Below are 55,904 nucleotides of genomic sequence, written 5' to 3' on the forward strand. Positions count from 1 at the left end.
TCCGGCTCGACGGAAGCGACTCCTCCAGTGGCCCAGGCGTGTCGGCGCGGGTCCTGTCGGTGGCCAAGGACGGTCAGGACCACGGCGATTCGTTCGACCTGACTGTCTGGCGGACCGACGGCGGCCTCCTGGACGATGCGGCGCTGCTGCGTGTCGCGGAAATCGTCCTGCCGGCCGTTCCGGGGTGGTCCCCAGCCGGCTGACGACCAGCGGTGCCCTCGGCTTCGCGGTCGCCGACGACTACGTCACGAAGAACCCCTGCCGCCCTCTTCAGGGTGGATGAAGCGGGGACGATCCGGTGCCGCCACGCCATGGGAACGCCCAGGTCAGAGGCACATGTACCCTGTCGCCGCGCTTGCGCCCCGGAGGGTGTGGGACTCACTCGCACCGCCGTCCGGCCGGGTCCGCCGGAGCCGCTTGCGCCTCCGAAGCCGACGCCGCGGCGTGCTCGTGTGCGTTGGGTTCCTTCACCGAGCCCCGGGGCTTGCCGAGCGCGCTCGACGTCGAACAGCCCGGTGCCCAGGACCCGCTCGAGCACCTCGGCACGACGCGGTGTGTCGGGTCGAGCCGCCGGATCACCGGCTGCTCTTGGCCACCCCGGGGAGTTCGCCGGCGTGGGTCGTCCCGCGCCCGCGGGACAGGCCGAGGGTGTGCAGGTGGCCGTGGGGGCGGCCGTCGATGGCGTCGCGGTTGCGGACGCGGGTGGCGGCGGCGTCGCAGGGCCGGGGACGCGGTTCCCCCTGGGCCGCCGCACGTTACTCGTCGGAGGTCCGGGCGTCGGGGGTGATCGCCTTGAGGGCGGCGCGGCGCACGGCGTAGCGGGCGACGGTCAGGCGCCGTCGATGGTTCTTGGCGACTTTGTCCCCCTTGGCCATCAGGCCGTTCCTCCCCGGGCCCGGATCCGGGCCACGGCGGCCTCGACGCCGATCGTGTCGACGGTCTTGATGCCCTTGGTGCTGAGGGTGAGCCGTACGTGGCGGCCCTCGCTGGGCAGCCAGTAGCGCTTGCTCTGGACGTTCGGGTCGAAGCGTCGCTTCGTGCGGCGGTGCGAGTGGGAGACGTCGTTGCCGAAGCCGGTTCGGCGGCCGGTGGGTTGGCAGTGGGCGGACATGGTTCCTCGTCTGCTCGGGGGCGGGACCGTGGTCTCACCGTAGCAGCTAAATGAAAATGAAAACCAATAGCGTCGCTGCCGTGCCCGCCGGGCCGTGGCTCCTGTCAGGGCTGTGACACGTTCAGCCTCGGGGAGGGGCCGGCCCACGGTCCGCCGGAGCGGTACGCGGCCCGCAGCTCCTCGTGGGTCACAGGCTCGGGGTCCGGCACGGGCCGGCCGACTTCGGATGGCCAACTCGGCCGCAGGCGTTCAACGAAGTCTGTGAAGTCGTGCCGCAGGTACCGGGAATCGCAAGGCTTCAGTCGGATCTGCTGGCGCCTGTCAGCCCACCAGACCTCGAATTCGCCCACGGTGCCCTCCGTCGGCCAGTCCTCGCCCACCTCCGGCAGTAGCAGGACGTCGACGAACCCTCCGACGCTCAGGCCGATGTCCACGAAGATCCCGATGGCACCCGGCCGGGGAACGCTCACGACCGTGCCCTCGAAGACCTGTCCGAAGTCCAAGTTCTTCCGAATCCGGGCCCACTCGGCATCTGTCACCACGAACGCATCATCGCACCATCGGTCACGTGAGGATGCGTGCGGTGGAACATCGTGAGGACCGCCGGGCCGGCGAGGCGGATGCAGACGAAGTTGGTGGCGGCGCGGCCGGTGTCCCGGACGAGGGAGGTGGCGAGGTCGAAGGCGGGGTAGCGGTGGAACTGCTCGGTGAAGGGGAGGCCGGGGAGGTGGGCAGGCGATGGAGCCGTGGGGGTCGAGGGAGAAGGGCCCGGCGTCCCGAACACCGGCAGCGGCAAGACGCCGATCTCCCGTGCCGGTCACCGCCGGGACCGCGACCAGGCCGGCGGTGACCGTCGACGACGGCGCGGGCAACCCGGCCGCCGCGACGTGGGCGACACCGTCGCGCTGCGGTGGGGCGCCTGGTCATCCGGCTCCGGTGAGGGGTGCGGGTCCCGGAAGCGGGGAGACGGTGCGCGGGCTGCGAAGGTGGGCGCGCTCGAGTGGCGGGTCTGGACTTACTAGGACGTCCAACTATATGTTCGTGGCACAAGGTCCGCGGTGCAGGGAAGCCGGTGTGAGTCCGGCACGGTCCCGCCACTGTGACCGGGGAGTGTGCTGCCATCCACACGCCACTGACGAGGGCTGTCGGGAAGGCGGGCGGCGCGCGGTGATCCGGGAGTCAGGATACCGGCCGCGGATGTTCCGTGTTGTCCACGAGGATGGAGCAGACACGCATGGCACCGGTTTGTACCCACGACCCTGGTGATCCGGCGGAGCGTACGCACACCACTTCCGCGCGCTCGTAGTTCTCACGGCTTCCGTAGCGGAGCACCCCATCCGGGTGTCGTCCGCCGGCCTGTCGTGCCATCCCCGGATCCAACCTGACGAGAGCAGGCATCCATGGTCCGTGAACTCACCCACTTCATCGGCGGAAAGCACACCACCGGCACCTCCGGGCTCCTCGCCGACGTGTACGACCCCAACACCGGCTCCGTCCAGGCCCGCGTCCCGCTGGCCGGACGCGCCGACACCGAGGCCGCGATCGCCAACGCCCGGGAGGCGCAAGGGGAATGGGGGCAGTGGAACCCGCAGCGCCGGGCCCGTGTCCTGCTGCGCTTCCTCCAGCTCGTCGAGGGCGAGCGCGAGGACCTGGCCAGGCTCCTGTCGGCCGAACACGGCAAGACCGTGGCCGACGCCCACGGCGATCTGCAGCGAGGCCTGGAGGTGGTGGAGTTCGCCGCCGGTGTTCCGCACCTCCTCAAGGGCGAGTTCACCGACAACGCCGGCACCGGCATCGACGTGCACTCCCTGCGCTCCCCGCTGGGCGTGGTCGCCGGGATCACCCCCTTCAACTTCCCCGCCATGATCCCGCTCTGGCAGGCCGCCCCGGCGCTGGCCTGCGGGAACGCCTTCGTCCTCAAGCCGTCCGAACGCGACCCGTCGGTTCCGCTGCGCCTTGCCGAGCTGTTCCTCGAGGCGGGCCTGCCGCCGGGCGTCCTCAACGTGGTCAACGGCGGCAAGGAGGCGGTCGACACCCTCCTGGAGGACCCGCGCGTCCAGGCCCTCGGCTTCGTCGGCTCCACCCCGATCGCCGCGCACATCTACGCCACCGCCGCCGCCCACGGCAAGCGCGCCCAGTGCTTCGGCGGCGCCAAGAACCACATGATCGTGATGCCGGACGCCGACCTCGACCAGGCCGTCGACGCCCTCGTCGGCGCCGGCTACGGCTCGGCCGGCGAGCGCTGCATGGCCATTTCCGTCGCCGTACCCGTGGGCGAGGAAACGGCGGACCGCCTGGTCGCCGCCCTCAAGGAGCGGATCTCGACCCTGAAGATCGGCCGCTCCGACGATCCGGAGGCCGACTTCGGCCCCCTGGTCAGCCGCGACGCCCTGGACCGGGTGCGCCGCTACGTCGACATCGGCGTGAACGAGGGCGCCGAACTGGTCCTCGACGGCCGGGGGTTCACCCTGGACGGGCACGAGAACGGCTACTTCGCCGGTGCCTCCCTCTTCGACCGGGTCTCCCCGCAGATGCGGATCTACCGGGAGGAGATCTTCGGCCCGGTGCTGTCCGTGGTCCGGGCGGCGGACTTCGAGGAGGCACTGCGGCTGCCGAGCGAGCATCCGTACGGCAACGGCGTGTCGATCTTCACCCGGGACGGGGACACCGCCCGCGAGTTCACCCGCCGGGTCAACACCGGCATGGTCGGCGTCAACGTGCCCATCCCGGTGCCCGTCGCCTACCACACCTTCGGCGGCTGGAAGCGCTCCGGATTCGGCGACCTGAACCAGCACGGACCGGACTCGATCCGCTTCTGCACCCGTACCAAGACCGTCACCTCGCGCTGGCCCTCCGGGGTCAAGGAAGGCGCGAGCTTCACCATCCCGACGATGGGGTGAGCGCCGTGACCACCACTCTCACCGAGGACCAGCTCGCCCTCGCCGAGGTCACCCTCGACTTCGCCCGGGAGCAGCTCGCCCCCCACGCCGTGGCCTGGGACCAGGACAAGCACTTCCCCGTCGACGTCATCCGGCGGGCCGCCTCCCTCGGCCTCGCCGGCGTGTACGTCCGGGAGCGGCACGGCGGTTCGGGCCTGTCCCGCAGCGACGGCGTCCTCGTTTTCGAGACCCTCGCCACGGGCTGCCCCTCCATCGCCGGCTACCTCTCCATCCACAACATGGTCGCCTGGATGATCGACCGCTTCGGCGACCGCGCGCAGCGCGACCGTTGGCTGCCCGGCCTGTGTACCGCCGCGACCTTGGGCAGCTACTGCCTGACCGAACCGGGCGCCGGTTCGGACGCTGCCGCGCTGCGGACCCGGGCCGAGAGGCAGGGTGGCCACTACGTGCTGACGGGGGTGAAGCAGTTCATCTCCGGAGCCGGCGCGTCGGACGTCTACGTGGTCATGGCGCGGACGGGCGAGCCCGGCCCGGGCGGGATCTCGGCCTTCGTCGTCGAACGCGCGGACCCGGGGCTCTCCTTCGGGCCCGACGAACGCAAGATGGGCTGGAACGCGCAACCCACCCGCCAGGTCGTCCTCGACGGGGTCCGTATTCCGGCCGGCCGGCGGCTCGGCGCCGAGGGCGACGGCTTCCGCATCGCCATGAACGGCCTCAACGGCGGTCGCCTCGGCATCGCCGCCTGCTCGCTCGGCGGCGCCCAGAGCGCCCTGGACCGCTCGCTGTCCTACCTCGCCGACCGCGAGGCCTTCGGCAGCCGCCTGCTGGACGCGCAGGCGCTGCAGTTCCGTCTGGCCGACATGGCCACCGAGCTGGCTGCGGCCCGCGCGCTGGTGCGGCAGGCCGCCGAGGCCCTGGACACCGGGGACCCGCTCGCCCCGCGCCTGTGCGCGATGGCCAAACGCTTCGCCACCGACACCGGGTACGCGGTCGCCGACGCCGCCCTCCAACTGCACGGCGGCTACGGCTACCTCAGCGAGTACGGCATCGAGAAGATCGTCCGCGACCTGCGGGTCCACCAGATCCTGGAAGGCACCAACGAGGTCATGCGCGTCATCGTCGCGCGCGGACTGACGGAGACCCTGCGATGACCAACGAACCCCCTGTCCTCCTGCGCACCGAGGGCCACGCCGCGTACATCACCCTCAACCGTCCCAAGGCGCTCAACGCCCTCAGCCACTCCATGGTGCTCCGCATCGAAGAGGCACTCACGGCCTGGTCCGACGACTCCTCGGTCGAACTCGTCGTCCTCGGGGGCGCCGGCGAGCGCGGTCTGTGCGCGGGCGGCGACATCCGCGCGATCCACGAGGACGCCCGCACCGGCGGCACCGCCTCGGCGGACTTCTGGCGCGACGAGTACCGGCTCAACGCGCTGATCGCCCGCTACCCCAAGCCGTACGTCGCCCTCATGGACGGCATCGTCATGGGTGGCGGAGTGGGCGTCTCGGCCCACGGCAGCGTCCGCATCGTCACCGAGCGGTCGAAGGTGGCCATGCCCGAGACCGGCATCGGCTTCGTCCCCGACGTCGGAGGCACCTACCTGCTCGCCCTGGCCCCCGGAGAACTCGGCACCCACCTGGCACTGACCGGTGCGTCCATCGGTGCCGCGGACGCGCTGCTGTGCGGCCTCGCCGACCACTTCGTCCCGGCGGCGGCGCTGCCCGTGCTGGTGCGGGAGCTCGCGGAGGACTCCGTACCCGTGGTGCTGGAGCGCCATGTGGCGGGGCCGCCGGGGCCGCCGGCCGGGGGGCTGGCCTCCGCGCGCGAGTGGATCGACCACTGCTACGCCGCCGAGACCGCCGAGGAGATCGTCGCCCGGCTGCTCGCCTCGGGCGTCCCCGCCGCGAAGGACGCGGCGGACACCCTGCTGTCCAAGTCCCCGACGGCGGTCAAGGTCACCCTGGCCGCGCTCCGCCGGGCCCGCCGGCTCGGGCCCCTGGAACGGGTGCTGGAGCAGGAGTACCGCGTCTCCTGCGCCGCCCTGGCCTCGCCCGACCTCGTCGAGGGCATCCGCGCCCAGGTCATCGACAAGGACCGCGATCCGCACTGGTCCCCGGCCGCGCTGGAAGACGTCACCCCGGCCGACGTGGAACGGTACTTCGCCCCGCTCGACGCGAACGAGCTCCGCCTCGTCGCGACCGCTTCGTCGCAGGAGGTCGTCTGGTGAGCGCCACCGTCGCATTCATCGGCCTCGGCCACATGGGCGGACCGATGGCCGCCAACCTCGTCAAGGCGGGCCACCGGGTCCTCGGCTTCGACCTCGTCCCCGCGCTGCTGGCCACCGCCGCCGCCACCGGTGTCGAGCCGGCCGGCTCCGCAGCCGAGGCGGCCGCGGGAGCCGACGCGGTCGTCACCATGCTGCCGGCCGGCCACCACGTCCTTTCCCTCTACCGCGAGCAGGGGCTCTTGGCCGCGGCCCGTCCCGGCACCCTGTTCATCGACTGCTCCACCATCGATGTCGCCGACGCACACGCCGCCCACGAGGCGGTCGTCGCCGCCGGGCACCGCGCCCTGGACGCTCCGGTGTCGGGCGGGGTGGTCGGCGCGGAGGCGGCCACGCTCACCTTCATGGCGGGCGGCGGGGCCGAGCAGTTCGCCGCCGCCGAGCCACTGCTCGGCGTCATGGGCGAGAAGGCCGTGCACTGCGGCGGCCCGGGCGCCGGACAGGCCGCGAAGATCTGCAACAACATGATCCTCGCGATCTCCATGATCGGCGTCAGCGAGGCCTTCGTCCTCGCCGAGAGCCTCGGTCTCGACCACCAGGCCCTCTTCGACGTCGCCTCCACCGCCTCGGGCCAGTGCTGGGCCCTCACCGTCAACTGCCCCGTCCCGGGACCGGTCCCGGCCAGCCCCGCCAACCGTGACTACCTGCCCGGCTTCGCCGCCCCCCTCATGGCCAAGGACCTCGGCCTCGCGGCCAACGCCCTGCGCGCCGCAGGGGTGGAGGCACCCCTGGGCCTCAAGGCCGCCGAAATGTACGCGGCGTTCGCCGCCGCCGAAGGCGCCGGCCTCGACTTCTCCGCGATCGTCCGCACCCTCCGACCGCAGAACGGAAGCACCGCATGACCGCATACGAGACCATCCTGCTCGAACGCAAGGGCCGCGTCGCCGTCCTCACCCTCAACCGGCCCGAGGCGCTCAACGCCCTCGATCTCCAGGTGATGAAGGAGGTCGTGGCCGCCGCAGACGAGCTGGACCGGGACCCGGACGTCGGCTGCATCGTCCTCACCGGCTCCGCGAAGGCCTTCGCCGCGGGCGCCGACATCAAGGAGATGCGCCCGCAGGGCTACATGGACATGTACCTCACCGACTGGTTCACGGCCTGGGACCGGCTCGGCGGGGTCCGCACGCCCACCCTCGCCGCCGTCTCCGGCTACGCCCTCGGCGGCGGCTGCGAACTGGCCATGCTCTGCGACATCCTCCTCGCCGCCGACACCGCGAAGTTCGGCCAGCCCGAGATCAAGCTCGGCGTCATCCCCGGCATCGGCGGCTCCCAGCGCCTCACCCGCGCCGTCGGCAAGGCCAAGGCCATGGAGCTCTGCCTGACGGGGCGCACCATGGACGCCGCCGAGGCCGAACGCGCCGGGCTGGTCTCCCGGATCGTCCCCGCGGACGAGCTGCTCGCCGAGGCCCTCGCGGTGGCGACGACGGTCGCCGAGATGTCCAAGCCGGTCGCGATGATGGCCAAGGAGTCCGTGAACCGCGCCTTCGAGACCACCCTCGCCGAAGGCGTCCGCTTCGAACGCCGCCTGTTCCACGCGGTGTTCGCCACTGCCGACCAGAAGGAGGGCATGTCCGCGTTCGTGGACAAGCGGCCGCCGCACTTCACGCACGGCTGAGGTCCTGCCCCTCGGCAGGACCCGCGATGCACGGGGCCGGGGCGGACGGCGGTGGCCGCCATCCTCACCCGTCTCCACGAGAAGGGGACGCTGTGCCGCGAACCGGCGGACACGGTGCCTCGATTCACGTGAGCGTTCGAGGCGGGCGCGGGGTCGCGGGGTCAGTCGGAGGGGTGTTCGCCCTGTGCCACTTCCACCCCGCGATGGAGCCAGACCGCGCCGCCGAGGGATGACGCGCCGGCTGCGCCGCAGAGGAGGGCGATCGCCAGCAGGGCGGGGGCGGTGCGTCGCGCCGGAGCCTGCGCGAAGAGGGCTTTGACCCGCGCCGGTACCGGGCCGGTGGTTCCCCGTGCCGCGACGGCCGGCACCTGCAGGGCGCTGCGCCGGGCGGTCGTGGCCAGGGCGGCCCGTCCGATGGCGCGGGCCGCCAGCCGCCTGTCCCCGCAGGCGAGGGCGGCGGCTTCGTCCGCCGCGCGCTCGGCGGCGAAGGTGGCGGCGGGGGTGACGGAGGCCAGCGCGGGGTGGCACCATCCGGCGAGCTGCGCCGCGGCCAGGAACAGGTGGTGGCGGCCGGCCAGATGGGCGCGTTCGTGCCCGAGGAGGGCTTCCCGCTCGCCCGGGTCCAGGGCCCGGAGCATGCCCGCGGTGACCACGATCCGGCCCGTTCGGAGCTTCCTCCCGGGCAGGGCGAACGCGTCGGGCCGCTCGTCGTCCAGGACGCACAGGCCTCCGGCCTCGGGGAGTCCGGCCACGAGGTCCCTGGCCGCGCGCAGCCGCACCAGCTCCGCCTTGGCGCCGCGGGCTGCGGCGGTCGTGCTCACGGCGAGCGCTCCGCCGGCGAGCGTGGAGACGCAGAGCACCAGTGCCGCCGGGCCCGCCTGGAGGGGGTGGAGCAGGTGGGCGAGGTCGGCGAGTGCGGGCAGACGGAGGGCGAGCGGGAGCAGCAGGGCGCCCAGGCAGGCGATGACGCCGAGTGCCAGGACCGCCGCGCCGGCGGTGACCGCCCACAGGGCGATGTCCGGACGAACCCTCTCCGAGACCCGCCGCGCGAGCGGAGGCAGGAGCCAGGGCAGCAGCAGGGGCGCCACCAGGAGCACGATCACGGTCGGTCTTCCTGCAGGAGCCGACGGAGCTCGGCCTCGTCGTGCGCGTCGAGCCCCTCGACGAACCGCGCCAGCACCATGCTCCGGTCGCTGCCCCCGTCGAGTTCGCGGTGCATGCGCCGGGCGGCCAGGCCGTGCGTGTCCTGCACGGCGAAGTAGACGAACCCGCGGCCGCCGGGCCTGCGTCCCACGAGCCCCTTCTCGTACAGGCGCCCGAGCAGGGTCGCCACCGTGGTGCGCGCCAGGTCCTGGGGCAGGGCGGCTCTGACCTGGGCTGCCGATTGTGCCGTCCCGGCTGCCCACAGCGCGGCGAGCACACTGGACTCCAGCTCGCCGGCGGGTCTGCGCTCGCCCTCGTCCGCCATGGATCCTCCTTGACCGGTGAAGCCTGCGCCGATGCAGGTCGACTACTGCGTTGTAGACAGCGTAGTGGCTCGCCGGTTCGAGGATCGTTTCCGCACGCCCGGGAGACCGGTGACTCCGGTGACGCCGCGGTCCTGAGATCAAGATCGGCGGGCTACGTGGCCTGGGCGGGCGTCGTGCTGCTCCTGGCCGGCTACTTCCCGCTCGCGGGCCGCGTCGCCCGGACCCCCCCGCGCCGACGACACCACCTCCCTGCGCCACCTCACGCTGCGCCACTTCCCCCTCGTCGTCCGGGGGGAGGTCGCCCTCGGCGTCGCGGTCCTGGCGGTCGTCCCGTTCATCACCGGCTCCGCGCGCGCCGAGGCCGGCAGCGCCAAGGCCGTCTCCTCCGGCAGCCTCTTCGCCGCCGGAGCGGCCATGGGCCTCGCCCTCGCCCTCGCCGTCTCCCGCTACGCCACGGCCAAGGCCTCCGAGGCGCTCGCCCGCCGCTCGCCGACGGTCCAGGCGGCGGCCTGACCCGGCGGCACCGGAACCAGCCGGCCGGGGGACCGGGTCACCCGGAGCGTGAGCGCGGCAAGGATCACGAAGGCGGCTACGGCCACCCGGCCGGCCTTGCGGGCATCGGCCGGGCCCGTGGGCCCGGAGGGGCGGGGGTGGTTCACGCGGTGGTCAGCAGTGGGCGCAGGCGGCCGCGGCGGAGCCGGTCGCCCAGTATGTCCTGCCTGCGCCGGACGGCCCGGGCGCAGGTCGCCGCGACCAGGGTGCCGACCGCGCATCCGGCGAGGACGTCGTGGGGGTAGTGCACGCCCACCCAGACCCGGGAGGCGGCCATCAGCACCGCCGCCACCAAGGCGATGGCGCCCAGCCGGCGCGAGACGAACAGCAGGGCCACGGCGGCGGTGGACGCGATGGCGGCGTGGTTGCTGGGGAACGACCAGTCGCCGGGCGCGGGGCACGCCTCCAGGACGGCCACGTGCAGGCTCTGGCAGGGCCGGTCCTCACGGACCACGAGCTTGAGCAGCAGATCGACGCCGAAGCCCACGAGCGTGATCAGCGGTACGGCCAGCGCGGTGACGGCGGAGGGGGAGCCGGTGCGACGGGCCCGCCACCACGCCGCGAGCATCAGCACGGCGAACACCGTCAGCCCGTAGAGGGACCAGGCGGCGATGGCGTCGTTGAGCCAGCCCGGGGTCTGGTGGGCGATGTCGTTGACGTCGACGTACGTGTTGCCGTCGATGCCTGAGCCGTTGTAGGCGGGGGTCATTGCGCTGTTCCGTTCTGGTGCTTGCCGCTCCTTCGGGAGCGGAGGATTTCGATCGCCACGGGCAGCAGGGAGACCGCGACGATCAGGCCCACGATCGGCAGGAGGTACGTGTCGACGCTGGGGATCGACGAGCCGAGGGCGTAGCCGGCCAGGACCAGTCCCACCGTCCACAGCAGGCCGCCGGCGACCTGCCAGAAGGTGAAGACGCGCGCCGGGATGTTCAGGACCCCCGCGAGGGGATTGAGGACCGTGCGGACCACCGGTACGAACCGGGCCAGCACGATCGCCTTGGCGTGTCCGTACTTCGCCAGGAGCTCCTCGGCCCGTGCGGCACCCTCGTGGAGCTTCCTGGAGCGGCTGCGGGCCAGCAGGGCGGGGCCCGCCTTGCGGCCGATGAGGTAGCCGCACTGGGCGCCGGCCAGCGCGCCGACCACGGCGGCGGCGAGGACCGCCGGCAGGGACAGGGTCGTGCTCCTGTCGGCGGCGCCGGCGCAGAGCAGGCCGGCGGTGAACAGGAGCGAGTCGCCGGGCAGGAAGAAGCCGACCAGCAGACCGGTCTCGGCGAACATCACCACCGCGATGCCGACCACACCGAAGGCGGCGAGCAGCGAGTGGGCATCGAGGAGGTTCACCGCGAGCGCGGCGGTAGCGGACGTGACCATGGGCGGGGTCGGCCTCTCACTGGTTCGGACGCACGGGATGGCCCGAAGGGCCGCTCGGCGACTACAGTCAAGTAGACGGTCTACTGCACTGTAGACGATCAGGCGGGTGAGGACGACCGACTCCGCCCCGAGGTCCGGCGCAGGTCGCAGGGCGAGCTCGCTGCGGTCGCACGGCGCGGCCTGGCCTGCACGGCGCCGGCCGGGCCCGGGAGGCGTTCGCTGAGCCCCGTGCCGGAGGGCCCCGCTCCACCGCCACGGGGCCGGTGCCCCAGCCTCGGCCGGGCGAGAACCGCGGATGTCGCGGACCGCCCGCAGGGGTGCGCGCGTAGAGGTCGCCGAAGTACGACGGTGCGATGGTGATTCGTTCGTCCGCCCCGTCGAATCCGCCGGTGTGCACGTCGGAGCCGGCGGCGGCGAGGCCGAAGGCGCGTACGCCGGTCAAGGACGGCATGCTCGCCGAGTACGGGGGCAACGCCGCCAGCCTGCCCGTGCCGGGATGCTCCCCGGCGCTCTTTGGCGGAAGTCGCTCAACAATCACCCCGGGTGAGTCGGCGCCGCTATCGTCCACATCTCCGTGTGCGCACCTGCCGTCTGCAGTCGTCCTGTGGCCGTAGCGGGACTGCGCCGTCCTGCGGCAGCCGCCGCCATGCCGAGTGCCGTGCGGCGGTGCCGCCGAAGCCGTATCGGAGGCCGCCCGCTCATGCGCCCAGTACCGCCGTCCACCCGGAAGGCGACGACCGTTCTGGCCCTGCTCGCCGCCGTCTTCGCCCTGATCGTCGCAGGGGCGGTCCCGGCGCTCGCGCACGCCGGCCTCAGCGGATCGGATCCCGCCGACGGCGCCGTGCTGAACGGGGCGCCGCGCCAGGTCACGCTGACCTTCACCGAGTCGGTGACCTTCCCCGAGGACTCGGTGAGAGTCCTGTCGCCGGAGAACCGGCGGATGAACCCCGAGCCGGCGCAGCACGCGGACGGCAAGGACAACACCGCTCGGGTGCGGTTGTCCGACGGGCCGGCCCGGGGCACCTACACGGTGGCCTGGCGGGTGGTCTCCGCGGACGGCCACCCCATCTCCGGCGCGTTCGTCTTCTCCGTCGGCAAGCCGTCCGAGACCGCCGCCGTGGTGCCTGACGACTCGCTGGACGACACCGCTGTCGGCCGCGCGTACGGGTTCTTCCGCTTCGTCGCCTACGGCGGGCTCGCGCTCCTCGTCGGCGCGGCCGCGTTCGTCGCGGTGTGCCGGCCCGTCGCCGGTGTGCTCCGTCCGGTGCGCAGGCTGCTGGCGACGGGGTGGGTCGTGTCGGTGGTGGCCACCGTGGCGCTCCTGCTGTTGCGCGGACCGTACGAGGCGGCCGGCCGGTTGGGCGAGGTGTCGGACCCCTCGCAGCTGGCCCGGACCGCGGTCGGGCGGCCCGGGGGTGCGCTCATCGTCCGGCTCGTCGTGCTGGCTGCGGCGGGGGTGTTGTTCAAGCGGCGCAGCGCAGGGCCGGGGGAGGGCCGTGTTCGCCGGGCCGGAGTGGGGCTCGCTCTGGCGCTGGCGTTCACCTGGGCCGCTGCCGAGCACGCTTCCGCCGGGGTCCAGGTGCCGCTGGCGGTTCCCGTCGCCGTGCTGCACCTGCTCGCCATGGGGGTCTGGCTGGGCGGCCTGATCACCTTGGCGACCGTCCTTCGCAAGCCCGGGCCCGGAGGCGGCACGGTGCCCGCCTCCGTCGTCGGGCGCTTCTCCGTGATGGCCTTCGCCGCCGTCGCCGTGCTGGTCGGCACGGGGGTCTACCAGTCGTGGCGGCAGGTCGGCTCCTGGGAGGCGCTGACCACCACCGCCTACGGAAGGACCCTCGTCGTGAAGGCCGCCGTCGTGGTGCTCCTCCTGTGGGCGGCGTCGTTCTCGCGCCGCTTCACCGCCCGCATGCTCCACCGGCCTGTTCCGGCCGCGCAGAGGTTCACGGCGCCCGAGCTGGTGGAGGCGGTGCTCGGTGCACCGGCTGTCCCGGCGGGCACGGCCCCGGGCAGGGCGTCCGGCGTACGCGGGGGAGGCCGGGAGGGCGACGCCCGGCCGCCGGAGGCCGCGGCCGAGGCCGGGCCCGAGGGTGAGGGCGAGGGTGAGGGCGAGGGCGGGGCGGAGGCGCAACGGCGCGGACTGCGCCGGACGGTCGCTGTCGAGGCCGTGCTCGGCGTCCTGGTCCTGGCGGTGTCCACCGTGCTCACCGGTACCCAGCCCAGCCGCGCCGCGGCCGAGAGCGCGGCGGCCGCTGCAGCGGCCGCGCAGGAGCCACAGGCACAGGTGGCCACGGTCCCCTTCGACATGGGAACGGCCGGCCACCAGGGAAGCGTGCAGGTCACCCTGGCACCGGGACGCGTCGGGGAGAACACGGTCGAGGCCGTCGTGTACAGCGCCGACGGCGGCCTCGCCACCGTTCCCGAACTGCGCCTGAGCCTCACCCAGGAGGCGCTGGGAATCGGCCCCGTCGACGCCGGACTCACCGACCGGAAGGGCTTCTGGGCCGCCTACGACCTACAGGTGCCCATGCCCGGCGAATGGAACCTGAACATCACGGTGCGCACGAGCGAGATCGACCAGGTCACCGTCCGGACAAGGGTCCGCATCACGCCGGTACGGGTGGGACCGGCGGCGTAGTCCACCGGCCGGCCCGGCTGCCGCGGCACGGGAGTGCAACGGCCGCTCCCAGATGCCAGGCTCCCGCTCGAACCGGCTCGGGACGACGCGTCCCGCGGCGGTCTGATCGGCCAACGCCTCCTCCAGCCGACTGCGTTCGGAGTCGGTGTCCAGCAGGGGCGGCCCGCGCGGCGAGGCGATGACGGCCAGAATGCGCAGCGGTGGCTTCACCTGCAGCGGCTCGGGCGTCCAGCGGGCGGGGACACGCCGGACGAGCGGCTCTTGACGGCACGGGTAGACGTCGGCTGGCCGGGTCGCCGGCCGTCGCGTCGGCTACTCGGTGCGTTCGCCGTCCGTATCCGTCACGTCCGCATCATCGGGGAGCCTGGCGTGGTGGCCGCCGGCGGTGGCCGTGGCCACCATGTCGGCCAGCAGACCGCAGGCCCGCGCGATCTCGTCCTGGGTCTGGTTGCGCTGGCTGACGGCGGCCGCGACCAGCAGCGCGGTCAGCGAGGAAGAACCGTTGAAGGCCTGCAGGGTGATCATGTTGGTGAGCAGGTCATGGCCGGCGAACGGGCCTGAGCCGCGGGCGGCGGCTGCGATGGCGAAGGTCGAAACGGACAGGGCGCAGAGCGCGGCCCCCGCCAGCTGGAAGCGGAAGGCCGCCCAGATCAGCAGCGGGAAGCCGAGGAACATGAGCGGCATGCCGCTGGTCTCGAGGAATCCGACGAAGACAGTGGCTGCCAGAAGCAACAGCCCCTCCGCCCAACGGGACGGCCGCGCGTCCTTCGGCCGGCGTGCGAAGCGGAGGACGAGCAGGACGGGCGTCACCACCAGGACGCCCATGGCGTCGCCCGTCCACCAGACCGACCACGTCGGCCAGAACTCCCCGGCGTTCAGTGCACCGGCGAGGGCCAGGGTCCCGGTGCCCACCGTCGCACTGATGAGCATCCCGGTGAGCGCACCGAGAAAGATCAGCCCCAGTGCATCCTGCAGACGGTCCAGTTCCGTACGGAACCCCGTACGGCGGAGCAGGGCGTACGAGCAGACGGGCGCGAGGGTGTTTCCCGCCACGATGGCGAGCACGGCCGGTATCGACGGGCCGAGCGCGACGTTGACCAGGAACGCGCCCAGCGCGATCCCGGGCCAGACCCGCGGACCGAGCACGAGCAGGCTCGCCAGGGCGATACCGGTCGGCGGCCACAGCGGGGTGACCTGGCCTCCCACCAGTTGCTGGATCAGCCCCAGGGTGGCGGAGCCGTAGTACAGCGCGGCAACGGCGCAGACCTCCAGGGCGGCCAGGCCGGCCTGCCGGAGCCGTTCAGGCCGCGCACCAGTCATCAGGCGACACCTCCGCATCGATATCGCCCCGATGTCCATCATCCGTCGGATCCTTCGGACCCTCCACGGGGCCGTCGGCCGGAAGCGGGACACGGGGATCAGGGGCGCGGGGTGCGCAGGGCGAGGATGGCCAGGTCGTCGTGGCCGTCGCTGGGGTGGTGATCGGCCAGAGCCCGGACGAACTCCTGGAGGGGCAGGGCGGCATACCCGGTGGCGAGCTCGGCGAGCCGGTCGAGCCGGTCGTCGATGGGGTGCTCGGGATGTTCGACCAGCCCGTCGGTGAAGAAGACCACGGTGGCGTCCGGCGGCAGGAAGCGGGAATGGTCGGGGCGGGGCCGCTCGGGGTCGACCCCGAGCGGTACCCCGGGCTCGGCGAAGAGGTACTCCGCCGGGCGCCCGGGCGTGATCAGCAGGGGTGGGACGTGGCCCGCGCTGCTCCAGTGGAGTCGCCAGCCCGGTTCCTCGGGTTCGAAGCGCGCCAGCGTCGTGGTGGTGACCGGGTTGCTCGTGATGGCGTGCAGGGTGCGGTCGAGCTGGGCGAGGACGGCGCTGGGCGGATTGCTCCGGTCGAAGAGCAGAGCCCGCAGCATGTTGCGGGTGCAGGCCATGGCGGCCGCGGCCTCCAGATCGTGACCGGCCACGTCGCCGATGACGACTGCCACGGTGTCGTCGGCCAGGGGGACGGCGTCGTACCAGTCACCGCCGAGTCGGCTGGGTTCGGCGGCGGGCCGGTAGACGGCGGCGGCGGTGAAGGGCCGCAGGTCGGGCAGGGTGGGAAGCAGGAGCCGTTGGAACTGCTCGGCTCCGTGGCGCACGCGTTCGAACAGGCGGACCTTCTCGATCGCGATGCCGGCGGCACTGGCCAGGGCGACGACGACGTTCTCGTCGTGGACGTCGAAGGGAAGGCCGTCGCGCCGCTCGGAGAGGTAGAGGTCGCCGTAGATCTCGCCGCGGACGCTGATGGCGACGCCGAGCAGGGTGTGCAGGAGCGGGTGGCCGGACGGGAACCCGGCGGACGACGGATGGGCCGAGATGCTGTCGACCCGCAGGGGTTCGGGGTGGTGGATCAGGTGCCCGAGGACACCCTGACCGCGGGGCAGACCGGTCTCGGCCAGAGCGGCGCGCTCCTGCTCGGACAGGCCGGCGGTGATGAACTGTTCCAAGTGCTCGCCGGACTCGCCGAGTACGCCCAGTGCTCCGTAGCGGGCGCCGACCAGGTCCATGGCGGTGGTCACGATGCGGTGCAGCACGTCGGGCAGCTCCACCTCCTGGCTGATGGAGACCACCGCATCCAGCAGGCCCTGCAGTCGGTCCATCGCGGCCAGCAGGGAGCGGAGTTGCTCGTCGATCCTGGCCAGCTCGGTGCGCAGACGCACGTGCAGGTCGGGAAGGTGCGGCTGCCCCGGGTGCTTCCCCTCGTCGTTTCCTGCCATCACGCGCGCTCGGTGTCGGGACTGCTCCACTTCCGCACCGACGTCCTCGGGTCCGCCCGCGGGACGGGACGGGTCCGCTCGTACGACCCCTCACCTGAGCGGTGCATTCCGGTCTCCTGACACGACCCTGATCATTCGAGACCACAGCGTGGCACGGCGGTACGGGCGGAACGGTCATTACTCCGAAGGCGGCATGCCACTTCGGGCCGCCCCGTCGGCGCGCCCGCCGCGGCGAGGGGGCGGGCGCCCCCTGCCGACGTACGGCGGCGCGGCGATACTGAAGGTGGGCCGAGCAGGTCGAAGGGTGGCAGCGATGGACGCACCGGCGCCGGGACCGGGTGAGGTGCCCGAGGACCCGTTCGCGCTGCACAACTCCGCCTCGGCGGTTCTGGACGACCGCGGCAGGGTCGTCGGCTGGAGCGAGCGCGCACAGGAGTACCTCGGCTACCCGCCCGACGAGGTGCTGGGCCGCTCGGCCTTGGAACTCCTGTTCGACCCTCGTGACCGTGAGACCGTCCGGGAGGCGGCGGCCGCGTGCGCGCGCGACCGCGGCTGGTCCGGCGTCCTGGCCGTCCTGCACCGCAGCGGGCGGCGGGTGGAGCTGGGCTTCCGCGCCCGCGCCGTCATCCGGGCCGGCCCGGCCCGCGAGTGGTTCGTCGTCGTCGCGCCGATGCGGGAGGTGCTCCAATGGGAGACGGACCGGTCGGTCCTGGACGGCCTGTTCCGGCGCTCCCCGATCGGCCTGTCCGTCCACGCCCCCGATCTGAGCATCCTGCGGATCAATAGGGCGCTGGCCCGGTTCACGCAGCTTTCCGCGGCGGAGATCCGGAGCCGGAGCATCGGTGACTTCCTCATCGGTCCGGACGTGGAGACCATCGAAACCCGGCTGCGACGGGTGCTGGAGACGGGTGCCCCCCTGATCTTCACCGAGCAGCCCTGCCGCCTGCGGAGTGACCCCGACCACGAGCGGGTGGTGTCGGTGTCGGCGTTCCGGATGGAGGACCCCTCCGGCGGGATCCTCGGAGTCACCCAACTGGTGGAGGACGTCACCGACCGCCACCGCGCCCGGCGGCGGCTCGCCCTGCTCAACCGGGCGAGCTCCCGCATCGGGACCACACTGGATCTCGGCCGGACCACCCGGGAGCTGGCCGACGCCGCCGTCCCCGACCTCGCGGACGCCGTCTCGGTGGATCTGCTGGAGTCCGTGGCCCGGGGCGAGGAGGCCGCCGAGGAGGTGAGCGGACGAGTCCGCCGCATGGCCGTCCACTCGGTCATGGCGGAGGCGCTGACGGTCATGCGCTCCGCCGGAGAGGTCTTCCGCTTCGACCCCCGTACTCCGCAAGCCAGGTGCCTCGCCGAACAGCAGCCCATCCTCGAACCCGTGCTCCGGAGCAGCCCCGGATGGTACTTCCAGGATCAGGAACGCACACGGCGCGCCCTCGGCCTGCACGCCCACTCGCTGATGGTCGTACCGCTGACGGCCCGCGGTCTGCTGCTCGGCCTGCTCAGCCTGTGGCGGGCCGAGCGGCCCGAGCCGTTCGAGGAGGACGACCTCACGCTCGCGGAGGAGTTCGCCGCGCGGGCCGCCCTGTGCATCGACAACGCCCGCCGCTACACCCAGCAGCATCAGGCCGCGTTGACCCTGCAGCGCAGCCTGCTGCCGCAGGCGTTGCCCGAATACAGTGCGGTGGAGGTCGCGCACCTCTACCTGCCGGCCGAACCCGCCACTGGCGTCGGCGGCGACTGGTTCGACGTCATCCCGCTCTCCGGAGCACGCGTCGCCCTCGTCGTCGGCGACGTCGTCGGCCACGGCCTGCACGCCGCGGCCACCATGGGCCGTCTGCGCACGGCCGTGCACACCCTGGCCGGCCTCGACTACGCTCCGGACGAGGTCCTCTCCCACCTGGACGACCTGGTCGACCGCCTGGCAGCCGAGCAGGAGCCCGCCGGCGGAGGCGCGCGGGGCCGGCAGATCGTCGGCGCGACATGCCTCTACGCGGTCTACGACCCCACCTCCCGGCGCTGCACCCTGGCACGGGCGGGGCACTTGCCCCCCGCCGTGGTGACCGCCGACGGCGCGGTGAGCCTGCCCGACCTTCCCGAGGGTCCGCCGCTGGGTCTCGGCGGACTCCCCTTCGAGTCCGCCGAATGGGAACTCGCCGAGGGGAGCGTGCTGGCGCTGTACACGAACGGCCTGGTCGAGGCGCGGGGCCTCGACCTCGACGAGGGACTCGAACGGCTGCGCGCAGCCCTGTCCCGGCCCGGCCGCTCGCTGGGGGAGACCTGCACGGCGGTGCAGGACGCCATGCTGCCGGATCACCCACCGGATGACGTGGCGCTGCTCCTCGCCCGCACCCGCGTGCTGGCTCCGGAGCAGATCGCCTCCTGGGAACTGCCCGCAGAGCCGACCGCCGCCGCCCGGGCACGGCACCTGACGGAGGCCACCCTGACCGGGTGGGGCCTGGGGGAGCTGGCCTTCACGGCCGAACTGGTCGTCAGCGAACTCGTCACCAACGCCTACCGGTACGGCGGCGGCACGCCGGTGACGCTGCGGTTCATCCGCGACCGCAGCCTGATCTGCGAGGTTTCCGACAGCAGCAGCACCGCTCCGCACCTACGACGCGCGCGCACCACCGACGAGGGCGGGCGCGGCCTCTTCCTGGTGGCCCAGCTCACCGAACGATGGGGCACCCGCTACACCCGGGACGGCAAGACCGTCTGGACGGAGTTCCCCCTCGCCGCACCGCCGGAGGGGCACCCGGCCGCTGCGGCGCACCCTGCGTTCGGCGGGTGACCGTGCCCCGACCGGATGCCGGGGTGTTCACGCCGGATTCATCTCCCCCCGGGAATCTGGGCCCCATGGCCCTCAGTAGACGAGCACTACTGGCACAGGCAGCCGCTTCGGCCACCGCCGTCGCCGCCCCCTCCCCCTCGCCCGCCGTCGCCGCCGCCGGTGAACCCGAGCCGACCGCGACCACGACCGTGCGCGGCACGATCCCGCCCGGTGCCCCGGACTTCGCGTACGTGCCGGTGGACGTCCCGCCGGGCGTGCGCGAGTTGCGCGTCTCCTACCGCTACGACAAGCCGGCCACCCCGCCGGGCACCGCGGGCAACGCCCTGGACATCGGCCTGTTCGACCAGCGCGGTACCGCGCTCGGCGGCCACGGCTTCCGCGGCTGGTCCGGCGGGGCCCGCAGCGAGTTCTTCCTCCGCGCGGACGAAGCCACCCCCGGCTACCTGCCGGGACCGCTGGAGCACGGCCGCTGGTACCTGGCCCTCGGCCCCTACACCGTGGCCCCGCAGGGCCTGTCCTACGAGATCACCGTCACCTTCGTGCACGGCGCACCGGCACCCGCCGCGCCCGTGGCCTACCCGCCCCGGCGCATACCCGGGCGCGGCCGGGCGTGGTACCGCGGGGACTGCCACATCCACTCCGTGCACTCCGACGGCCGCCGCACCCCCACCGAGATCACCGCCCTCGCGCGCGCCGCCGGCCTGGACTTCATCAACACCTCCGAGCACAACACCCACAGCTCCCACACCGCCTGGGCGGGCGCCGCCACCGCCGGCCTGCTCGTCCTCACCGGCGAGGAGGTCACCACGCGCACCGGACACGTCCTCGCCGTGGGCACCGACCCGGGCACCTTCATCGACTGGCGCTACCGGTCCCGGGACGGCCGCTTCGCGCGCTTCGCCCGCGCCGTCCGGCGGGCGGGCGGCCTCGTCGTCCCCGCGCATCCGCACGCCACCTGCGTCGGCTGCGCCTGGAAGTCCGGCTTCGGCGAGGCCGACGCCGTCGAAGTGTGGAACGGCCCCTGGACCGCCGACGACGAGGTGTCCCTGGCCTCCTGGGACGCCACGCTGTCCGGCGCGACCGGTGACCGGTGGCTGCCCGCCCTGGCGCACAGCGACTACCACCGCGACCCCGACCGGATCGGCGGACCCCAGACCGTCGTGCTCGCCGACGACCTGTCCCGCGAGGCGATCCTCGCGGGGCTGCGCGCCGGACGCGCCTACGGCGCCGAATCCTGCGCCGTCTCCGTGGACTTCACCGCCGTCACCGGCCGGGGAGCCCACGCGGGCATCGGGGAGACGCTGGCGGCGTCCGCCCCGGACGCGGAGGTCCTCGTACGGCTGTCGGTGACCGGAGCGGACGGATGCGAGCTGCGCCTGGTCACGGACCAGGGCCTGGTGCACACCGCTCCCGCGGCGACGCCTCTGGAATGGCGCACGACACCCGCCCGGACCGCCTACGTCCGCGCGGAGGTCCGCCACCCGGCCCAGGCGCCGCCCCTCCCCGGCCCGCCGGCCGCCCTCACCAATCCGATCTGGCTGCGGCCCTGACGCCATGCCGGTGAGGGGCAGTCAATTCCGTGTCAGATGAAGCGAGTTGGGGCCGCGTCCGGCAGCTTCTCGCCACCCCCGGACGCTGCTACGCTCCAGGCGGCCAGCGCTCAGGGCCTGTTCTTCGCGTCCTCGATTGGAGGTGAGGGAAACAATGTTGAGCTTCTCCGGCCAGGTCGGCAGCACCGCCACCGGCGGTGCGTTCGTCCAGGTGGCACCGGGAGCCAGCACCACCTGTGGTGGCGGGAACTGCTGCTGCAGCTCGTGCTGCAGCTGGTAGCCGTCCCCGTCGAGCGGGGTCACCGGCCCCGCTCGACGTCCGCGCCTCCCCGCGCGCGGGCCGTCCGCCGCCACGTCCTCGGCGGCCGCATCCCGCGGAGCCGTCGTCCCGCAGGGTCCCGTAGCAAGGCCCCGTCGCAAGGCCCGTCGCACCCCCCCGTCGATCGAAAGGCCGAGATGTCACTGAAGGACTCGCAGGAAGCCGTCTCCGACCACCTGGAACGCAACGCCCACATGGCGACGGTGGCGGCCTTCGGCCAGCAGCACACCTCCGTGTCGATGTACAGCGCGACGACGGTGGTGCGGGCGCCGGAGTCGGTGGTACGGGGCCGATGGAGTCCGGCCGTGCACGGCTTCGTGGGGGAGGAGTTACTGCTCAACCACCGTCGCGGCGGGCGCGACCTCGGAATGCAGCTGGGGGTGTCGAGGTTCTACGGCCACGACGCCGTCCTGTCCACCGCGCACAACGACCTCCAGGAGCGGGCGGACGGGGCGATCGCCCTGCCCCCGCACCGCCGGCTGCGCAGCGGCCTGACGGACACGGTCGCCACCCGGCGCAGCGGCCGCGGGTTCTCCGGGAAGCCCGTGTCGCTGGAGGAGCTGGCCACGGTGCTGTGGCACGCGCAGGGGGTGTCGGGCAGCCTGCCGGTGCCGACGGCCCAGGACGGCGACGCCGCCGTGGCGCTGCGCAACGCGCCCTCGGGCGGCGGGCTGTACCCGGTCCGGCTGGCGGTGCTCGCCCAGCACGTGAAGGGCCTCGCCCCCGGGGCGTACGCCTACCAGCCGCACGGCCACACCCTCGTCCCGTACGGGACGCCACCGCAGCCGGTGGAGCTGGGCCGGCAGCTGCAGACGACGGACGTCGACGCCGGCCGGGTCGCGCTGGCCCTGGTGTACGTCTACGACCTGTACGCCAACTCGCAGAAGTACGGCGACAGCGGGCTGGTCTTCGCGCTGATCGAGGTCGGCGGGATCTCGCAGAACGTGCACCTGGCCCGGACCTCGCTGGGCCTGATCGGCTGCGACCAGGGCGGGTACGACAAGCAGGGGCTGGAACGGACCCTCGGGTGCGACGGCACGTCGCGCCACGTGGTCCACCTGACGCTCCTCGGCCACGGGGAGGCCTGAGCCATGGCCCTTGCGCCCTCCGATGCGAGAGTCCTCCTGGCGACCTCGGTCCGGCTGCTGGCGGTGGAGCCGGGGGTCATCCGGCTGCGCTGGGGGATCTGGAACTTCTCCGAGGTCAACGTGGACCTGCGGGCCGAGTCGCCCGCGGTCCGGTCCGCGATGACCGGGCTGTTCGAGACCCTGGCGGCGGGCAAGGCCGCCGACGGGACGTTCGCGGACGCCGCGGGCCTGACGCCCGTCGAGCGGGCCAACCTGCAACTGGCGGTCAACGAGCTGCGGCAGGCCGGCTTCCTCGCGTACGACCGACCCTCCGAGCGCGGCGGGGACATGGCCCGGGCGCTGCTCGGCAACCTGGACCTGTACGGGGCCACAGAGTCGGCCGGGGCGACGGTCGCTTTCGCGGCGGACTCGCCCAGCGCCGCCGCGTACGTGGCCGGCCAGGCCGAGGCCCTGGGCCTGCCGCTGGAGCCGCTGCCGGCGGACTTCCTGGACGGGCTGCACGCCGCCGACCTGACCTCCGGAACCGGGGGCCTGGCCGCGGCGGACGCGCTGAAGCGGCTGAGCGCCACCGTGGAGCACTGCGACGCACTGGTGGTCCACCTCGGGCAGGCCTCGATCCTGGCCCTGCGCGGCCTCAACCGCCTCGCCTGCCACCTGGAGAAGCCGGTGGTGGTCGGTCTGGTCGACGGCCCGTTCGCGACCGTCGTGGGCGCGGACAGTCCGCGCACCGGCTGCCTGGAGTGTTTCGAACAGCGCTCGCTGGCCCGGCTGGAGGACCACATCGGCTACCACACCATGGTGGCGGCCACGGCGCCCGGCGGCGCGGGGCGGGCGAACGGCGTGGAGTCCCTGATCTGCGCCCACCTGGTCAACGAGGCGGTGCTGCTGCGCTCGCTCGGCACCTCGCGCTTCCTGGGCCGGGCGCTGAGCATCTACCTGCCCACGTACGAGATCCAGGCGCAGGACGTGCTGCGCATCGGGACCTGCCCGGCGTGCGGACACGTCGCCCGGGACGTCGTCCGTGAGATCAACTTCAGCAGCCGGGTGATCGTCGACCGGCACGTGCGCGAGGCGCTCGGAGGGGGCCGATGAGCGGCATACCCGTCCTGGCCCACCCCGGAATGGGCGCGGCACTCGCCCGCTACGGGCGGATCGGCGGCAACCAGGGCGGGATCCTGCCCGGCATGCTGGTCTCGGTCGCCGCCGTGGAGGGCGAACCGTACCTGCGCTCGGCCACGGCGGCGATGCCGCAGTACCACCGGCTGGCGCTGGACGACCCGCACATGCAGATGCAGTACCACCTGGCCGGCTACGGCTCGACCCACGAGGAGGCGGTGACCCGGCTCACCGGCGAGGCGGTGGAGCGCTACGCGGCGATCATGGCGATGCCGCTGTTCGCGGACCGGATCGAGTACGCCTCCTACCGTTCGCTGTCCTCCCGGCACCGGTGCCTGCCGCCGGAACTGCTGGGCGTCTTCGATGCCGAACAGCAACGACAGCTCGCCCGGATGATGCACCGGTACGCGCCGGAGCTGCCGACCGGGGACGACGTGATCGCGTGGATCGCCTGCCCGTCGCTCACCCGGCCCGGGGAGGAGGTGTACCTGCCGGCGCAGCTGGTCTTCCTCGGCTTCCGGAGCGATCCGGGCGCGGCCGACAAGCTGTTCACCCCGTCCTTCTCGACCGGGACCGCGGCCCACGTGTCGCTCGACAAGGCGCTGCTCGGCGCGCTCGTCGAGGCCGTGCAGATCGACGCCTTCGTCCTCAACTGGTACACCGGGGCCACGGCGCCGCGGATCGACCTGGACGAGGACGGCCGCGAGCTGCTCGCGGCGGCCGGGCTCGCCCCGGACGGGCCGTACGAGGTGCGGGCGAGCCTGCTGACCCGGCCGGAGCTGCCGCTGCCGAACATCGGGGTGACCCTGGTGCGCCGGGACGGGAAGCTGCCCTACATCGCCTTCGGGCTCCAGGCCGACCCGGACCCGCGGCGGGCGCTGCTGCGCGGCGCGGCGGAGGCGACCGCGATCCTCGGGATCGGCATGTTCAGTACCGTCTTCGACCTGCCCAACGTGCACTTCGCGCAGACGGGTTCGGCCTACACCGACCTGGACACGAACGTGCTGTGGTTCGCCGCCCCCGGGGACGCGGAGCGCAAGCTCGGCGCGGTGGAGAGCCGCGTCGACGGGCGGATCGGCTTCGCCGGACTGCCGGGCTACGCCGCCGACGACACGACGGCGATCCGCCGGCTGCTGGCGGACCTCGCCGGGGTCAGCGAGTACGCGGGCTATCTGGACTTCACCCCGCCGGAGCTGGCCGACACCCCGTGGCGGGTGGTCCGGGCGGTCGTCCCGGAGCTGCTGAGCATGTGCCTGCCCGGGTTCCCGCCGAAGGGCCATCCCCGGATGCGAGAGCACGGGGGCGTGACCCATGTGGTCCCACACCCGCTCCCTTGAGCTGCTGGTCCTGGCGGCCACCGTCGCCCCCGCCGAACTCATCCGCGTCGCCACGGCGTTCGGCCCCGCGGCGAAGGCGGGCGCGGACCGGGACCGGGCCGCCCGCCGCGGGCTGCTGGGCGCCCCCGCCGCCTACCTGGTGGTGACCGCGGCGGCCCTCGCCGTCGCCGCCGACGGCGGGTTCGTCCCGGACACCCTGACCGGCAGGCTGCCCGGCGCGCTCTGGCTGCCGGCCGCCGTGGCGGTCGGCGCGGCCCTGGTCGGCGCGGAGTTCGCCCTCGGCGCGGTGCCGCGGCTGCTGGACGGTACGGGCCGGCCGCGGCTCGCCGTCCACCGCGGCGGCGGCGCGGTGGACGGCGGGTACGCGGCGGCCGTCATGGCCACCGCGGCCGCCGAGGAACTGCTGTACCGGGGCCTGTGGATCGGCGTCCTGCACGAGGGCCTGCGCCTGCCGGCCGGGGCCGCCGTCGCGGCGGCCGCCGTGGCCTACGCGGTGGGACACCTGTTCTTCGGCGGGCTCGCGGTGGCGCAGAAGACACTGTCCGGGGCGGTCTTCGGACTGCTCATGGCGGGGTCGGGCAGCCTGGCCGTGCCGCTGGTGGCGCACCTCGCGCAGAACGGGGTGGTCTTCGCCCTGGCCGTCCGCCAGGAGCGCGGAGCCCGCCCGGCCGCCGGACCGGAGGCGGTCGGATGAGCGTGCCCGCCTTCACCGCGCTCACCACCGCCGTGGTCGCCGTCTGGCTGGCCCTGTACCGGCTGCCGTTCGACGATCCGGCACGCCGGCGGCGGACGGCACTGTGGCTCGCCGGCCGGACGGGACTGCGCCCGGAGGCGGCCTTCGCCGTGTTCGGCACCCTCGTGTACCTGGCGCTGGGCGCCCTGGCCCTGGCGGTGCTGCTGGCGTCCACGCCGCTCGACTTCCACCGGCTGTTCGCCGTCCCCGCGCCCGGGACGGCGCTCGTCCTGCTGCTGGCCGTCCTCGGCACCTCCAGCGCCACCGTCCTGTGCGTGTCGCTGCTCTACCGGGCCGACCCGCGGGCGGACGTCCCCGGCGAGATCGCCCGCATCCAGTGGATCGCCTCGATCCTCGCCCTGCCCCGGCACTACCGGTGGATCGTCCCGGCGACCGCCGCGCTGTTCGAGGAGGTGCTCTTCCGCGGGGCGGTCCTGCTCGGGCTCGGGGCACTGGGCTGCGGCCCCGCCTTCGCCCTGGCGTTCAGCACCTGCCTGTTCGCGGCCGGGCAGGTCGCCCTGGTCTCCACCCGCACCCAGGCGTACGTGCTGGGCGCCTCCAGCCTCGTCCTCGGCGCGGTCGGCGGCCTGCTGACCACCGCCACCGGCGGCGTGCTGCCCGCCCTGGTGCTGCACATGTCCTTCGCCGGCTTCTACACCCACCTCAGCGCCTCCGCGACCCCCGGAGCGCGCACGGCCCCCGGGAGGCTCAGCCTGTGACCACCGACCAGCCGTCCGCCGACCCGGCCACGCCCGCGCCTGCGCCGCCTCCCGACCCGGACGGCGACGCCGTCGTGCACGCCGACCGGCTGACCGTCGCCTACGGCTCCTTCACCGCCGTCCACGACGTCTCGTTCCGGATCCGCCCCGGGGAGGTGTTCGGGCTCATCGGGCCGAACGGGGCGGGCAAGACCTCGGTCGTCGAAGCGGTCGGCGGCCTGCGGCCCGTCCGCAGCGGCACGGTCACGGTGTGCGGCCACGACCCCCGCCGCGACCGCGACGCGGTCACCCGGCTGCTCGGCATGCAGCTCCAGGAGTCCCAGTTCCCCAGCCGGGCCCGGGTGGGCGAGCTGTGCGACCTCTACGAGGCCGTCTACCGGGCACCCGGCTCCGCGGCCGCGCTGCTGGAGACCTTCGGCCTCGCCGACCGCCGCCGCAGCATGATCTCCGACCTCTCCGGCGGCATGCGCCAGCGGCTGGCCCTGGCCCTCGCCCAGATCGGCGACGTCCGCCTGGTCGTCCTCGACGAACTCACCACCGGCCTCGACCCGCACCAGCGCCGCGAGACCTGGCGCTCGGTCCTCGACCTCGCCGCGCGCGGCGTCGCGGTGCTGCTCACCTCGCACGCCATGGACGAGGTCGAGGCGCTCTGCGGCCGGGTGGGCGTCCTGCGCGCCGGGCGGCTCGTCGCGCTCGACACCCCGGCGCGGCTGACCGAGGCGCACGCGGGCCCGTCCACCTTCGCCGTCGACCTCGGGGCCCCGGGCCCCGGCCGGCCCGCCGACATCGAGGAGCGGCTCGACGGCCTCGGGCTGACCCGGCTGCCCGGCGCACCGCACCGGCCGGAGTTCGCCGGAAGCCACCCCGCCGACTACGACCGCCTCGTGGGCCTGCTGGCGCACGCCGGACTCCCGCCGTCGGCGGTGAGCCGTCGCACCCCCGGCTTCGAGGACGCCTATCTGCGGCTGGTCGGCGACACCGCCGCGAAGGAAGGGGCCTGAGATGTCGACGCTGTGGCCGATCGTACGGTTCGAGTGGCGGCGGATGCGGCGGAACTTCGCCCCGGTCTTCTTCGCCCTCGCCTTCCCGGTGCTGATGCTCTGCATGTTCGGCGGGATCTACGGCAACGAGCCGTCCGCGCAGTTCGGCGGCCGCGGGACGGTGGACATGTCGGTGCCCGCCTACCTGGTCCTGGTCGTCGCCGTCACCGGGCTGATGAGCTTCCCGCTCGGCCTCGCCGAGTACCGCGACCGCAAGGTCCTCAAGCGCTTCCGCGCGACGCCGGTCGACGCGTCCGCCTTCCTCGTCGCCCAGGGCCTGGTGAACCTCGCGCTGACCCTGCTCGGAGCCCTGCTGCTGGTCGCCGCCGGGTACCTGTTCTTCGACCTCCACCTGCCGGCCACCCCCGCGGCGGCGGCCGCGACGGTCGGGGCCCTGCTGCTGTGCGCCCTCGCCATGTACGCGCTCGGGGGAGTGGTGGCGGCGGTCGCCCGGTCCGAGCGGTCGGCGGTGGCCATCGCCAACCTGGTCTACTTCCCCATGATCTTCCTGTCGGGGGCGACCATCCCCCTGCAGATCTTCCCGGACGCGATGAAGACCATCAGCGCCGCACTGCCGGCGACCTACGCGGTCGAGCTGCTCCAGCACGCCTGGCTGGACGGCGCCGCCGACGTCGCCCTCGACCTGGGCGTCCTCGCCGGCGTGGTCGTCCTGGGGACGGCGGCCGCCGCCCGCCTGTTCCGGTGGGAGTAGCGGTGCCGGCCGCCCACCCGCCGCCCGCCGGGGAGGTGCCCGACACCGCCTACCTCACCGCGCTGGCCCGGGCCCGCGCGACGGCCGAGCCGCACGGCGTGCTGCGCGACCCCTTCGCCGACCGCTTCGCCCGCCACTGCCCCGACTCCGTCGCCCGCGTCACCCGGCACACCGCGGGGACCTCCGTCGTCATCGCCCGCACCCTCCTGATCGACCGCCTGCTGTCCGGGCTGTTGCGGGAGGGCCCCTGGGACGTCTGCGTCAACCTCGGCGCCGGGTTCGACGCCCGGACCCACCGCCTGGACTGGCCCGGCTCCTGCCGGGTGGTCGAGGTCGACTGCGCCCCCGTCCTCGACCTCAAGGACCGCCTGCTGCCCGCCGCGACGGCACCCGTCCCGGTGGAACGACTGCGCTGCGACCTGCGCGACCCCACCGCCCTCGCCGGGCTCCTGCGGCCCCGCACGGCGGGCCGCAGGACCCTCCTGCTGGCCGAGGGGCTGCTCACCTACCTCACCGAGGGCCAGGTCCGCGCCCTCGCGGGCGCGGCGGCCGACACGACCGGTGCCGGCGGCGCGTGGATCTGCGACGTCCTCTCCCCGGCCTCCGCACGCACCCTCACCGCCGCCGCCCGCGCCGCCGGAACGGCCCTGACCCTGCACGGCCTCCCCGACCTCGGCGCCTTCGAGCACGCGGGCTGGCGCTGCGAGCGCCTCGAACCCCTGCCCACGGCCCGTCCGCCCAGCCGGGCCGCCGGCACGGCCCGGCTGCCCGACGGCGTCCTGCACCTGAGGCGGGCCGACGCCGTCTGACGGTCCGTCGCCGCGCGCCGGCGGGAGGGCGCCACTACGCCGGTCGGCCGAAGTCCGGCTGCCGACGCGCTCCAGTCTCCCTACCGTGACCGGATGACCCTCAGTCCGTCAGTGCGCAGGCTCCTGTCCCGGGCGGCCGTCCTGGCCGCCGGTGCGAGCGTCGTCCTCGGGCCGCCGCCCGCCGGTGCGGCGGCCCGGGCCGAGCCCGCCCCGCCGCGGGCGCAGGCCCCGCCGGATCCGGCCCTGCTGCACCGCCCCGGGGTCCACCTGCGGCCCCGCCAGGGCGCCCCCGACCTGCCCGACGACCTCTCCGCCCTGTCCTGGCTGGTGGCCGATGCCGGCAGCGGTGAGGTGCTCGCCGCCCACAACGCCCACCTGGGCCTGCCCCCCGCCAGCACCATGAAGACCCTCTTCGCCCTCACGGCCCTGCCCCGGCTGCCGCGCAACGGCATCCACACCGTCACCGACGCCGAACTCGACGACGTCGGCGAGGGCAGCAGCCTGGTCGGCCTCGACGCCGGCCGCACGTACCGGATCGCGGACCTGTGGCGGGGCGTCTTCCTCAGCTCCGGCAACGACGCCGTCCACGTCCTCGCCGCCATGAACGGGGGCTGGTCGCAGACGGCGGCCCAGATGCAGGCCCGGGCCCGCGCCCTGGGGGCCGCCGACACCCATGTCGTCTCCCCGGACGGCTACGACGCGGAAGGCCAGGTGTCCTCCGCCTACGACCTCGCCGTCTTCGGCCGCGCCGGGCTCACCGACCCCGACTTCGCCCGCTATGCGGCCCTCGCCGACGCCCCGTTCCCCGGGGACACGGACGCCGAGGGCCGGCCCACCTGGACGTACGGCATCGAGAACACCAACCGGCTGCTGACCGGCGAGGACGGCGTGGGCCGCTACCCGGGCATCATCGGCGTCAAGAACGGCTACACCTCCGACGCCGGGTACACCCTGGTCACGGCGGCACGGCGCGACGGCCGCACCCTCCTGGCCACCGTCATGAACCCCCAGCGGGGCGGCGCCTTCGCGGTGTACGAGGAGACCCGGGCCCTGCTGGACTGGGGATTCGCCGCCGCCGGACGGGTGGACCCGGTCGGATCGCTCCGGCCACCGCCGGTCAGGCCCGTGCGGACCGCCGGGCCGCCGGTCGCCGCCCCCAGGCCCCCCGCGCCGTCCCGCACCGGCTACGGGTGGCCGGCGGCCGCCCTCCTCGCGGTCCTGGCCGCGGCCGCGGCGGGCCTGTACCGGTTCCGGCGCCGCTGAGTCCGCCCGCCGGGGGCGCGCCGGCTCACGCGCCCCGGTGCCGTGCGCCCGTCCGGAGCCTGGTCCTCACCAGGGGGCGCAGGGACCGGGCCACGTCCACGTCGAAGGACTCCGTGCTGGGGGTCAGCATCGCCGCGGCGGCGGTGGCCACCCCCAGCGCGCAGGCGCCGACCGGATCCTCCCCGGCGATCAGCCCGGTGACCAGGGCGGCGACCATGCTGTCCCCCGCCCCGGCGTCGCTCAGGGGCTCGCCCGGCAGCGGCGGCGCGTAGAGCTCGGTGTGGCCCCGGCCGGTCGAGCAGAGCGCGCCCAGCGCTCCGAGGGTGGTGACGGCGACCTCCGCGGCCCCGGTGGAGAGCAGCCGCTCGTTCAGCGCCTCGGCGTCGTCGAAGCCGATGACGGGCCGGTCGGCCAGGCTCTCGGCCTCCGTCCGGTTGCACCTGAGCAGGAACACCCCGTGCGCCAGCGCTCCGCGCAGCGCCGGTCCGGAGGTGTCCAGGACCAGCCGGGACCCGGCCCCCTCGACGCGGCGGGCGACGGCCCCGTAGAAGTCGTCGGGCAGGCCGCCGGGCAGACTCCCGCTGGCCACGACGTACGGGCACCCGGCGGCGGCCCGCTCCAGCACGTCCAGGCACCGCCGCGCCTCGCGTTCGTCCAGGCGCGGGCCGGGCGGCACGACGTGGTAGCTGCGGCGCGGTCCGGCCTCGAAGAGCACGAGTGCCTCGCGGGTGTCGCCGCCGATGCCGACGGCGACGTGGTCGACGCCCTCTTCGTCCAGCAGCCGGTTCAGGCGAAGGCCGACCTCGCCTCCGGCGGTGTGGACGGCGGTGGCCCGTCCGCCGAACCGCACGACGTGGCGGGCGACGTTGATCCCTCCGCCCCCGGCGGCCACCGACCTGACCCGGGCGCGGTTCTTGCCGACCTCCTCCAGGTGCCCGACCTCCCAGCAGAGGTCGACGGTGGGACTCATCGTCAGGGTGAGGACCGTAGCCCCGGCCGCCTTCATCGCACGGCCCCCGTGGAGGGGAGCACGTCCGGCCGGGGGCCGACGGGCTCCTCGAGGACGCTGCACGAGACCGGGCCGAGCAGGTCCGCCACCCGGCGGAAGACGTCCATCAGCAGGTCGTCCACCGTCAGCATGCCCACCAGGCGCTGCCCGTCGAGGACGGGGAGGCGCCGCAGGCCGCTGGTGCGGAACGTCCGGTAGGCGGCGTGGATGTCGTCGGCCCCGTCGATCGTCACGGCCGGGGTGCTCATGACCTCCCGTACCGGCTCGTCGCGGTCGAGTCCCGGGGCCATGGCACGGACCGCGATGTCGCGGTCGGTGACGACGCCGAGCAGGGCCTCGCCCTCCGTCACGACCAGGCAGCCGACGCCCCGGGCGTCCATCACCCGGGCCGCCTCGCCGATGGTCGTCGTGGCGGTCACGGACACCGCGGGCGCGGACATGGACGCGGACACGTTCATCGTCCGGCTCCTTCCTCACAGGCGGTCGGCAGTGGCGGGCCGGGACACGGTCAGCCTGCTGTCGACGTCCACCACTCCGTCGACGCTCTGGCAGAGCCGCACCACCGCGGGCAGCAGCTCGGGCCGTGACACCGTCCCGCTGAGCGTCACCCGCCCGTCGTCCACGGCGACGGTGATCGAGGAGGGGGCGAGGCGCAGGGTCTGCGTGAGGACGTCCTCCACGACCTCCTCCCGGATGGCGTGGTCGCGGCGGAGGAACAGCCGGACGAGGTCGCTGCGGCTGAGCACGCCGACGACCCGGCCGTCCGCGTCGACGACCGGCAGGCGTTTGACGCCGCTCCGCTCCATCACACGGGCCGCCCGGACCACGCTCCACTCGGGGCGGGCGGTGACGGCCGGGCTCGTCATGAGGCCCTGGGCGGTGGGCGTGCCGCCCGCACCGCGCCTGCGGAGCAGGTCCGCCTCCGAGACGACGCCCACGGGGCGCCCGGTGTCGTCGACGACGGGCACGGCGGTGATGTCGAACTCCTGGAGGAGCCGTGCGATCTCCTTGAACGCCGTGGAGCCGCGGACCGTGACGGCACCGGGTGTCATCAGGTCGGCGACGCTGCGGTGCCTCATGACGGCCCGTCCCCGGGCGGGCACCGATCCGGGGGAGGGGCGGGCCTGCGCCCGGCCGCCGTTCCCCGGAACCCGGTGCTGATGTCCGCGGCCGGGCGCGGGCGGGCGCCCGGGCGGGAGCCGCGGCCGACGCCGCCGGCGGTGCGCAGGTGGTGCATGGCGTTCCTCCGCGAAGTGACCGTCCGCGACGCGACGGCCGGGAGAGCCGGGCGGCGCCGCGTCCCCTCCACCATCCACCGGTGCCGGCCGGCCGATCGAGGGCCGAACGGCCCCGTTGCCGGACTGACCGGCCCAAGCGGACCCCGCTTCCCCGGGATGCGCGGCATCCGCTCAGCGGTTCGGCCCGCTGTCGTCGGCCCCGGCCCCGGCCCCGTCCGGGCCGTCCGGGCCGTCCGCCCCGTCGGCCGCAGGGAGCGGCCCGGCGGGCAGGAGCAGCCGGAACCGGGTGAGCCCGGGGCGGCTCTCGGCCGTGACGGTGCCGCCGTGCGCGTGGGTGATGGCCTCGACGATGGACAGCCCGAGGCCGGTGGATCCGGTGTGGCGGGAGCGGCCGGTGGCGCCCCGGGAGAAGCGCCGGAAGACGTCGGGCAGCAGCTCCGGGGGGATGCCGGGTCCGTCGTCGGTCACCGTGAGTCCGGCCCGACGCGAGTCGGCGGACAGGGCGACGGTGATGTGGGTGCCCGCGGGGGTGTGGAGGCGGGCGTTGGCCAGGAGGTTGGCGACGACCTGGTGCAGCCGGTGGGGATCTCCCGGCACGACCACGGGGTCCTCCGGCAGGTCCAGTTCCCAGCGGTGGCCGGGGGAGAGCGCGTGGGCGTCGTCGAGCACGTCGAGCACGACGCGGGTCAGGTCGACCGGCTGCCGCTCCAGCGGGCGGCCGGCGTCGAGGCGGGCGAGTAGGAGCAGGTCGTCGACCAGGGTGCTCATCCGCTGCGATTCCGCGGCCACCCGGCGCAGGGCGTGGCGCACCTCGTCGGGCACCGGCCCCCCGTGGCGCAGCGCCAGCTCGGTGTGGGCCCGCACCGTCGCCACGGGGGTGCGCAGCTCGTGGCCGGCGTCGGCGGCGAAGCCCCGCAGCCGCTCCTCGCTGACGTGGCGGCGCGTCAGGGCGTCGCCGACGTGGCCGAGCATGCGGTTCAGGGCGGTGGCCACCCGGCCGACCTCGGTGTCCGGATCGGCGTGCGGAACGGGACCGGGCATCTCCACCTCACCGGTCGCGAGCGGCAGCCGGGTGACCTCGGTGGCGGTCCGGGCGACCTGTTCGAGGGGGCGCAGGGAGAAGCGGACCCACAGCGCGGCGGCGCACCCGGCCGTGACGAGGGCGGCGCTGAAGACCACGGCCTCCACCGCCTCCAGGCGGTGGACGGTCTCCTCGACGGGACGCAGGGGCAGCCCGGTGATCAGGACGTCGCCGTCGTCGCCCGGAGCGGCGAGGACCCGGTAGCGGCCGAGGGCCGACAGGCGCAGGCTGTACCCCCTGCCATCGGGCCGCACCGCGTTCAGGGTACGGACGTCGGCCGTGCCGAGGGGGACGGACCGCTGGCTGGTGTCGTCCACGACGGCGGCCTGCGTCACCCGGCCGCCCAGCAGGCGCGCGCCGAAGGTCCCCGCCGCCTGGCCCCGGGTGTCGGGGCGGTTGTCGGCGTCGGGTTCGGCCTCGTGTTCCAGGCTGGCCGCGAACCGGCCCCCGCTCGCGGTGAGCTGCTGGTCGACCCGGCCGATGAGGAATCCGTGCAGCGCGAGGGCGGTGACCGTCCCGACGGCCGCGCACGCCAGACCCAGGAGCACCACCAGTCCCACCGTCAGCCGGGCGCGCAGGGAGCGTGGCGGGCGGAGCCGGAGGCGGGTCACCGCTGCTCCGGCTTCAGCACGTAGCCCACCCCGCGGACCGTGTGGATCATCGGGGGGCGACCCGCGTCGATCTTCTTGCGGAGGTAGCTGATGTACAGCTCGACCACGTGCGCGCGGCCGCCGAAGTCGTAGGACCACACCCGGTCCAGGATCCGCTCCTTGGACAGCACTCGGCGGGGGTTGCGCATCAGGAACCGCAGCAGCTCGAACTCGGTGCGGGACAGCTCGACGGCCTTCCCTCCCCGCGTGACCTCCCGGGCTTCCTCGTCCATGACCAGGTCGCCCACCACCAGACGGGGGCTCTGCTCACCGCGCGCCATGCCGGCCCGCCGCATCAGCCCCCGCAGCCGCGCCAGGACCTCCTCCAGGCTGAACGGCTTGGTGACGTAGTCGTCGCCGCCCGCCGTGATGCCCGCGATGCGGTCCTCGACCGCGTCCCGCGCCGTCAGGAACAGCACGCACACCCCGGGGCGGCGCGTGCGCAGCGCGCGCATCACGGACAGGCCGTCCAGGTCGGGGAGCATCCAGTCCAGTACGACGAGATCCGGCTCGAACCGCTCCGCGCAGGCCAGGGCGCCCGCAGCGTCTCCCTCGGTACGGACGTCCCAGCCCTCCGCGCGCAGGGCGGCGCCGAGCACGTCGGTGAGGTCCGGTTCGTCGTCGACGACGAGGACGCGGACCGGGGCGCCGTCGGGCCGCAGGAGCGGGGAGGGCAGGGAGGAAGAGGCGGGAGGGGCAGGTGGGGAGGAAGGGGAGGGAGGGTGCATGGTCCGTCCAGCATCGCCGATGGCGGCGGCCCGCCGCAGGGGCCCCACCTTTGAGTTTCCTCTGAATCACCTCGGAACGGGCCCCTTCAAAGGCTTCTCAGAGGAACCTCCGCCACGGTGGGAGCCGCCCCACCGACCGCTCCCGTCCACGACGGCGGCGGGCCCCGACAGAAGAGGAGACGCCGTGGCCGCCCACTCCGGCTTCGACGCGACCCGGACGCCGACGCGCGGTGCCGTCGGCCCGCCGCTCGCCCCCCGGCTCCTGCCGGCGGGCCTGCACGTGCTCGGCTGGGCCGGCGCCGCCGCCGTGCTCGGCCTGTGGTGGGCCGACACCACCGCCGTGGTCGGCGCCGCCGGCTGGCTGACCGGCGCGGGCCGGATCACGGGCCTGCTCGCCGGCTACGCCTGCGCCGTCATCGTCGTCCTGATGGCCCGTGTCCCCTGGCTGGACCGCACGGCCGGCAGCGACCGCCTGGCCCGCTGGCACGCGGCCGGCGGCCGGTACGCGATCTCGCTGGTCCTCGCCCACACCCTGCTGACCGTCTGGGGCTACGCGCTCACCGGCCACACCGGCGTGCTCGACCAGACCGGCCGCCTGGTCCTGCACTACCCGGAGATGCTCAAGGCCACGGCGGCCTGGTTCCTCTTCGTCCTCACCGCCGTGGTCTCGGCCCGCGCGGCCAGGCGCCGGCTCTCGTACGAGACCTGGCAGCTCCTGCACCTGGCCACCTACGCGGCGGTCTTCCTCGCCTTCGGCCACCAGCTCGCCGACGGGGCCGACTTCGTCGGCAACCGCGCTGCCCAGGCCCTCTGGTACGCCATGTACCTGTCGGCCGCAGCCCTCGTGCTCTGGTTCCGCTTCCTCGTCCCGCTGCGGTCCGCGCTCCGGCACCGGCTCACCGTCGCGGAGGTCCGGCCCGAGGGCCCGGGGGTGGTCTCCGTGCTCGTCACCGGGGACCGCCTCGACGAGCTCGCAGCCCTCCCGGGGCAGTTCCTGCGCTGGCGCTTCCTCGCCCCGGGCCTGTGGTGGACGGCGAATCCGTACTCGCTGTCCGCACCGGCACACCCGCGGTTCCTGCGCATCACGGTGAAGGCGCTCGGGGGCCACAGCGCCGCCCTGGCACGGCTCCGTCCCGGGACACGGGTGTGGGCCGAGGGCCCGTACGGGGCCCTCGTCGCCCGCAACGCCCGGCCCGGCAGCGCCCTGCTGCTGGCGGGAGGCATCGGGATCACCCCGCTGCGCGCCCTGTTCGAGACCATGCCCGGAGACCTGATCCTCGTCCACTGGGCGCGCACCCCGGCCGATCTGGTCCTGCGCGGCGAGCTGGACGCCATCGCCGCCCGGCGCGGCGCCCGCGTGTACTACTCGGTGGACGAACCCGCCGGACACGCCCTGCCCCTCACCGCCTGCGGCCTCACGGCCCTCGTCCCGGACCTCGGCCGGCGCGAGGTCTACCTGTGCGGGCCGCCGGGCATGACCGCCGCGGCCGGAACCGCCCTGCGCGAGGCGGGCGTCGACCCGCGACGCGTCCACCAGGAGTCCTTCGCCCTGTGAGATCCGCCCCCGCCCGCCCCGCCCTCCCAGGAGCCCCCGTGCGCCGCATGGCCCTCACCACCACGGCAACCGTGACCGGCATCGTCTCGCTGCTCGCGCTCAAGCCGCACCACGGCGAGCGTCCCGCCGTCTCCGCGCGCCCGTCGCCGGGCACGGACCCGGCCTCCGGCGCGGCGTCCGGCCCGACGCCCGGGTCCGCCGGGGCGAACCGCACGGGCACCTTCACCGGATCCGTGATCGACACGCGCTACGGTCCCGTGCAGGTCGCCGTCACCCTGAGCGGGGGCCGGCTGACGGCCGTCGAGGTGCTCCAGGTGCCCTCGGAGAACCGGCGCGACCGCACGATCGCCACCTACGCCGTCCCCCGTCTCACCGACGAGGCCATCGGCGCCCAGAGCGCGGACATCGACGCGGTCTCCGGCGCCACCTACACCAGCGAGGGGTACGTCCGCTCCCTCCAGAGCGCCCTGGACCGGGCCCGTGGCTGAGGACCCGCCCGGCCCGCCCCAGCGCCTGCGCCACACCGAACACGTCATGGGCACGGTCTTCTCCTTCGACCTGCGCCACCCTCCCACCCGGGCGAACCGGGCCGCGCTGCGGGAGGCGGTCGCCTGGCTGCACCACGTGGACCGGGTCTTCTCCACCTACCGCCCCGACAGCGCCGTCAGCCGCATCGGCGACGGATCGATGAACGTCCGCGACGCCCCGCCGGAGGTCGACCGGGTCCTGAGCATGTGCGAGCGGGCGGAAACCGCCAGCCGGGGGCGCTTCTCCGCCCGCGCCGGCGGCCGCCTGGACCCCTCGGGGCTCGTCAAGGGCTGGGCGGCCGAGCAGGCGTACGGCATCCTGCGCGCCGCCGGAGCACCGAACAGCCTCGTCAACGGGGGAGGCGACATCCGCCTCGGCGGCGAGCCGGCCCCGGGCCGCCCCTGGCGCGTGGCCCTCGCCGACCCCTGCCGGCCGGGCGGCGTGCTCACCACCGTCGAGGGGCGGGACTTCGCGGTGGCCACCTCCGGCGGCGCCGAGCGCGGCCCCCACGTCCTCGACCCCCGCACCGGCCGCCCCGCCCACCGCCTGCTCGCCGCCACCGTCACCGGCCCGGACCTGACCTGGGCGGACTGCTGGGCCACGGCGGCGGTGGTGCTGGGCGCCGACGCCCACGCCTGGATCGGGTCGCAGCCGGGATACGAGCTCCTCACGGTCGGCCTCGACGGCCGGGCCCGCCGCAGCGCCGGATTCCCCCTCCGCGTGACCGACGGGCCCTGAGGCGAGGGGCTGCGACGTCACGGGTTCACAGGCCGGGGGCTCCCCACAGCGGGAACCAGCGGCTCACGTCGGCCTCGACGCGCAGGTCGTCCTTGACCACGGCCTTGATCTGGAGTTCCAGCGGGTTGTCCCGCTTCTGGCCGGGCAGCGGGGCGAAGGGGTAGAAGGTGCCGCGCTTGTAGAGGTAGACCAGGGCGAGGGGGCGCAGCTCGGCGTCGCGGAAGGACACCAGGGAGCACAGGAGCTGCGGGCCGAAGCCGCCGTCCTGCAACGCGGTGTTGACCGCGTGCAGGTCCCCCACGAGCGCGGGCAGGTCCTCGGGGGTCCGCTCGGAGAGCAGCCACGTGTATCCGTACCCGTCCCGGCTGAACTCCACCGGCGCGCCGCCGCGTCCGGAGTCCGCGTCCAGGAGGGCCCGTACCTCCTGGCGGATCCCGGTGAAGGCGCCGCCCTCGATGGAGGCGAAGCAGACCGAGCCCGCTCCGGTCGGTGCGAAGCCGGCGGCCGCCTGGAGGGTGACGGCGGCCGAGGGCAGGCCGAACAGCTGGTCCAGGTCGGGTCCGACCGGCTTGGACCGCCCGAGCAGCACGTCCCAGAAGCCCATGGGCTCCCCCCTCCTCCTCAGGTTTCCCCGCCGCCCGGTCCGCCCAGCTCGGCGGCGACCTCGGCGAGGGCCTCGAGCCGCCGTTCCAGGGTGGGGTGGGTGGCGAACAGGTTGGCCAGCGCCGTGCCGGGTCCGAGCGCGGGGGTGAAGAAGAAGGCGTTGAACGCCTGGGCGGTGCGCAGGTCCTCCGTCGGGATGCGGGCGATGTCCCCCGTGACCTTGGTGAGGGCCGAGGCCAGCGCGGACGGCTTGCCCGTGAGCATGGCCCCGGCGCGGTCGGCGGCCAGCTCGCGGTAGCGGGACAAGGCCCGGATCAGCAGGAAGCTGAGCGCGTAGACGAGGGCCGAGACGGCCATCACGGTCAGGAAGACGACGGCGGTGTTCTGGTCGCGTCCGCGCCCGCCGAACGCCTGGGAGTAGAACGTGAAGCGGACGGTGAGTCCGGCGATCACGCCCAGGAACGAGGCGATGGTGATGACGGTGACGTCCCGGTGCGCGACGTGGGAGAGCTCGTGCGCCAGCACGCCTTCGAGCTCCTCCGTGGTCAGACGGCGCTGGAGCCCGGTGGTGACGCACACCACGGCGTGGTCCGCGTTGCGTCCGGTCGCGAACGCGTTGGGCAGGTCCATCCGCGAGACGGCGACCCGGGGCTTGGGCATGTCGGCCGTGGCGCACAGGCGGTCGACGATGCCGTGCAGCTCGGGCTGCTCCTCGGGCGTGACGATCTGCCCGTGCATGGCGTACAGGGCGATCCGGTCCGCGTACCAGTACTGCACGCCGAGCAGTCCGGCGGCGATGACGACGACCAGGACGGTGGACTTCAGCAGCACGATCAGCGCGGCGACGAACGCCACGTAGACCAGCCCCAGCAGGAACATGGTGACCGCCATGCGGGCGGTCAGCTGACGGTCGGGCTCGAAACGGCTGCGCACCGCCATCACCTCGGGTCCGGGTCGTCCGGGCCGGTGTCCGGCTCGTCGAGCCGGACCGGCCGCGCCGCGGCGGTCGCGTACCGGCCGCCGCCGGAAATCCACACGGTCATGATGTCGCCTCCGGGTCGGACGGCCCCTCCGGCCGTTCGCCGCGGCCGGGGGCCGGTCCAGGGGAGTCCCTCCTTCCATCATCGCGCAGTGGCGGCCGCGTTCGCCCGGACCGGGCGGCCGTCCGCCGGGGGCGGCCGGCCGCGGTTGGCGGAAGGTCGGCTTCCGTGCGCGGACGGGCTGCGTCAGAGTGGAGGGGGCGATCCAGGTACCGCCAAGGACCCGCGAAGGACCCGCCGAGGACCCGCGAAGGAGGCCGTCCCGCATGCCGGAGGACCCCGAGGACGCCGCCACCCTCGCCCGCGTGGCCGACCGGCTCGTCAAGGCCTTCGCCGGGCTCGACCGCGAGACCGTCGAGAGCGCGGTCGGCACCGCCTACGCCGAGCTGCGGTACGCGCGGGTGCGCACCTACCTCCCGATCCTGGTGGAGCGCCGCGCCCGCGACCTCCTCGCCGCGGCGGGCGACGACCCGTTCCCCGGAGGGGAGGGGGACAGGGACCCCGCGGGGCGCTGACGGCGCCGCGCGGCCCGGCGCCGCGGGGGCGCGCCGGAGCGGTACGGCCCTGCCCGACCTACCATGACCATGGAGGACCAGGTCCCTCTGCACCCCGCACCTGCCACGGCATCGGTAGGGAGGCCGGCATGGAGTTCGGGAACGGATCCGGGGGAGTGGACGGCTCGCGCTACCTGCCGATCTCCGAGCACGGCCTGATCGGCGACCTCCGTACGGCCGCGCTCGTCGGGACCGACGGCACGATCGACTGGTACTGCTGCCCGCGCTTCGACGCGCCGAGCGTGTTCGCCTCCATCCTCGACGCCGACCGGGGCGGATCGTGGGAGCTGGCCGCCGACGTGCCGGCGCGGACCCGGCAGTTCTACTTCCCCGACACCAACGTGCTGATCACGCGGTTCTACGCCGCCGACGGGGTGGCGGAGATCCAGGACTTCATGCCCGTCGTGGACGAGTCGCGCGAGGGGGCCCGGCACCGGCTGATCCGGCGGGTGGTCTGCGTGCGGGGCAGCCTGCCCTTCAGGACGCGGATCGCCCCCCGCTTCGGCTACGGCGCCGAGACGCACACCGTGCGCGTGCAGGCCCACGAGGCCGTCTTCGCAACCCCGTCGATCTCGATGGCGCTGTCCTCCACCGCGCCGCTCGAAACGGACGGCACGGACGTGTCCGCGCACTTCAAACTCCTCGAAGGCGAGTCCGTGGTGTTCGCCCTCGACCGGATCACCGGTGAGGTCCGTCCGCGGGCCTGCCCGCACGCCGAGGCCGAGGAGCAGTTCGAGGCGACGGCCCGCTTCTGGCGCGACTGGCTGGGCCGCTCCCGCTACCGTGGCCGGTGGCGGGAGATGGTGAACCGCTCGGCGCTGACGCTCAAGCTGCTCACCTACGTGCCGACCGGCGCGATCGTCGCCGCCCCGACGACCAGCCTGCCCGAACGGGTCGGCGGCGAGCGCAACTGGGACTACCGGTACGTGTGGGTCCGCGACGCCGCCTTCTGCGTGTACGCCATGCTGCGGCTCGGCTTCACCTCGGAGGCGGAGGCGTTCATGGGCTTCCTGTCCGAACGGTGCATCGAGCCGGCGGCCGGCCCCAGCGGTCCGCTCCAGATCATGTACGGCATCGACGGGCGCACCGACCTGCCCGAGTCCGAGCTGAGCCATCTCGAAGGACACCTGGGATCCGCTCCGGTGCGGGTGGGCAACGCCGCCACCGGCCAGCTCCAGCTGGACATCTACGGAGCCCTGATCGACTCCGTCTACCTGTACGACAAATGGGGGAAGCCGATCAGCAGCGACCACTGGGACGAGGTCGGGACCATCGTGGACTGGCTCTGCGACCACTGGGACCAGCCCGACGAGGGCGTCTGGGAGACCCGGGGCGGCCGCAGGAAGTTCGTCTACTCGCGGCTGATGTGCTGGGTGGCGATCGAACGGGCCGTCCGCATGGCGAACCGGCGCGGCCTGCCGGCCGATCTCGCCCGCTGGCAGCGGAGCCGGGACGCGATCTACCGGCAGATCATGCGGGAGGGGTGGTCGGCCGCCCGCGGAGCCTTCGTCCAGGGGCTGGGCGACGACGTCCTCGACGCGTCCGTGCTGATGATGCCGATGGCCAAGTTCATCTCGCCCACCGACCCGAAGTGGCTCTCGACCCTGGACGCGCTGACCGCGGAGCTGGTCTCCGACTCGCTGGTCTACCGCTACGACCCCCAGGCCAGCCCGGACGGCCTGCGCGGAGCCGAGGGCACCTTCTCGATCTGCTCCTTCTGGTACGTCGAGGCGCTCACCCGCGCCGGACGCCTGGAGGAGGCCCGGCTGGCCTTCGAGAAGATGCTCACCTACGCCAACCACGTCGGCCTCTACGCGGAGGAGATCGGCCGCAGCGGAGAGCAACTCGGCAACTTCCCGCAGGCCTTCACCCACCTCTCGCTGATCAGCGCCGCGTTCAACCTCGACCGCGCCCTCGGCTGAGGCCCCCGGGGACGGCAGGGTGGCCGGGAGGCGGGGGAAGCGGCCCGGGTGGTGCTCGTCCTCGTCGGCCCGGCGGCAGGACACGTCCCGTCCCGTGCGGTATGCCTTTTCCATGGATTCCCGCCGGCGAGCCTGCGTGCCCCGCATCTCGCGGCGCGGCGGGCGGCTGCTGCTCGCGGTGCCCTTCGCGCTGATCGCGGCCGTCACCGTCGTGGACGTCCTGTCCCCGCCCGACATCCACCTGGGGCCGTTCCTGATCGCCGCGCCCGCCGTGACGGCGTCGTTCGAGGGGCCCCGCATGACGGCTTTCGTGGGCGCGGTCGCCGTCCTCGCCCAGTCGATGGTGGCGGTCGTGCGGACCAGCCTGACCGACCTCAACCACACGTACCAGATCATCGCGCTGGTCCTGATCTCGGTCATCGCCACCTTCTTCGCCCATCTGCGGGAGCGGGACGAGAAGAGGATGACGCGGCTGCGCTCCATCGCCCAGGCCGCCCAGAGCGTCGTCCTGCGCCCGCTCCCGCACCGGGCGGGACCGCTGCACATCGCCTCGGTCTACCTGGCCGCGGAGGAGGAGGCGCAGATGGGCGGCGACCTCTACGCGGCGGCCCGTACGGCCTCCGGGACCCGGCTGCTGATCGGAGACGCCAGGGGCAAGGGGCTCGACGCGATCGGCGAGGCCTCCCTCGTCCTGGGCGCCTTCCGGGTCACGGCGCGGGAGCAGGAGCTGCCGGACCTGATCGGGCACCTGGAGGCGGGGGTCGGCTCGGCGGAGGAGGTCCGCGGGGCGCCGGATCCGGGATCCGGCGGGCAGGAGGCGGCCGACGACGCGGACGAGGCCTTCGTCACCGCGCTGGTGCTCGACATCCCCGACCGCGAGCCGGTGGTCCGGCTCGTGAACTGCGGGCACCCGCCGCCGCTGCTCCTGAGGCGGGGGCGCGTCATCCCCCTCGACACGGCCGACGCCAGGCCCCCGCTGGGACTGTCGGACCTGCTCGCCCCCGATGTGGCGGTGGCGACCTTCCCCTTCGACGTAGGCGACGTGCTCCTGCTCTACACGGACGGCGTGGTCGAGGCCCGCGACCCCTCGCGCGCCTTCTACCCCCTGGTGGAGCGGCTCACGGCCTGGGCCCGGGACGACCCGCCGACCCTGCTCGGCCGTCTGCGCGAGGACCTGCAGGCCTACGCGGGCGGCCATCTCGGTGACGACGCGGCACTCGTCGCGGTCGAGCGGCTCGCACCGGGCCCCGGCTGAGGGCCGCACGGGACGAAGGGTCAGGCCAGCGGGGTGCGGTGGAGGCCGATGAGGAGGCGCCAGACGCGTCCGGCGATCTCGGCGGGGGTGGCCCCGATGAGGCCGTGCAGCCAGTCGGCGAGCACCCCGGCGAAGGCGGAGGCCACGGCCGAGGCGACCAGGTCGGGCTCCGGCGCGCCGGCCAGGGCGCGTTCGGCCCGGCTGCGGGCACGCAGGTCCCGGTGGAGGGCGTGGCCGAGCGGTCCGCCGCCGCCGGGGCGGAGCAGTTCCCGGTAGAGCCGGGCGTGGCGGGGGAGGCGGTCGAAGAAGTCGAGCAGGGCGGGCGGCGGGCTCGCCGGGTCGGGGACGCCGCGCCAGGCGTGCAGGGCGTCCACCGCTTCGCGGACGATCTCGGCGCAGGTGTCGACGGCGAGCGCCTCCAGGTCGGCGTAGTGGAGGTAGAACGTGGCCCGGCCGACGCCGGCCCGGCGCGTGAGGGCCGCGACGCCGACCTTGTCCAGCGGGCGGTTCGCGCACTCCTCCAGCAGGGCCTGGCGCAACCTGGCCCGGGTCCGCTCGGTGCGGGGGTCCTCCGGCACGCCGGTCACCCGGCCAGGAGGACGGCGCCGAGCGCCAGGGCGCCGGGCAGGGCCTGCGCGATCAGGATGCGCCGGTTGGCGGTGAGGCCGCCGTAGACCCCGGCGACCACCACGCAGCCGAGGAAGAAGACCCGCACCCGCAAGCCCGTCGGGTCCCCGGCGAGCAGCCCCCATATCAGCCCGGCGGCCAGGAAGCCGTTGTAGAGGCCCTGGTTCGCCGCGAGGGGGGCGGTGGCGCGGGCGAGGTCCGCGTCGAAGCCGGAGAGCCTCCGGCCGGGCGGCCGCTGCCACAGGAACATCTCCAGCACCAGGATGTACACGTGTAGCGCGGCCACCAGTCCCACCAGCACCGTCGCGGTCGTCTCCATCGGCGTGTCCCCACCCTCTCGTCATTTCATGGACAGGTGTCCAGAATAGCTGGACACCTGTCCATGAAATCAAGTGGGAGGGGCGCGTGCGGCTGGGGGCGGCGGAGTCCGGTGGGGCGCCTCCTTGGCGTACGGCGGTCGAAGCCGCGTCGGGAAACTTTCGTTCAAGAGTGTTCCCCGAAGACCGTGGAGCCGCCGGTCGCGCCTAGGGTGCAGACGATCAACTCCCTCCGAGACAAAGGCGTTCCATGTCGATTCCGCGCAGATCGTTACTGGCCGGCTCGACGGCCGGCGCCGCCGCCGTCGTCGGGGGTGCGGGGAGTGCCGGGGCCGCCGGCCGGCCCGCGGCCGCGGCGTCGCCGTTGGTGCAGCGCACGCCCAGCCGCATCGGGGTGCCGGGGGTGGCCGGGCTGCACCTCCAGTTCGGTGCCGATCCCGCCACCGAGATGACCGTCTCCTGGATCAGCCCCCAGTCCGTCCGGCGTCCGCGGGTCCATCTCGGGTCACCGGACGGCGGCGCCGGGCGTGCGGTCGACGCCGAGACCCGCACCTACCGCGACGGGCTCTCCCGGCGGGAGGTGTACGTCCACCACGCGCGCCTCACCGGGCTGCGGCCGGACACCACCTACCTGTACTCGGCCGGGCACGACGGCGCCGCGCAGGAGACCGGGTCGTTCACCACGGCGCCGCGCGGCCGGACCGCGTTCACCTTCACCAGCTTCGGCGACCAGGGCACCCCCAACCTGCGCCGCAGCCTCAAGTGGCCCACCAAGGACACCCCGCCGCCCCTCGGACCCTTCCCGCTCTACACCAGCACCCAGGGCGGCACCGAGGCGTCCGCCGACATCGTGGCCGCGGTCGAGCGGGTCGCCCCGCTGTTCAACCTCGTCAACGGCGACCTCTGCTACGCGGGCGTGGCCGGCGCCATCGGAGAGGACCGCGTCGCGACCTGGGCCGACTGGTTCATCAGCAACAGCCGCTCGGCGCGGCTGCGCCCCTGGATGCCCTGCGTCGGCAACGGCGAGACCGAGAAGGGCAACGGGCCCCTGGGCCTTACCGGCTACCAGACCTACTTCACGCTGCCTGGCCCGACGCCCGCCGCCGACCCCGAGACGCACGGCCTCTGGTACGCCTTCACCGTCGGCGCGGTGCGCTTCATCAGCCTGGCCAACGACGACGTGGCGATCGCGGACACCGGCGACCTGTATCTCCGCGGATACTCGGGCGGCGCGCAACGCCGCTGGCTGGAAAGAGAGTTGAAGGCGGCGCGGGGAAGTGCCGGCATCGACTGGATCGTCGTCTTCATGCACCATCCGATGGTCTCCAGCCACCGCAGCGGCGGCAGCGACCTCGGGATCCGCGAGGCGTGGGGCCCGCTCTTCGACGCGTACGGGGTGGACCTGGTGCTCTGCGGCCACGAGCACTACTACGAACGCTCGCTGCCGGTCCGCGGCACCCTGCCGAACGACGCCCGCACTCCGGTCCCGGTCTCGACCCGTACCGATGTCGCCGACACCGGCCAGGGCACCGTCCACATGATCATCGGAGGCGGCGGCAACTTCGCCACCACCCAGGACGACCTCTTCGAGGAACCCAAGGCCCGCGTCGTGGTCGACGTCGGCAAGGAGCCCGAGGGCCGCCACCGCAAGCCGGTCTACCTCACCGAGGACGCCCCCTGGCGCGCCGTCCAGGACCGCGTCCACTCCCACGGCTTCGCCGCCTTCGACGTGGACCCGGGCACCCGCGGCACCGGACGCACCCGGATGCACGTCACGTACTACACCTTCGACGGCCCCTACGGAGAGCTGACCCCGGTGGACGCCTTCACCCTGGAGCGCCCCCGCGCGGACGCCCGGCACTGACACCCGCCCGGCGGGCGCCGGCTGAGCGGGTTCCGCTCAGCCGGCGATCGCGGGCTGGTCGTGGGTGGCGCAGTGGATGCCGCCGCCGCCCGATGCGATGGCGTCGATCTTCACGGGGACGATCTCGCGGTCGGGGAAGTGCTCCTTCATGATCTGCCGGGCGCGGTCGTCGGCCCGGGAGTCGCCGAACCGGGGCAGGTAGACGCCCTTCCCGCCGATGTAGAAGTTCATGTACGAGGAGACGAAGGCGTCGCCGCGGCCCGTGATCCGGTCGGGGTCGGGCTGGGACAGTTCGATCACCTCGATCTTCTTGCCGCGCGCGTCCGCGGCGTCCTTGAGGACGGACTTCGCCTGGTCGGCCGAGCGCGACCACACGTCGGCCGGGGTACCCGGGAAGGCCTTGTCCAGGAGGACCACGCCGGGCGCGACGAAGCGCATCAGGCAGTCGACGTGCGCGTCGGTGATGTCCTTGCCCTTCACGCCGGCCAGCCAGATGACCTTGGTGACGCCGAGGGCCTTCTTGAGTTCCGCTTCGACCCGCTCGCGGCTCATGCCGGGGTTGCGGTTGGAGTTGACCACGGAGCTCTCGGTGAGCACCAGCGTGCCGAGGCCGTCGGTCTCGAAGGAGCCGCCCTCGGCGACGACCGGCGTCTCGATCCGGTCGATGCCGTACTTCGCCAGCAGGGTCCGGGCGACCTCGGCGTCGTTGCCGTGCTCCTGCTTCCCGCCCCAGCCGCTGAAGTTGAAGTCGACGCCCTTGACCTTGCCGCCCTCCTCGACGAAGACGGGTGCCGTGTCCCGGGCCCACAGGTCGTCCACGGCGAGCGGGACGACCTCCACGTCGTTGCCGCAGGCCTGCTGGGCGGCCTCCTCCTGGCCGGGCCGGGCCATGAGCACCACCGGCTCGCGCGCCCCGATGGCGGCGGCGAGTCCGGCGATGTCCCTGCGCACGTCGGCCAGTTGGTCGCCCCACACGTTCTCGGACGCGGGCCAGGCCATGAACGTCCGGTTGTGCTTCTCCCACTCGGCGCCGAGCCGGCGCCCGTTCGCCCCGCCGGAGCCCTCCGGGGTGCCCTCCCGGTCCGGGTCGTCGGGTTCGGAGCAGGCGGTCAGTCCGAGGGCGAGCACGCTCGCGCCCGCGAGGGAGCGCAGCATGGTGCGGCGTGACAGGGCGGGGATCGACACAGGGGCCTCCGGTGGGCGGGGGAGAGGGGGAGGGGGCGGGCCGTACGACCGGCCGGGCGGGCCGTGCGCACCGCCGGCGGCGTCCGGGTCCGTGCGGACGGGGGCTCAGGGCATCGGCTCGTGCATGGTCGAGCAGTGGATGCCGCCGCCGCCGCCCATCAGGCGGTCGACGTCGAGCTGGACGACCTCGCGGCCGGGGAAGGCCGCCGCCAGGGCCTGCCGGGCGGCCTCGTCCTTGGCGCGGTCGCCGAACTGCGCGGTGATCACGCCGCCGTTGACGAGGTGGAAGTTCAGGTAGGAGTCGACGAACGCCGAACTGCGCGAGCGCACGGTGTCGGGGCCGTCCACCCGGATCACCTGGAGGCGCCGGCCGCGCGCGTCGACCGCCGCGGAGAGGATCGCGAACTGCTCGCGGGCGTCGCGCGCCCACACGTCGTCGCGGTCCTGGGGCGGCAGCTGGACCATCACCACACCGGGGCGGACGAAGCGCGAGGTGACGTCGACGTGGTCGTCGGTGATGTCCTTGCCCTTGATCCCGGGCAGCCAGATCATCTTGTCCGCGCCGTAGGCGTCGAGGAGGGCGTGCCCGATCTCGTCCCGGCTCATGCCCCGGTTGCGGTTCTTGTTGACGAGGCTGCTCTCGGTGGCCATCAGCGTGCCGTCGCCGTCGCACTCCACCGCTCCGCCCTCGCCGACCAGGTCGGCGTAGGTGAGCCGCAGGCCCCGGCGGCGGGCGACGCGCTCGGCGACGCGGGCGTCGTCGGTGTGGACCTGCTTGTCGCCCCAGCCGTTGAAGTTGAGGCAGAGCGCGTCCAGTCCGCCGTTCCCGTCGTGGCGGAAGACCGGGGCGATGTCGCGCATCCACAGGTCGTCGGTGGGGATCGCGGGGGTCACCTCGACCTGCGGGCCGCACAGGCTCCGCGCCTCACGGGCGCTGTAGTCGTCGGGGACGCACATCACCACGGGCTCGAACGCGGCGATCGTGCGCGCGATCAGCGCGATGTCCTCCTGTACGCCGGCCAGCTGCCGCCCCCACACCGACTTCCGCGACGGCCAGGACATCCACGTCCTGGCGTGGGGCACGTCATCGGCCGGTACGCGGGGGCGCACTCCCCCCGGGCGCGGCGCGCCCGAGGCGGCGGGCCCCGTGAACACCCGTGCCCCGAGGGCGAGGCCGGCCGCCCCCAGCACGCTCCGGCGGGAGGGGAGGACGCTGAGCAGGCGGTCGGCGAGCGAGCGCTCGCCGCGGTGTTCGGTCATGGCATCTCCAGATCAAGTGGACCATCGCCGGGCCGGCGCCGCCTGCGCGGGCGGTGCGCGGGCGAGGGGGGCGCCGATCGGCCGGGGCTCCCGCCCGGCCTCAGCGTCGCACTGACTGAAAATTCAGTCAAATTCTGACGCCCGTCGGAGGCGGTGCGCTCCGGGAAGGCCGCGGGCCCCGGCGCCGTTCGCCGGGGCCCGCAGGGATTCGGCTCGGGGGTTCAGGGCGTGAGCAGGCGGTCCTGCTCGACCAGGGGCCGGCCGCCGTGCCAGTCCAGGGCCTCGCCGAAGCGGACCAGTTCGCCGTACAGGGCGGGGTCCGCCTGGGGAGCGGACACGAGGTCGAGCACGGCGCGCGCCGCCTCGGCGGGCGTCCGGGCCCCGCTGAAGTCGGTGAACCACGGGCGGGAGGTCGCGGTGTCGACCATGCCGGGGCACACGGCGGCGACCAGGGTGCCGTCCGCGAGGTCGCGGGCGCGGCGTTCGGCGGCGACCGCGCGGACGGCGGCGACCTGGGCCACCTTCGAGGGCACGTTCAGCCAGCGCGGCCAGCCCGCCTCGGCCGCCGTGTTGTGGTGGATCGCGGCGCGCCAGGACTCGACGGCGTACTCGACCTGGTCCAGGCTCGCACCGTCGAACAGGGGGTGCAGCCGGGGGTCCAGGTGCCCGAGGGTGCCCAGGCCGCTGGCCACCACGAGCAGCCTGCCGCAGGGCCGCAGGACCGGGCCGAAGGACCGCAGGACGGCGTGGGTGGCCGTGTTGGAGACGTCGATGAACTCGTCGGCGCGCGCGGCCTGCGACTCGTGGGGCAGGAGGCGGGTGACGGCGTTGGAGACCACCACGTCGACGCCGCCGTAGCGGGCCCGCAGCTCCTCGGCGAGGCGGGCGATCTCCTCGGTGTCGGTGACGTCCAGGACGCGGCCCTCGACCCGGGCGCGGGTGCCGGGCAGGCCCGCCGTCTCGCGGGCCGCTTCGGTGACGCGCCGGTGGTCGCGGCCCGTGAGCAGGACGAGGTCCTCCGGCCGCATGCGGGCGGCGAGGCCCTCCGCGAGGGCCCGGCCCAGGCCCTGGTTGGCGCCGGTGACGAGTGCGATGCGTGAAGTGTTCATGCCCTCACGGTAGGAAGCCGGGGATCCATGCGTCCAACGAAACTTGTGCATGTGTGGTATGCGTAAACCTCATGGACTTCACGGACGTGTCGCTGACCGCGCTGCGGGTGTTCCGCGCGGTGGCCGAGCAGGGGACCTTCACCGCGGCCGCGGCCTCGCTGGGGTACACCCAGTCGGCGGTGTCCCGGCAGATCGCCTCCATCGAGCGGGCCGCCGGTGCGGAGCTGCTGGTGCGGCGCCGCGACGGCGTACGGCTGACCCCGGCCGGGCGCATCGTCATGCGCCGGGCGACGGCCGTGCTCGACGAGATCGACCGGGCCGCCCGGGAGCTCTCCGGCCTGCCCGGTCCGGGCGGGACCGTACGCCTGGGCTGGCTGCCCTCCGCCGGTACGACCCTGGTGCCGCGGGCCCTCGCCGCGCTGCGCCGCGGCGATCCGGGCGTGCGCGTCGTCAGCCGGGAGGGGACCACCCCTGCGTTGGCGCGGGCCCTGCGGGCGGGCAGCATCGATCTCGCCCTGCTCGCCTCCGCTCCGCCCTTCCGCGCGCCGGACGCCGAGTCGCCCCCGCTGGCGCTCCAGACGCTCACGGAGCGGTCCCTGTGCCTGGCCGTGCCGGAGGCGCACCCGCTGGCCCGCGGGGAGTTCGCCGACGTGGCCGACCTGACCGGACAGCAGTGGATCGCCGGCCCGTCCTCCGGTGCGGACGTGCTGCTGGGGGTGTGGCCGGGCCTGGACGAGCGGCCCGAGATCGCGCACACGGCCCGGGACTGGCTGGCGAAACTGCACCTGGTCGCCGCGGGCTGCGGGCTGACCACCGTGCCCTCCGCGATGGCGGCCGCCGTGCCGCCCGGCGTACGCGTCCTGCCGGTGCGCGGCGGGCCGCAGGAGACCCGGCGCCTGCTGCTGGCCCGGCTGCCCGGTCCGCCGGCCGAACCGGTGGTCCGCCTCGCGGCCGCCCTGCGGGCCGCGGCCCTGGAGGTCGACCTGGACCTGTGAGCCGGCCGCCGAGCGCACGCGGCCTTCGGCCGGGCCGGCCGCGGAGCGCCTCCCGGCGCCGCCGGCCGCCGCCGCCTTCGGGCAGGGCTTCCTACGCGTCGGCGGGCGTGCGGGTGCCGGCGTCGGCCTCGACGACGCGTCCGTCGCGCAACTCCACCACGTGGTCCGCGAGTTCGATCAGGTTCGGGTCGTGCGTGGCGACGAGGACGGTGACGTCCTTGCTGCGGACCACCGCGCGCAGCAGCTCCATGATCGACCGGCCGGTCTCCAGGTCGAGCTGGCCCGTGGGCTCGTCGGCGATGATCAGCTCGGGGTCGTTGGCCAGGGCCCGGGCCAACGCGACGCGCTGCTGCTGGCCGCCGGAGAGTTCGCCGGGGCGCTGCTCGGCGTGTTCCGCGAGGCCGACCAGGGCGAGCAGGGTCCGTGCGCGCTCCTCGCGCTCCTTGGCCGGGACCCGGCGCAGCCGCATCGGCACCCCGACGTTCTCCAGGGCGGTGAGGACGGGGATCAGCCCGAAGGACTGGAAGACGAAGCCGATGCGGTCGCGGCGCAGGGCCAGCAGGCCCGCTTCGTCGAGGGCCGCCAGGTCGGTGCCGTCGAGGGTGATCCGCCCGCTGCTCGGGGTGTCGAGGCCGCCGACGAGGTTGAGCAGGGTGGTCTTGCCGGACCCCGAGCGCCCTCGGAGCGCGGTGAGCGCGCCGCGCCGGATCCCGAAGGACACCCCGCGCAGGGCGTGGACGGCCTGCGGTCCGCTGCCGAAGCTGTGGTGCACGTCGTCCACCACCACGAGCGGCGTGCCGCGGTCCTCCCGGGCCGGCGCGGACGTCGCCGCAGAACTCTGATGGGCTGTCATGGCAGGTGCTCCCCCGTGGAGTCGAGTGCGCCGCCCCCGGGCCCGCCTCCCGTACCCGCAGGGCCGCTGTGACTTTCTGATCACATTTGCGCACCTGTCACCTACTTCACGCAAGTCCCTTCCGTTGATCATCCGAATCTGACAGCATCGTCCGCTATCCGGGACTGCGAGTCCGGACGGGGGAGGGACTGCACACGTGCTCGGCTTCGTCGTGCGCCGACTGCGCGGGCGATGGCCGCTCGCCGTCGCCGCACTGCTCACCGTATTGATCACGGCCACCGCTCTGACCGCGCTGACGGCGTTCACCCGCGGCGTGGGGGAGGAAGGCCTCCGGCGCGCCCTGGCCGGCCCGGAGCGCTCGCGGACGACGGTCGTGGTCACCAGCGGCCGTCCCGCCGCCTCGCGGGCCACGGACGACGCGTCCGTCCGGGCCTTCTCCGGCAAGGTGTTCGGGCGGCTTCCGGTGGCCGCGCAGAGCCTGGCGCTGAGCCGCTCCTACGGGCTTCCCGGGGCCTCCGCCTCGGGCCGCGACGCCGACCTCACCCTGCTCGCCGCGCTCGGCCGCACGCACGTGCGGCTGTTGGAGGGGCAGTGGCCGCAGCCGGTGACCGCCCCCGTCGCGGGCGGCTCCGTGCCGCCCCAGGCGGCCGTGCCGCGCACGGCGCTGGCGCGCCTCGGCCTGACCGGATCGGCCCTGCCCGCGCAGGTCCGCCTCGACGACCGGTTCGGCGGGCCCGCGCTGACGGTCCTGGTGACCGGCGTGTACCGGGCCGCCGATCCGGACGACGCCTACTGGCGGCTCGACCCGCTCGGCGGCCGGGAGATCCGGACCGGCAGCTTCACCACCTACGGCCCCCTCCTCGTGGACGACAGCGCCTTCACGGCCGGAGGCCTCCTCCAGGAGTACCGGTCCACGCTCCTCACCCCGGACCTGGGCACGATCCGCGCCTCCGAAGCCGAGGCGGTCCGCGCCGCCGCAGGCCCCGCGGGGCGCGACCTGGAGCGCACCGCCTCGCTCCGCACCTCCACCGAACTCCCCGAGCTGCTTGCCGAGACGGACTCCGGACTGCGCGTCGCCCGGTCCGCCCTGCTGGCGGGCGCCCTCCAGCTCGCCGTGCTCGCGGCCGCCGCGCTGCTCCTCGTCTCCCACATCATGACGGTCCGCCAGGAGCCGGAGCGGGTCCTGCTCACCGCGCGCGGCGCCTCCCGCCGGCGCCTCGGCGCGCTGGGCGCGGCCGAGTCGCTGCTGCTGGCCCTGCCCGCAGCCGTCCTCGCCCCGCTGCTGACACCGCCCCTGCTGCGCCTGTCCGGCCGGATCGGACCGCTCGGCCGGGTCCACCTGGAGATCCCGGACACCTGGCTGGTCTGGCCGGCCGCGGCCGGCTGCGCCCTGGCCTGCGTCCTGCTGACGACCCTGCCCTCCGTCCTGCGCGGCGCCTCCGCCGCCGTACTGCGCCGGGCAGGCAGCCGGCAGGCCCTGGTGACGGGCGCCGCCCGCTCCGGACTGGACCTGGCCGCGGTGGCCCTCGCCGTCCTCTGCTACCAGCAGCTGGCGCACTACGGGGGCGCCGACGGCGCCGGCCCGGGCAGCGGCCCCGCCGGCGGCGGGCTCGGCGTGGACCCCGTGCTGGTCGCGGCCCCGGCCCTGGCCCTCTGCGCGGGCACGCTGCTGGTCCTGCGGTTGCTGCCGTTCGCCGCGCGGGCCGGCGGGCGGCTGGCGGCGCGCGGCCGCAGCCTCGGCCCGGCCCTGTTCGGCTGGCAGCTCGCCCGACGGCCCGGCCGCGCCACCGGGCCCGTACTGCTGCTCGTCCTCGCCGTCTCCAGCGGGGTCCTGGCCCTCGGCCAGCACGCCGCCTGGTCCGCCTCCCAGCGGGACCAGGCGGACTTCGCGACCGCCGGCGGGCTGCGGATCTCCGGCAGCAGCATGTCCCCGATGGGCCAGGGCGGACGCTACGGCGCCCTCCCCGGCGCGGACCGCCTGATCCCGGTGGTCCGCCAGGACCAGCAGCTGCCGGGCGGGGGCACCGCCGAGCTCCTGGCGCTCGACGCCGCCAAGGCGGGCGGAACCGTACCGCTGCGCGCGGACCTGCGCGGCGGCCGCTCCGTACGGGAGCTGCTCACCCCCCTCGCCGCCCCCGGGCCGCAGGCCGCCGCCCCCGGCGTCACCCTGCCCGGCTCCCCCCGCCGCATCGACCTCGACGTGACGGTACGGTCCAGCGGCATGAGCTGGGCCGCCGTGAGCCTGCTCCTGCGCGACCGGTTCGGGACCGTCCACACCACCCCGCAGGTCCCCCTGCCCACCGGCGACGGCACCCTCCGCTTCCCGCTGGACGCCCTGACCGACGCCCCGATCGGCTCGGCCGCGACCCCGCTGGCGCTGGCGGGCGTCAACCTCTCCTACGCCGGGGACGGCGGCCCCGCGGGCGACGGCGCCGAACTCGCCCTGCGCCGGATCGCCGCCTCCGACACCCCCGACGGCGCCCCCGTGCCGGTCGCCGCGCCGGCCGCGGCCGGCCCCGCGGGCACCGGGGGCTGGCAGCTGGCGCCCCCGCAGCCGCCCCGCGCCTCCGGAGTCCCCGCCCTCGCCCCGGCCGCGGCCGGCTCCACCGAGGTGCTGCGCCTGCGCTACTGGGGCGGGTTCGGCACCGACCGGGGCGTCCACGCCCTGCTGTTCCCCGCCCCCGCCGCCCCGCCCGCCGCCGCCCTCCCGGCGGTCGCCACCACCGGCTACCTCCGCGCGCTCGGCGCCTCCACGGGGGACACGGTCCACGTCACCGTCGACGGGGTGACCGTTCCGCTGAAGATCACCGCCGCCGTGGAGGCGCTCCCCGTGGCCGGACGCAAGGCGCTCGCCGTCGACCTGCCCACGCTCGGCCGGTTCCTGCTGGAGACCGCCGGGCAGCAGGCGGCCGCGCCCGGCGAGTGGTGGCTGCCCGCCGCCTCGGCCGCCGACCCCGCCCCGGCCCGCGCGGCGGACCTGCTCCGCGAAGGGGTCAGGACCGAACGCGTCCAGCTGCGCGGGGAGATCGCCGACAGCCTGCTCGACGACCCGCTGAGCGCCGGCCCGCAGAGCGCGCTGGGCGCCCTCGCCGCCGCCTGCGCGGTCCTCGCCGCCATCGGCTTCGCCACCGCCACCGCCGCCGAACGGCGCGTGCGCGGGCGGGAGTTCTCGGTGCTGCTCGCCCTCGGCGCCCCCCGCCGCTCACTGGCCCGGGCCGCCGCCGCCGAGGGCGGGGCGCTGATCGTCCTCGGGACCGCGGTCGGCACCGCGCTGGGAGTCGTCCTCGTCCACCTGATGGCGCCCCTGGTCGTGCTGACGCCGGCCGCGCGCCGGCCGTACCCGCCCGTCCGGGTGGACATGCCGCTCTGGCAGACCCTGCTGACGGCCGCCGCCATCGCGGCCGTCCCCCTGCTGTCGGCCGCCTTCGGCGGTCCCCGGGGCCGCGACATCGCCGCCCGGCTGCGCCCCGTGGAGGAGATGTGACCACCCTGCCGCCGTCGGCGACCCCGGAGTCCTCGGCGCCCGCGCGGCCCCCCGCGGCCGTCCCGCGTCCCGCGCCCTGGGTCGGGACCCGGCTGCGGGCAGCCAAGGCCGGCAGCGTGCTCGCCGCCGTGCTGGCGTTCGTCGCGGTCCTGCTGGCCGCCGCCCTGCCACGGGCCCAGGACCGCGGAGCCGACCAGGCGCTGCGGTCCTTCCTCCAGCGCGGCGGGCCCGGCTACACCAGCCTGCTGGCGACCGCGCCGCCGGAACGGGGACAGGGCACGGAGCGCCTCGACGCGACGAAGTCGACCCTGCTCGCGCACACCAGAGGCAGCTTCCACGTCGACCCGGACTCCGTCGTGTACGGCAACTGGACCGTCAAGGGCCGCGGCCTGCTGAACCCGGGGCTCGCCGCCCCGTCGGGCCTGCCGCCCGTGATGCGCCTGCTCTACGTGCGCAACGCCCGGGCGCACGTCCGGCTGGTGGAAGGGCAGTGGCCGGCCGACGCCCCCGCCGCGGGCGCCCCGCCCGCCGCCTCCGCCGAGGACGGGCCGCCGCTGCGGATCGCGCTCTCCCAGCGCGCCGCCCGCACCATCGGCGCCGGCCTCGGAACGGTCCTGACGACCTCACCGGTGCCCGGCGCAGGACCCCGCGCGCAGGTCGTCGGCCTCTACGCGGTCCCCGACGAGACCGAGGACTTCTGGGTGGACCTGGGATGTCTCGCCCTCGCCTGCGAGTACCACGAGGGGGACAACGCCTACTGGGCCGCCGACGCCCTCGTCGAAGCCCCCGACCTGCCCCGGCTCGACGGCTGGAGCTCCACGGCCGAGGACTTCTGGCGGCTCCCGGTCGACACCGGCCGGCTGCGCGCGGACCGGCTCGCCGCCACCGAGCAGGACATCGCCTCGTACGTCACCGGGCCGGTCGCCGCCGAACTCGTCACGCAGACCTCGCGCGACATGCTCCGCACCAACTCGCGGCTGCCCGAGCTGTTCGCCCAGGCCCGGGCCCGCAGCCGGGCCGCGGCACCGCTCGCCGCGATCGGCCCCGCCGGGGTCGCCGGGGTCGCCCTCGTCGTCCTGTGCCTGGCCGGCGCGCTCGCCGCGGACCGCCGGGAGGCCGAGCTGCGACTCCTGCGGGCGCGC

50 protein-coding genes, 2 pseudogenes and 1 riboswitch (2 of these 53 only partly in view) are annotated in these 55,904 nt (G+C 74.5%); of the genes and pseudogenes, 28 read left to right on the forward strand and 24 right to left on the reverse strand.

The window, feature by feature from the left end; all coding sequences use genetic code 11:
- Positions 1–203: the end of a DUF6215 domain-containing protein gene (locus tag ACIRBY_RS33320; RefSeq protein WP_403907766.1), read on the forward strand. Its footprint begins 490 nt before the window's first position; the window shows 203 of its 693 coding nt (coding positions 491–693); its start codon lies beyond the left edge, outside the window; it ends in the stop codon at positions 201–203.
- A gap of 372 nt (positions 204–575) precedes the next feature.
- Here ACIRBY_RS33320 and rpsN read toward each other — a convergent pair.
- The 4 genes and pseudogenes from rpsN to ACIRBY_RS33340 form a co-directional block, all read right to left on the reverse strand.
- Positions 576–875: pseudogene (gene rpsN / locus ACIRBY_RS33325) on the reverse strand (30S ribosomal protein S14).
- Entirely contained in the window at positions 875–1,111 is a 237-nt protein-coding gene (rpmB, locus tag ACIRBY_RS33330; RefSeq protein WP_403907768.1) for a 50S ribosomal protein L28, read from the reverse strand. The pseudogene rpsN and the gene rpmB overlap by 1 nt, the downstream one beginning before the upstream one ends.
- 104 nt (positions 1,112–1,215) lie before the next feature.
- Positions 1,216–1,653 carry a hypothetical protein gene (locus ACIRBY_RS33335; RefSeq protein WP_403907770.1) on the reverse strand — a complete coding sequence of 146 codons (438 nt, stop codon included), beginning with the start codon at positions 1,651–1,653 and terminating at the stop codon, positions 1,216–1,218.
- Positions 1,647–1,878, reverse strand: a pseudogene (locus tag ACIRBY_RS33340) (hypothetical protein); the annotation flags it as partial. The pseudogene ACIRBY_RS33340 and the gene ACIRBY_RS33335, both read right to left, overlap by 7 nt.
- A 258-nt stretch (positions 1,879–2,136) precedes the next feature.
- Positions 2,137–2,322, forward strand: a riboswitch (cobalamin riboswitch).
- A 189-nt stretch (positions 2,323–2,511) separates the two neighbouring features.
- Between ACIRBY_RS33340 and ACIRBY_RS33345 the strand changes: the two are divergent.
- Genes ACIRBY_RS33345 through ACIRBY_RS33365 form a run of 5 tightly spaced genes read left to right on the forward strand, consistent with a single transcriptional unit; the run spans position 2,512 to position 7,910 of the window.
- The gene (locus tag ACIRBY_RS33345; RefSeq protein WP_403907772.1) at positions 2,512–4,011 is read left to right on the forward strand and encodes a CoA-acylating methylmalonate-semialdehyde dehydrogenase; all 1,500 of its coding nucleotides are present in this window, start codon (positions 2,512–2,514) and stop codon (positions 4,009–4,011) included.
- Entirely contained in the window at positions 4,008–5,162 is a 1,155-nt protein-coding gene (locus tag ACIRBY_RS33350) for an acyl-CoA dehydrogenase family protein (protein WP_403907774.1), read from the forward strand. The genes ACIRBY_RS33345 and ACIRBY_RS33350 overlap by 4 nt, the downstream gene beginning before the upstream one ends.
- Positions 5,159–6,238, forward strand: coding sequence for an enoyl-CoA hydratase/isomerase family protein (locus ACIRBY_RS33355; protein ID WP_403907776.1), 1,080 nt, complete (start codon positions 5,159–5,161; stop codon positions 6,236–6,238). The genes ACIRBY_RS33350 and ACIRBY_RS33355 overlap by 4 nt, the downstream gene beginning before the upstream one ends.
- Entirely contained in the window at positions 6,235–7,137 is a 903-nt protein-coding gene (gene mmsB, locus ACIRBY_RS33360) for a 3-hydroxyisobutyrate dehydrogenase (RefSeq protein ID WP_403907778.1), read from the forward strand. Before ACIRBY_RS33355 ends, mmsB begins: the two co-directional genes overlap by 4 nt.
- Positions 7,134–7,910 (forward strand): enoyl-CoA hydratase, encoded by a 777-nt coding sequence (locus tag ACIRBY_RS33365; RefSeq protein ID WP_403907780.1) that lies wholly within the window; start codon positions 7,134–7,136, stop codon positions 7,908–7,910. The genes mmsB and ACIRBY_RS33365 overlap by 4 nt, the downstream gene beginning before the upstream one ends.
- Positions 7,911–8,071: 161 nt before the next feature.
- On the opposite strand, the gene ACIRBY_RS33370 is transcribed toward ACIRBY_RS33365, so the two are convergent.
- From ACIRBY_RS33370 to ACIRBY_RS33385, 4 genes are all read right to left on the reverse strand, one after another.
- Positions 8,072–9,013, reverse strand: a complete 942-nt coding sequence (locus ACIRBY_RS33370) for a M48 family metalloprotease (protein WP_403907782.1) — start codon at positions 9,011–9,013, stop codon at positions 8,072–8,074.
- Positions 9,010–9,378 (reverse strand): BlaI/MecI/CopY family transcriptional regulator, encoded by a 369-nt coding sequence (locus tag ACIRBY_RS33375; RefSeq protein WP_403907784.1) that lies wholly within the window; start codon positions 9,376–9,378, stop codon positions 9,010–9,012. Before ACIRBY_RS33375 ends, ACIRBY_RS33370 begins: the two co-directional genes overlap by 4 nt.
- A 656-nt stretch (positions 9,379–10,034) precedes the next feature.
- Positions 10,035–10,640, reverse strand: coding sequence for a phosphatase PAP2 family protein (locus ACIRBY_RS33380; RefSeq protein ID WP_403907786.1), 606 nt, complete (start codon positions 10,638–10,640; stop codon positions 10,035–10,037).
- Positions 10,637–11,302 (reverse strand): DedA family protein, encoded by a 666-nt coding sequence (locus ACIRBY_RS33385; protein WP_403907788.1) that lies wholly within the window; start codon positions 11,300–11,302, stop codon positions 10,637–10,639. The genes ACIRBY_RS33380 and ACIRBY_RS33385 overlap by 4 nt, the downstream gene beginning before the upstream one ends.
- 700 nt (positions 11,303–12,002) lie before the next feature.
- On the opposite strand from ACIRBY_RS33385, the gene ACIRBY_RS33390 reads away from it, so the two are divergent.
- Complete coding sequence (locus ACIRBY_RS33390) at positions 12,003–13,934, forward strand: copper resistance CopC/CopD family protein (RefSeq protein WP_403907790.1); 1,932 nt, start codon at positions 12,003–12,005, stop codon at positions 13,932–13,934.
- Positions 13,935–14,246: 312 nt separating this feature from the next.
- Here the strand turns inward: ACIRBY_RS33390 and ACIRBY_RS33395 are convergent, their stop codons facing one another.
- Positions 14,247–15,254 (reverse strand): MASE1 domain-containing protein, encoded by a 1,008-nt coding sequence (locus ACIRBY_RS33395; RefSeq protein ID WP_403907792.1) that lies wholly within the window; start codon positions 15,252–15,254, stop codon positions 14,247–14,249.
- Between the two features lie 98 nt (positions 15,255–15,352).
- Positions 15,353–16,687 (reverse strand): PP2C family protein-serine/threonine phosphatase, encoded by a 1,335-nt coding sequence (locus ACIRBY_RS33400; RefSeq protein WP_403907794.1) that lies wholly within the window; start codon positions 16,685–16,687, stop codon positions 15,353–15,355.
- A 313-nt stretch (positions 16,688–17,000) separates the two neighbouring features.
- Here ACIRBY_RS33400 and ACIRBY_RS33405 point away from each other — a divergent pair, with 313 nt between their 5' ends.
- Positions 17,001–19,481: a SpoIIE family protein phosphatase gene (locus ACIRBY_RS33405; RefSeq protein ID WP_403907796.1), complete on the forward strand. Its 2,481-nt coding sequence runs from the start codon at positions 17,001–17,003 to the stop codon at positions 19,479–19,481.
- 65 nt (positions 19,482–19,546) lie between these two features.
- The gene (locus tag ACIRBY_RS33410) at positions 19,547–21,031 is read left to right on the forward strand and encodes a CehA/McbA family metallohydrolase (protein ID WP_403907798.1); all 1,485 of its coding nucleotides are present in this window, start codon (positions 19,547–19,549) and stop codon (positions 21,029–21,031) included.
- Positions 21,032–21,052: 21 nt separating this feature from the next.
- On the opposite strand, the gene ACIRBY_RS33415 is transcribed toward ACIRBY_RS33410, so the two are convergent.
- On the reverse strand, positions 21,053–21,334 hold the full coding sequence (locus ACIRBY_RS33415; protein ID WP_403907800.1) for a hypothetical protein: 282 nt from the start codon (positions 21,332–21,334) through the stop codon (positions 21,053–21,055).
- A 153-nt stretch (positions 21,335–21,487) separates the two neighbouring features.
- Between ACIRBY_RS33415 and ACIRBY_RS33420 the strand changes: the two genes are divergently transcribed.
- The 9 genes from ACIRBY_RS33420 (at position 21,488) to ACIRBY_RS33460 (ending at position 30,167) form a co-directional block, all read left to right on the forward strand.
- Positions 21,488–22,438, forward strand: coding sequence for a SagB/ThcOx family dehydrogenase (locus ACIRBY_RS33420; RefSeq protein WP_403907802.1), 951 nt, complete (start codon positions 21,488–21,490; stop codon positions 22,436–22,438).
- Between the two features lie 3 nt (positions 22,439–22,441).
- The gene (locus tag ACIRBY_RS33425; RefSeq protein ID WP_403907804.1) at positions 22,442–23,530 is read left to right on the forward strand and encodes a hypothetical protein; all 1,089 of its coding nucleotides are present in this window, start codon (positions 22,442–22,444) and stop codon (positions 23,528–23,530) included.
- Positions 23,527–24,891, forward strand: a complete 1,365-nt coding sequence (locus ACIRBY_RS33430) for a YcaO-like family protein (RefSeq protein WP_403907806.1) — start codon at positions 23,527–23,529, stop codon at positions 24,889–24,891. Before ACIRBY_RS33425 ends, ACIRBY_RS33430 begins: the two co-directional genes overlap by 4 nt.
- A complete protein-coding gene (locus ACIRBY_RS33435) occupies positions 24,866–25,585 on the forward strand; it encodes a type II CAAX prenyl endopeptidase Rce1 family protein (RefSeq protein ID WP_403907808.1) in 720 nt (239 codons plus the stop codon). The genes ACIRBY_RS33430 and ACIRBY_RS33435 overlap by 26 nt, the downstream gene beginning before the upstream one ends.
- Positions 25,582–26,343: a type II CAAX prenyl endopeptidase Rce1 family protein gene (locus tag ACIRBY_RS33440; RefSeq protein WP_403907810.1), complete on the forward strand. Its 762-nt coding sequence runs from the start codon at positions 25,582–25,584 to the stop codon at positions 26,341–26,343. The genes ACIRBY_RS33435 and ACIRBY_RS33440 overlap by 4 nt, the downstream gene beginning before the upstream one ends.
- Positions 26,340–27,344, forward strand: a complete 1,005-nt coding sequence (locus ACIRBY_RS33445; RefSeq protein WP_403907812.1) for an ABC transporter ATP-binding protein — start codon at positions 26,340–26,342, stop codon at positions 27,342–27,344. The genes ACIRBY_RS33440 and ACIRBY_RS33445 overlap by 4 nt, the downstream gene beginning before the upstream one ends.
- 1 nt (position 27,345) lies before the next feature.
- Positions 27,346–28,095 (forward strand): ABC transporter permease, encoded by a 750-nt coding sequence (locus tag ACIRBY_RS33450; RefSeq protein WP_403907814.1) that lies wholly within the window; start codon positions 27,346–27,348, stop codon positions 28,093–28,095.
- A 2-nt stretch (positions 28,096–28,097) separates the two neighbouring features.
- A complete protein-coding gene (locus tag ACIRBY_RS33455) occupies positions 28,098–28,904 on the forward strand; it encodes a class I SAM-dependent methyltransferase (protein ID WP_403907816.1) in 807 nt (268 codons plus the stop codon).
- A gap of 93 nt (positions 28,905–28,997) precedes the next feature.
- Complete coding sequence (locus tag ACIRBY_RS33460; protein ID WP_403907818.1) at positions 28,998–30,167, forward strand: D-alanyl-D-alanine carboxypeptidase family protein; 1,170 nt, start codon at positions 28,998–29,000, stop codon at positions 30,165–30,167.
- 25 nt (positions 30,168–30,192) lie between these two features.
- Here ACIRBY_RS33460 and ACIRBY_RS33465 read toward each other — a convergent pair whose 3' ends face one another.
- The 5 genes from ACIRBY_RS33465 to ACIRBY_RS33485 all read right to left on the reverse strand — a co-directional run bounded on the left by ACIRBY_RS33465 (position 30,193) and on the right by ACIRBY_RS33485 (position 34,873).
- Positions 30,193–31,137, reverse strand: coding sequence for a 1-phosphofructokinase family hexose kinase (locus ACIRBY_RS33465; RefSeq protein ID WP_403907820.1), 945 nt, complete (start codon positions 31,135–31,137; stop codon positions 30,193–30,195).
- Positions 31,138–31,169: 32 nt separating this feature from the next.
- Positions 31,170–31,634: a CBS domain-containing protein gene (locus ACIRBY_RS33470; protein WP_403907822.1), complete on the reverse strand. Its 465-nt coding sequence runs from the start codon at positions 31,632–31,634 to the stop codon at positions 31,170–31,172.
- A gap of 15 nt (positions 31,635–31,649) precedes the next feature.
- Complete coding sequence (locus tag ACIRBY_RS33475) at positions 31,650–32,255, reverse strand: CBS domain-containing protein (RefSeq protein WP_403907824.1); 606 nt, start codon at positions 32,253–32,255, stop codon at positions 31,650–31,652.
- Between the two features lie 330 nt (positions 32,256–32,585).
- The gene (locus ACIRBY_RS33480) at positions 32,586–34,106 is read right to left on the reverse strand and encodes a sensor histidine kinase (RefSeq protein WP_403907826.1); all 1,521 of its coding nucleotides are present in this window, start codon (positions 34,104–34,106) and stop codon (positions 32,586–32,588) included.
- Positions 34,103–34,873 (reverse strand): response regulator transcription factor, encoded by a 771-nt coding sequence (locus ACIRBY_RS33485; RefSeq protein WP_403907828.1) that lies wholly within the window; start codon positions 34,871–34,873, stop codon positions 34,103–34,105. Before ACIRBY_RS33485 ends, ACIRBY_RS33480 begins: the two co-directional genes overlap by 4 nt.
- Positions 34,874–35,057: 184 nt before the next feature.
- Here ACIRBY_RS33485 and ACIRBY_RS33490 point away from each other — a divergent pair, with 184 nt between their 5' ends.
- Genes ACIRBY_RS33490 through ACIRBY_RS33500 form a run of 3 tightly spaced genes read left to right on the forward strand, consistent with a single transcriptional unit; the run spans position 35,058 to position 37,694 of the window.
- On the forward strand, positions 35,058–36,428 hold the full coding sequence (locus ACIRBY_RS33490; RefSeq protein ID WP_403907830.1) for a ferric reductase-like transmembrane domain-containing protein: 1,371 nt from the start codon (positions 35,058–35,060) through the stop codon (positions 36,426–36,428).
- A gap of 47 nt (positions 36,429–36,475) precedes the next feature.
- A complete protein-coding gene (locus ACIRBY_RS33495) occupies positions 36,476–36,916 on the forward strand; it encodes an FMN-binding protein (RefSeq protein WP_403907901.1) in 441 nt (146 codons plus the stop codon).
- Positions 36,909–37,694, forward strand: coding sequence for an FAD:protein FMN transferase (locus ACIRBY_RS33500; RefSeq protein WP_403907832.1), 786 nt, complete (start codon positions 36,909–36,911; stop codon positions 37,692–37,694). Before ACIRBY_RS33495 ends, ACIRBY_RS33500 begins: the two co-directional genes overlap by 8 nt.
- Positions 37,695–37,719: 25 nt before the next feature.
- On the opposite strand, the gene ACIRBY_RS33505 is transcribed toward ACIRBY_RS33500, so the two are convergent.
- Both ACIRBY_RS33505 and htpX read right to left on the reverse strand, forming a co-directional pair.
- Positions 37,720–38,298, reverse strand: a complete 579-nt coding sequence (locus ACIRBY_RS33505) for a hypothetical protein (protein ID WP_403907834.1) — start codon at positions 38,296–38,298, stop codon at positions 37,720–37,722.
- Between the two features lie 17 nt (positions 38,299–38,315).
- Positions 38,316–39,230, reverse strand: a complete 915-nt coding sequence (gene htpX, locus ACIRBY_RS33510; RefSeq protein WP_403907836.1) for a zinc metalloprotease HtpX — start codon at positions 39,228–39,230, stop codon at positions 38,316–38,318.
- Positions 39,231–39,603: 373 nt separating this feature from the next.
- On the opposite strand from htpX, the gene ACIRBY_RS33515 reads away from it, so the two are divergent.
- The 3 genes from ACIRBY_RS33515 to ACIRBY_RS33525 all read left to right on the forward strand — a co-directional run bounded on the left by ACIRBY_RS33515 (position 39,604) and on the right by ACIRBY_RS33525 (position 43,068).
- Positions 39,604–39,852: a three-helix bundle dimerization domain-containing protein gene (locus tag ACIRBY_RS33515; protein ID WP_403907838.1), complete on the forward strand. Its 249-nt coding sequence runs from the start codon at positions 39,604–39,606 to the stop codon at positions 39,850–39,852.
- Positions 39,853–39,980: 128 nt separating this feature from the next.
- Entirely contained in the window at positions 39,981–41,813 is a 1,833-nt protein-coding gene (locus ACIRBY_RS33520) for a glycoside hydrolase family 15 protein (RefSeq protein ID WP_403907840.1), read from the forward strand.
- A 112-nt stretch (positions 41,814–41,925) separates the two neighbouring features.
- Positions 41,926–43,068, forward strand: coding sequence for a PP2C family protein-serine/threonine phosphatase (locus ACIRBY_RS33525; protein WP_403907842.1), 1,143 nt, complete (start codon positions 41,926–41,928; stop codon positions 43,066–43,068).
- A gap of 20 nt (positions 43,069–43,088) precedes the next feature.
- Here the strand turns inward: ACIRBY_RS33525 and ACIRBY_RS33530 are convergent, their stop codons facing one another.
- Positions 43,089–43,646 (reverse strand): TetR/AcrR family transcriptional regulator, encoded by a 558-nt coding sequence (locus ACIRBY_RS33530; RefSeq protein WP_403907844.1) that lies wholly within the window; start codon positions 43,644–43,646, stop codon positions 43,089–43,091.
- Between the two features lie 5 nt (positions 43,647–43,651).
- Positions 43,652–44,014 (reverse strand): DUF1304 domain-containing protein, encoded by a 363-nt coding sequence (locus ACIRBY_RS33535; RefSeq protein WP_403907846.1) that lies wholly within the window; start codon positions 44,012–44,014, stop codon positions 43,652–43,654.
- A 365-nt stretch (positions 44,015–44,379) separates the two neighbouring features.
- On the opposite strand from ACIRBY_RS33535, the gene ACIRBY_RS33540 reads away from it, so the two are divergent.
- Entirely contained in the window at positions 44,380–45,876 is a 1,497-nt protein-coding gene (locus tag ACIRBY_RS33540; protein ID WP_403907848.1) for a purple acid phosphatase family protein, read from the forward strand.
- 36 nt (positions 45,877–45,912) lie between these two features.
- On the opposite strand, the gene ACIRBY_RS33545 is transcribed toward ACIRBY_RS33540, so the two are convergent.
- The 3 genes from ACIRBY_RS33545 to ACIRBY_RS33555 all read right to left on the reverse strand — a co-directional run bounded on the left by ACIRBY_RS33545 (position 45,913) and on the right by ACIRBY_RS33555 (position 49,430).
- Positions 45,913–47,031, reverse strand: a complete 1,119-nt coding sequence (locus tag ACIRBY_RS33545; protein WP_403907903.1) for an agmatine/peptidylarginine deiminase — start codon at positions 47,029–47,031, stop codon at positions 45,913–45,915.
- Between the two features lie 135 nt (positions 47,032–47,166).
- On the reverse strand, positions 47,167–48,321 hold the full coding sequence (locus tag ACIRBY_RS33550) for an agmatine/peptidylarginine deiminase (protein WP_403907850.1): 1,155 nt from the start codon (positions 48,319–48,321) through the stop codon (positions 47,167–47,169).
- Between the two features lie 221 nt (positions 48,322–48,542).
- Positions 48,543–49,430 carry an SDR family NAD(P)-dependent oxidoreductase gene (locus ACIRBY_RS33555; RefSeq protein ID WP_403907852.1) on the reverse strand — a complete coding sequence of 296 codons (888 nt, stop codon included), beginning with the start codon at positions 49,428–49,430 and terminating at the stop codon, positions 48,543–48,545.
- A 71-nt stretch (positions 49,431–49,501) separates the two neighbouring features.
- Here ACIRBY_RS33555 and ACIRBY_RS33560 point away from each other — a divergent pair, with 71 nt between their 5' ends.
- The gene (locus tag ACIRBY_RS33560; RefSeq protein WP_403907854.1) at positions 49,502–50,425 is read left to right on the forward strand and encodes a LysR family transcriptional regulator; all 924 of its coding nucleotides are present in this window, start codon (positions 49,502–49,504) and stop codon (positions 50,423–50,425) included.
- A 91-nt stretch (positions 50,426–50,516) separates the two neighbouring features.
- On the opposite strand, the gene ACIRBY_RS33565 is transcribed toward ACIRBY_RS33560, so the two are convergent.
- Positions 50,517–51,278 carry an ABC transporter ATP-binding protein gene (locus ACIRBY_RS33565; protein ID WP_403907856.1) on the reverse strand — a complete coding sequence of 254 codons (762 nt, stop codon included), beginning with the start codon at positions 51,276–51,278 and terminating at the stop codon, positions 50,517–50,519.
- Positions 51,279–51,474: 196 nt separating this feature from the next.
- On the opposite strand from ACIRBY_RS33565, the gene ACIRBY_RS33570 reads away from it, so the two are divergent.
- Positions 51,475–54,762 carry an FtsX-like permease family protein gene (locus ACIRBY_RS33570; protein WP_403907858.1) on the forward strand — a complete coding sequence of 1,096 codons (3,288 nt, stop codon included), beginning with the start codon at positions 51,475–51,477 and terminating at the stop codon, positions 54,760–54,762.
- Positions 54,759–55,904, forward strand: the start of a protein-coding gene (locus tag ACIRBY_RS33575) for a hypothetical protein (RefSeq protein WP_403907860.1). The gene runs 1,761 nt beyond the window's last position; the window shows 1,146 of its 2,907 coding nt (coding positions 1–1,146); its start codon is at positions 54,759–54,761; its stop codon lies beyond the right edge, outside the window. The genes ACIRBY_RS33570 and ACIRBY_RS33575 overlap by 4 nt, the downstream gene beginning before the upstream one ends.

This window comes from Streptomyces sp. NPDC096136 (assembly GCF_044763325.1).
Taxonomy (GTDB): Bacteria; Actinomycetota; Actinomycetes; order Streptomycetales; family Streptomycetaceae; genus Streptomyces.

Bases quoted from the DNA above. Each gene is read 5' to 3' on its own strand.
- rpmB (WP_403907768.1), bottom strand. From the start codon at position 1,111: ATGTCCGCCCACTGCCAACCCACCGGCCGCCGAACCGGCTTCGGCAAC.
- ACIRBY_RS33345 (WP_403907772.1), top strand. From the start codon at position 2,512: ATGGTCCGTGAACTCACCCACTTCATCGGCGGAAAGCACACCACCGGC.
- ACIRBY_RS33355 (WP_403907776.1), top strand. From the start codon at position 5,159: ATGACCAACGAACCCCCTGTCCTCCTGCGCACCGAGGGCCACGCCGCG.
- ACIRBY_RS33365 (WP_403907780.1), top strand. From the start codon at position 7,134: ATGACCGCATACGAGACCATCCTGCTCGAACGCAAGGGCCGCGTCGCC.
- ACIRBY_RS33375 (WP_403907784.1), bottom strand. From the start codon at position 9,378: ATGGCGGACGAGGGCGAGCGCAGACCCGCCGGCGAGCTGGAGTCCAGT.
- ACIRBY_RS33380 (WP_403907786.1), bottom strand. From the start codon at position 10,640: ATGACCCCCGCCTACAACGGCTCAGGCATCGACGGCAACACGTACGTC.
- ACIRBY_RS33385 (WP_403907788.1), bottom strand. From the start codon at position 11,302: ATGGTCACGTCCGCTACCGCCGCGCTCGCGGTGAACCTCCTCGATGCC.
- ACIRBY_RS33390 (WP_403907790.1), top strand. From the start codon at position 12,003: ATGCGCCCAGTACCGCCGTCCACCCGGAAGGCGACGACCGTTCTGGCC.
- ACIRBY_RS33395 (WP_403907792.1), bottom strand. From the start codon at position 15,254: ATGACTGGTGCGCGGCCTGAACGGCTCCGGCAGGCCGGCCTGGCCGCC.
- ACIRBY_RS33400 (WP_403907794.1), bottom strand. From the start codon at position 16,687: ATGGCAGGAAACGACGAGGGGAAGCACCCGGGGCAGCCGCACCTTCCC.
- ACIRBY_RS33405 (WP_403907796.1), top strand. From the start codon at position 17,001: ATGGACGCACCGGCGCCGGGACCGGGTGAGGTGCCCGAGGACCCGTTC.
- ACIRBY_RS33410 (WP_403907798.1), top strand. From the start codon at position 19,547: ATGGCCCTCAGTAGACGAGCACTACTGGCACAGGCAGCCGCTTCGGCC.
- ACIRBY_RS33420 (WP_403907802.1), top strand. From the start codon at position 21,488: ATGTCACTGAAGGACTCGCAGGAAGCCGTCTCCGACCACCTGGAACGC.
- ACIRBY_RS33425 (WP_403907804.1), top strand. From the start codon at position 22,442: ATGGCCCTTGCGCCCTCCGATGCGAGAGTCCTCCTGGCGACCTCGGTC.
- ACIRBY_RS33430 (WP_403907806.1), top strand. From the start codon at position 23,527: ATGAGCGGCATACCCGTCCTGGCCCACCCCGGAATGGGCGCGGCACTC.
- ACIRBY_RS33435 (WP_403907808.1), top strand. From the start codon at position 24,866: ATGTGGTCCCACACCCGCTCCCTTGAGCTGCTGGTCCTGGCGGCCACC.
- ACIRBY_RS33440 (WP_403907810.1), top strand. From the start codon at position 25,582: ATGAGCGTGCCCGCCTTCACCGCGCTCACCACCGCCGTGGTCGCCGTC.
- ACIRBY_RS33450 (WP_403907814.1), top strand. From the start codon at position 27,346: ATGTCGACGCTGTGGCCGATCGTACGGTTCGAGTGGCGGCGGATGCGG.
- ACIRBY_RS33460 (WP_403907818.1), top strand. From the start codon at position 28,998: ATGACCCTCAGTCCGTCAGTGCGCAGGCTCCTGTCCCGGGCGGCCGTC.
- ACIRBY_RS33465 (WP_403907820.1), bottom strand. From the start codon at position 31,137: ATGAGTCCCACCGTCGACCTCTGCTGGGAGGTCGGGCACCTGGAGGAG.
- ACIRBY_RS33470 (WP_403907822.1), bottom strand. From the start codon at position 31,634: ATGAACGTGTCCGCGTCCATGTCCGCGCCCGCGGTGTCCGTGACCGCC.
- ACIRBY_RS33475 (WP_403907824.1), bottom strand. From the start codon at position 32,255: ATGAGGCACCGCAGCGTCGCCGACCTGATGACACCCGGTGCCGTCACG.
- ACIRBY_RS33485 (WP_403907828.1), bottom strand. From the start codon at position 34,873: ATGCACCCTCCCTCCCCTTCCTCCCCACCTGCCCCTCCCGCCTCTTCC.
- ACIRBY_RS33495 (WP_403907901.1), top strand. From the start codon at position 36,476: ATGGCCCTCACCACCACGGCAACCGTGACCGGCATCGTCTCGCTGCTC.
- ACIRBY_RS33505 (WP_403907834.1), bottom strand. From the start codon at position 38,298: ATGGGCTTCTGGGACGTGCTGCTCGGGCGGTCCAAGCCGGTCGGACCC.
- ACIRBY_RS33515 (WP_403907838.1), top strand. From the start codon at position 39,604: ATGCCGGAGGACCCCGAGGACGCCGCCACCCTCGCCCGCGTGGCCGAC.
- ACIRBY_RS33520 (WP_403907840.1), top strand. From the start codon at position 39,981: ATGGAGTTCGGGAACGGATCCGGGGGAGTGGACGGCTCGCGCTACCTG.
- ACIRBY_RS33525 (WP_403907842.1), top strand. From the start codon at position 41,926: ATGGATTCCCGCCGGCGAGCCTGCGTGCCCCGCATCTCGCGGCGCGGC.
- ACIRBY_RS33535 (WP_403907846.1), bottom strand. From the start codon at position 44,014: ATGGAGACGACCGCGACGGTGCTGGTGGGACTGGTGGCCGCGCTACAC.
- ACIRBY_RS33545 (WP_403907903.1), bottom strand. From the start codon at position 47,031: ATGCTGCGCTCCCTCGCGGGCGCGAGCGTGCTCGCCCTCGGACTGACC.
- ACIRBY_RS33550 (WP_403907850.1), bottom strand. From the start codon at position 48,321: ATGACCGAACACCGCGGCGAGCGCTCGCTCGCCGACCGCCTGCTCAGC.
- ACIRBY_RS33555 (WP_403907852.1), bottom strand. From the start codon at position 49,430: ATGAACACTTCACGCATCGCACTCGTCACCGGCGCCAACCAGGGCCTG.
- ACIRBY_RS33560 (WP_403907854.1), top strand. From the start codon at position 49,502: ATGGACTTCACGGACGTGTCGCTGACCGCGCTGCGGGTGTTCCGCGCG.
- ACIRBY_RS33565 (WP_403907856.1), bottom strand. From the start codon at position 51,278: ATGACAGCCCATCAGAGTTCTGCGGCGACGTCCGCGCCGGCCCGGGAG.